This window comes from Streptomyces sp. NPDC002324 (assembly GCF_053593335.1).
On record NZ_JBSFCF010000045.1, the window covers coordinates 1 to 55851 of the forward strand.

The window sequence follows — 55851 nt, forward strand, 5'->3', positions numbered from 1 at the left end:
CTAGGCCGCTCGGCAGGACCTCCTCGTATTCGGCTTGTTCCCACCACCCGACCTGAGAGGCCGTCTTGTGGAGGGTGAGGATCGCCTCGCGCTCGGTCTCCTCGGTGACGTCGTACAGGTCGAGGAGGCTTCTGATCTCCATCACCTTGGCGAGGCCCTGACCGGTCTCCAGGCGGGAGATCTTGGAAGTTGAGCACTCCAGGTGCCGAGCTGCGGCAGCCTGGTCAAGGCGTGCGCGCTCGCGCAGGCGTCGCAGCTCGCTGCCGAGCCGTCGCCGCCGCACTGTCGGGCCGCTCGGATCGCTCACCCGGCGTCCTCCCCGTCTGCGCTGTCGTCGTGGGTTTGCTTGCTGCAAGTCTGCCTCATTGCGCGACGGGCCGTTAGGCATGCCCCATCACCCCTTCTACGGAGGTCCCTCGTCAGGGGCCAAAATCCCGACTGGGCTTGTCTCATGGGATTGCATGGAGCACTCTAAACGGGATTGCACTACGGGATGTAGTGAGCTGATGCCGCTGAGCTGACGCAGAGGGGTGGCGGAGATGTCGACGACCTGGCCGGCGACCACCGACGTGCGCGCCGGGGTGCTGGAGTTACCAATGACGCCCCAGGAGCGCAGGCGAATCAACGGCGCAACGTGCGCCCGCTGCCCCCGCGCCGACGACCTCAGACCCGGCGGCTACGCCTACACCCGCCGCGGGCCCGAGGACGGCGGCCGACTGGCCTGGCCGGTGAAGGTGTGCCCGGATCACCGGAACACGGGAGGCACCCAGTGAGCCCCGCCGAGGAGTGGACGCCGGGCCAGGAGCCTGGCCCGATGCTGCGACAGGCCTGGACAAGGGGCCGCACGGAGACGGTCACCGTCATAGGCGCGGACGTCCTCCGGGTGACGACGAGCGTCGGAGTCAAAGCGCTCGCTCTCCTGATGCAGCAGGGCATACCGCTGGGCCCGGTGCTGCACACCAACCCCCGGAGGACCGTCGAGATCATCGTGCCGGCCGGGACCGCTCGGACCTGGCCGGGCCTGCCCCTGACCACGTGCGTTGCCGGGGCCGTGGTCCGTGCGCCCGCGCCCGAGGTCACGGCCCTGAAGGGCCGCCGTACGGACGGCCGTTGCTGGTTCGTGCCGCCGGGCGATAAGGCCAGCACCGATCCCGCCGCGCTCGCCGAGGCGATCAGTGACGTGCAGAGCGCGTTCGGCTGGGCCGGACAGGGCCAGGAGGACGATCCCGGGACCCTGGCCAGCCGGTTGGAAGAGGGACCAATGGACGACCGCGAGGACACCCCTACAGAGCTGACCCCGGGCTGGGGTAGCGCCCCGCCGGTCTCCTCGACCGAGACAGGCGCGGGAGTACCGCGGGTGCCGTATCTCGGGGTGACGTGGACGCTCGACGGCCGGGACCCACGTACGCCTGCTGAGGCCCGTCACCGGGTCGCCGAGGGCTGCCGTCTGTGGCGTGTCCCGATGGTGGTGGCCGACGACCTCACGCTGATCGTGTCCGAGCTCGCGACCAACGCGGTGATGCACACAGACAGTTCCGAGATCGAGGTGAGCCTCTACCTCACCGGCGAGCAGGTTTCCGTGGCCGTTACCGACCAGAGCGCCCACGGGCCGCTGACAGCCTGCCAGGCCGCCGAGTTCGCCGAGGGCGGCCGGGGGCTCGTGCTGGTCGAGGCCCTGGCGACCCGGTGGGAGACCCTGCCCACGGCCTACGGCACCGCCGTCCGGGCCCACCTCGACCTCCCCCCAGAGCACCGCCAGCCCCCCCACCACGAGGACACCGCCGATGCACGTCACTGACACGCTCTCGCTCTCCCCCGTGCGCCCAGCGGAACCACCCAGCACACAGGGCGAATGCCTGCGCTGGGCCTGGCCCGTGGGCCCGGGATTGGAGGAGTCGGTTCGTGGCACCGTCACGGAGGCGTTCGTTCACTGGGGGCTCGGGCCTGCCGTCGCCGACCTCCTCGGAGACCTCGCATGGGAGTTCGCCGGAGCCTTCCGACGCAGCCCCTACGTGAAGGTTTCCGTCGGCTGGGCCGACCACCAAGCGGTGGTCAGTGTGAAGACCGCCGAGGACGCCAAGAGCGCCGAAGCCCCGATGAGTCTCAAGCTCCGCCCCTCGACCTGGGGTGTGCGCGGATGCGTCGGCGATGCCGACGCGTTCGCCGTCGTCCGTTTCGCCCGGCGGATCCCCCGGATCGACGACCGCGGGGAACACCCCGCCGCCCCCTAGACCCGCTGGTCCGCGCTCCCCGTCGCGGAGACCAGTGGCGTGCCCCGCCCGGCGGAGACGGCGCCGCTGGGCGGGGCGCTGCACCACCTCAACAACCCATCGGTGAAGGAGAGTCCGTGACGTACGACAGCGACACCTACGGTGAACGCACCGCTTCGGCATACGACCATCTGTACGAGGACTTCGTGCCCACCAAGGAGCAGGTGGAGTTACTGGCCGCCCTGGCGGCCGGTCTGCCCGCCGTGGAGATCGGTTCCGGCACCGGACGCATCACCCTGCCCCTGGCCGCACACGTGCCGGTGCTCGCGGTCGACGCGTCCGAGGAGATGACCCGCCGGCTCGCGAAGAAGACCGGCACCCTGCCCATCACGCCGATCACGGAGGACGCCGCCCGCTACGTGGCCGGCCGACGCGTGAATCTCGTGTTCGCCGCCTTCAACACGTTCTTCCTGCTGGCCGACGAGACCACACAGCGGGCGTTCCTGAGCAACGCCGCGCGCATGCTCAACCCCAGGGGCGGCACGCTCCTGATCGAGACGTTCGTCCCGCGTCCCGGCCAGAGGCTGCCGGACGGGCCGAACCCCGGGACGTTTCCCCAACAGCGTGACGTCGTCGCACTCAAGCGGCGGACCAACGACGGCGTGGTCCTCTTCACCGCCGAGAACCACGACGACAGCCAGGAGTTCCACTACAACGAGATCGTCCTGACCCATGGGGAGCCGGTGAGTGTCTTCCCCGGACAGATGCGCTACTGGTGGCCCGAGCAGATCGACGGCCTCGCCGGTGAGGCGGGCCTGATGCTGCGGGAGCGATGGGCCGACTGGGACCGCACCCCCTACGACGCGGCCCACAGCCCCAAGCACATCTCGCTGTACCGGCTCGCCGGGCAGAGCCACTAGCCAGAACACCACGGCGGCCGCCGTACCCCCTGCGAGGAGGGGGTACGGCGGCCGCCGCCGTCGTGTGCTCAGCCCTTGGGCCGCTGTGCGGCCTGCGCCGCCAGGTCGCGGCAGAAGACGCCGAAGTCGATGCCCGCCGCCTCCAGGGCGATCGGGTAGGTGCTGGTCTCCGTCATCCCCGGAGTCACCCCCGTCTCCAGGACGACGACGTTTCCCTCCGCGGTGATGATCGCGTCGGTGCGGGAGAAGTCCCGCAGCCCGAGCGCCCGGTGAGCGACGACCGCGACCCGGGCGGCCGCTTCGGCGACCGCGGCCGGGATCCGGGCCGGACAGTGGAACTCCACCGCGCCGGGGGTGTAGCGGGCGGCGTAGTCGTACAGGCCGTCGGCGGCGATCTCGACCACTGGCAGGGCCTGCGGCCCGTCGCCGAGGTCGGCCACTCCCACGGCGATCTCCGTACCCGCGATCCGCTGCTCGATCAGCGCCTGGTCGTGATAGGCGAAGCAGGCCATCAGGGCCTGCGGCAGCTGTTCGGGGGCCTCGACCCGGCTGACCCCGAACGCGCTGCCCCCCGCCCGCGGTTTGACGAACAGGTCCGGGCCCAGCCGTTCGACGACCCGGGCCGTCAGCGCGGCCGCCCCGAGGTCGTGGAACGCCTCCTTCGGCAGCGTCACCGACGCCGGCACCTGCACCCCGGCTCCGGCCAGGACGCGTTTCGCCGCAGTCTTGTCGAACGCCGTCCGGCTGGCCTGCGGCCGGGCCCCGACGTAGGCGGCCCCCGCGAGTTCGAGGACCTCTTTGATCGTCCCGTCCTCCCCGGCGATGCCGTGCAGCACGGGGAACACCACGGAGTGCGGGTCCTGGGCCAGCGCGGGCAGCAGGTCGGTGCCGATGTCGCGGAGGTCGACGTCGACACCGGTCCGGCGCAGGGCATCGGCCACCCGTGCGCCGGACCGCAAGGACACCTCACGCTCCGCCGACAGACCGCCGGCGATCACAACGACCCGGTTGATATCGCTCATTTCCGTCCCCTTGAGGCAGTGAAGGTGTCGTCAGGACTGGTCGGGCGCCGGGGCCTGCGGCCCGGCACCACCCGGATGCGCCGTGGTGCCGAAGGTGTCCCGCAGCTCGACCTCACCGGAGATCACACCGGCCAGCGTGCGAACCCCGTCGCGGATCCGGTCGGGAGGCGGGAAGCAGTACGACAGACGCATGTTCTGGCCGCCGCCGCCGTCCGCGTAGAAGCCGGTCCCGGGCACGTAGGCGACCCGGGAGCTCACCGCCCGGGGCAGCATGGCCTTGGCGTCCAGCCCCTCCGGCAGGGTCACCCAGACGAAGAACCCGCCGCCCGGACGCGTCCAGGACACTCCCGGCGGCATGTGCTCCGCCAGAGCGCCGAGCATCGCGTCCCGCCGCTCCCGGTACATCTCCCGGAAGGCCTTGAGCTGTTCCGGCCACGGCTGGGTGCGCAGGTAGCGGTCGACGGCGAGCTGGGCGAAGGCCGAGTGCGACAGCATCGCGCTCTCGGCGGCGAGGACGAGCTTGTCCCGCACCCCCGCCGGAGCCAGCGCCCAGCCCACCCGCAGACCCGGCGCCAGTGTCTTGGAGAACGACCCGAGATACACCACGTCGCCGGGGGCGTCCGCGCGCAGCGCCCGCATGGGCTCGCCCTCCAGGTGCAGCAGCCCGTAGGGGTTGTCCTCCAGGACCAGCACCCCGGCCCGGCGGCACACCTCCAGCACCCGGAGGCGCCGTTCCGCGGACAGGGTCACCCCGGCCGGGTTTTGGAAGGTGGGCACGGTGTAGAAGAGTTTCGCCGGCCGCCCGGCGCGCGCCAGCCCGGCAAGCGTCTCCTCCAGGGCTTCCGGGATCACCCCGGACTCGTCCATGGCCACATGGACCACACGGGCCTGATAGGCGGCGAACACGCCCAGCGCGGTGACGTACGTCGGGGCTTCGGTCACCACAGTGTCTCCGGGGTCGACGAAGACGCGGGTGACCAGGTCCAGGGCCTGTTGCGAGCCGACCGTCACCACCACGTCGTCCGGGTGCGCGTCGATGCCCTCCGCCGCCATCACGCCGCAGATCGTCTCTCTCAGGCTCGCGTCCCCCTGTGCCGATCCGTACTGAAGCGCGGTGTGCCCCCGCTCCGCGATCAGGTCGGACATCAGCGCGGCGATGTTCTCCATGGGCAGCGCGGACACGTTGGGCATTCCGCCGGCCAGCGACACGATCTCAGGACGCGACGCCACCGCGAACAGTGCCCGCACCTCCGAGGCGACCATCCCCGCCGCACGCGCCGCGTAGTGGCCGCGCCAAGGGTCGGCCCCCCGCCGGGATGGTTCATCAGACTGCATCCACTCGCTCCCTGTCTGTCACCACTGAAGAGACCGACAGTAGTGGTGCGGGCAGGCCCGCGAGGCCCCGACGAGGCAGCCGGCGGGCCACGCGCTCATAGGGTGCGGACATGACCAGTCCCGACCGGCTTTCCTCCGAACAGTCCGACCGGCTGATCACCGCGCTGCGGCACGGCCAGGCCCTGGACGAGGCCGCCGGTGAGCTTGGGCTCGACCTGGCCGCCGTGTGGGCGACCGCCCGCACGGACACCCGTCTCGTCGTCGCCCTGACGGGCCGCGACCCGGACACGGCCGACGAACGCGGCCGTATCGCGCGCGCCGAGTACCTGCGGCTCCTCGCCCTGGGGATGCCGCCGAGCCGGGCCGCCCTGATCATGGGCGGCAGCGACCCCGGCGCCTGGCGGGGCGGCGATCCGGCCTACGCGAAGGCCTGCGCGGCGGTCATCGAGGCCGCCGCCCGCTACAACCGCACCGGCCCGGTCCGTCTCACCCCCGATCGGGTCGCGAGGTTCCTCGACGAGCTGAGCCGGCCCGGCGTCACGGTGACGTCCGCAGCGGCGGCCGCCGGGGTCACCTCGGTAGCGATCTATCAACGCCGCCGCCGTGACTCCGAGTTCGCCGCGGCGATGGACCGGGCCCGCGCTCTGGCTCGAGGCGAGGCGCCCACCGGCTGAACCCGGCCGGGAGCCGACACGCGCCCTCGGGTAACGAGGCCGTCAGCGATCACCCCGCGCGAGGGTCATCGGCCCATACGGAGTCGACTTCCCCACGCTGCTGCACGAGTACGAACGCCGGAGAAGGACGAGGTGGTGCCGTGACGGTCGTCACATTTTTGGGGTCTGGCGTTGCGACTTGAAGGCATTTTCAGACCCCCATCGAAGCGACCATCCAGTCACCCGTTGTCGCAGCACAGCAACCCCCCGGAGCGCTGCCCAAACGACGACCAGCGCTCGTCATTGCGCCTTCCCTGCATGCGACTTGGGAGGTCAGACGTGCGCACTGGGGCGTGTGACCTGCGGTTGGATGTGCACAGACGCGGAAGAGGCCGCCCCCTGGTCCGGGACGACCTCTCGTACTCCGCGTCTCGTCCGAGCAATCAGCCGACAACTACGGAGATTCCATCGTGTCAGATCGCCCCACCCCCGAGGAGCCGGACCTGTTCCGGATCCGTAAGCCGTCCCCCGGCTTGGCCGGTGTCTCCGGCCTGGCTCTGGTACAGGCCGCAGACCTCGCGGGGCTCATCCCCGACGGTCCTGCGGCAGGGTTGATGCTTGCCGGGGCAGCGGCCCTGGCCCTGCTCAAGGGATGCGTCCACCGCGGATGATGACCTGAACACTCTGCGGGGGTCCGCACCGGGCCCCCGCACCTCACCCGAGTTGAGGATGGCGCGGTTCGCGCGCAGTACGGGCCGGGGTCAGCTCACGCGGTGGCCGAGGAGGGCGAGGCCGGCCGCTGCCGCGCGGTGCTGGTAGGCCCGCAGCCCGGGGGCGCCGGGGGGCGCGGGCTTGCGGGCGTTGCGGTGCCAGTGGCCGGTGAGCGCCGCGAGGAACGCGGTCGTGGTGTCGGGGCTGTCGGCCGTGGCGGGGTGTTCTTGGAGCAGAGCGGCGACGTCCTCGGGCGCGTATCCGGCGAGGATGAGCTGCGGCGCGAGGGAGGCGGCGTCGAGGCAGGCCGGGCCGGTGGTGGCGTGGGCCCAGTCCACGAAGGTCACGCCGAGGCGCCGGTCGCGGACCATGTTGTCGGCCCGCAGGTCGCCGTGGACGATGCGGTCGCCGTGGGCGAGGGCGGGCCAGCTGGCTTCCAGCTCGGCGAGCTGCGGCAGCCGGTCACGGGCGGCCGGGGCGAGGTCGTCCGGCGGATCGGCGAGGAGTTCGTCCCAGCCGTGCAGGGTGGCCGCCGTCGACGGGGCGCCGTTCACCGCCGCGGCGTACGGGGCGGGGGCGGGGCTGGAGGTCAGTTTGTCGAGCAGGGCCCAGGTCTGTTCGGCGTCGGAGGAGGCCGGGGAGAGGTCGGGGTGGGGTCCGTCGAGGTGGGCGATGACCACGGCGGTCCAGTCGGCCGCCTGGTGGATGCCGAGTAGCTCCGGGGCCGGGGAGCCGGACGGCAGCGCGTCGAGGACGGCGGCCTCATGGGTGTTGGCGGCGGTCAGCGGGTCGTCGGTGGCGGCGGCCTTGACGAAGACCCGCCGGCCGTCGCCCAGACGGAGCGCGGCGGCCAGCTGATGGCCGAAGCCGCCGGCCGGGGTGACCGTGTCGGTGACCTGGGCGCCGAGGGCGGTTTCGAGGCGGGCGCGCAGGGGTGGGGGGACGTCGGTCCATTGCAGACGTCCGCTGACGGGCGGTACAGGCATGGGGGCAGCTCTCAGAGGTTCCGGGAACGGTGGCGGTGAGGGGGGTGCGCGCCGAGCCGGACCGCGAGACGGGCTGAGGAACGGGTGTCCTCAGTGCTCCAGCTCGGCGCCGGGTGCTCGTCGCGGCATCACGCGCATTCGCCTGTGTCCTCTGGGTGCAGAAGTGCGGGAGGGGCGCCCGCGGGGGCGCCCCTCCACTGTAGTGGTGCGGCTGGGTCACACGCTGTCGGTTAGGGGCAGGTGACGCAGGAGGGACGGTCCGATGCCGGTGGGGTCGGGGAGGAGGTGGTGGGCCCCGGCCGCGCGGAGTGCGTCGGGCGGGTGCCACCCCCAGGCCGCCCCGAGCGCGAGGACACCGGCGGAGCGGGCCGCGGCCATGTCGGTGGGACTGTCCCCGACGAACAGCGCCCGCTCGGCGGGGACGCCGAGCCGGCCGAGGGCGAGGTGCAGGCCGTCGGGAGCCGGCTTGGGCGGCGCGTCCTGCCGGGTGATGACGACCTCCAGCAGCTCGGCCAGCGCATCGGGCAGCAGCCACCGCACGCGGTGGGGGTCCTGAAGCGTGACCACGCCGACGGCCGTGCCCTGCGCACGCAGGGCCAGCAGCCCGGAGAGGACCCCCGGGAACGCCTCGACCGGAGTCACCGACGACGCTCCGTCCCACCACCGCTCGCACGCGCCGTCGGGGTCGGCGACGTCCAGGAGCGCCAGGACCTCACAGCGGGGACGGCGAAGAGCGTCGGGAGGAAGGTCACCCGGCTTCACGCGGCGGCCGGTGGCGCAGGTGGCGACCGCCGCGAGGGTCGAGCGTACGGCGGCCGCGCTGTCCACGAGTACCCCGTCCAGGTCGAACAGGGCCGCGTGCCGGAACGCCGTCACCGGGTGCCGCCCGGGTCTCGGACCAGCGCGCGCAGGGTCAGGTGGTGGCCGGCGAGGAGGGCGGCGGCGCCCGCGTCCCGGTCCAGGACGCACACGGCGGCCTCGATCAGGGCGCCGCCCATCCGCAGCAGCCGGGCACTGCGCAGGAGACTGGCGCCGCTGCGGGCGGTGTCGTCCAGCAGCACGGTGCGCAGGCCGCCGAGTTCGGCGCCCTCGATCTGCTGCCACGTCCCGTGGGCCTTGGGCTCCGGTCGCAGGAACGCGGCGGGTAAACCGGTGCGCAGGGACACCGCCGTGACCAGCGGCACCCCCGCCAGCGCCGGACCGGCCAGGGCCTGGGTGCCGTCGGGCAGCAGCTCCGCCAGCGCGGCCGCCGTCTGCGCCAGGAGCCCCGGGTCACCGGCCAGCCGGTACGGGTCGAAGTACTCGTCGAGCGTGCCGCCGTCGGGGAGCCGGTAGGGGCCTTGCCGGTAGGCGACGGCGGCGATCCTCTCCGCGACGAGCGCGGCGGTGGGGGTCACGGCGCGCACCGCCCGCCGCCGAGCGCCCTGAGGTCGGCGTGCAGGGCCTTGATGTCGGGCAGTTCCCGCAGGAAGCCCAGGGGACGGGTGGGCGTCTCGGTCAGCCACCGCTCGGAGCGCAGGAACGCCGACAGTCGGCACGCGGTGGGCCCGAGCAGCCGTACGGGCAGCGGGCGGATCGTGGTCGCGTAGTACAGGGCGGCGGTGAGTTCGTGCAGCGTGCCGACCCCGCCGCCCATCGCCACGACCAGGTCCGCTCCGTCGAGGTAGGCGTGCAGCCGGTCCCCCATGGTCGGGGCGTACACGGTGGCGGTGACGTGCTCGTTGAACGCTCCCCAGTCGGGGCGGCCAGCCAGCGTGATCGCGGTGACCGGTACGCCGTGGCGGGCGGCGCCGCGCGCGGCGGCCTCCATCAGCCCGTTGTAGCCACCGTGGTGGAGGGCGTATCCGGCGAGCGCCAGCGCGGAGCCGGCCGCCTCCGCCATCTCCTCCTCCCCGGCCGGGGGGACGACGCCGGCGAACAGGGCCGCGCTCCGGTGGTCGCCGCTCACGACAGTCCCCCCTCGTGCTGCTGGTAGGCGCGGTACGCGGTGATCTCGTCGGCGAGAGCGCCGACGGCGTGCGGGGCGATCCGCCGGGCGAGGCGCACGATGCGCTCCAGAGCCTCATCCGCCTGCGCCACGGTGGGTACCGGCGGGCCGGTCAGCGCGTCCGTCAGCTCGGCCAGGCACTCCCGGCCGGTGGCGGTCCGGCCGACCTCGTCGGGCAGGTGATACCAGCCGTGATGCCGGGAGTGCGGCACCAGCGCGGTGCGGATCACCTCCCGCAGGGTGACGTTCAGGTCGTGCAGCAGTCCGTAGGCGATGTACTGCTGACCCCGGGCCAGGCGCTTGCGGAGCATCGCGTGCAGCACCAGAGCCTGAACGATCAGCTGGCCGCAGTCCGCGGGTGTCTGGGCCGCCCGGCTCAGTTCCTGCGCCGTCCGTACCCGGGTGTCCACGTCGGTCGCGTCCTCGGCGCCGGGCCCCTGCCACAGCAGCCGGGGGCCGATCCGCCGCCGCAGGGCCCCCACCGCGCTGGTCGGGCACAGGTAGAGGTCGAGTTGGAGCAGGTGGCCGCCGTGCGGCAGCAGGTAGACGTACCCGGCCCCGCCTAGGTCACCCACGATGGTGTCGCGCCAGCCCGGCAGCAGCGTGCCGAACGCGGTGGACATCAGCGCGTCCAGACTGGTCATCAGGGCGGGCAACGTCTCGTCGCGGACGGCGACGACCAGGTCGACATCGGAGAGCCGGTCAGCGGTGCCGGTGGCCAGCGACCCGCGCACCAGCAGATGCGTCACCGCCGGTGCCGCTTGCAGCACTTCGGCAAGGTCACCCAGGACCGCCAGCTGAGCCGGCCGGTGGGCGTGCGCCAGTTCCTCGATCGCGGACAGCCCGCTCGGCGCGGAAACCACGGTGGACATGGGGTGTCTTCCTCTCTGGTCGGGTGAAGGACGGGCGGGGGTCACGCACGGGCGAGCAGGTGCGCCTTCGCCTCCCGCCACCGGCGCACCTCAGCGTCCGCACCGAGGCCCGCGTGGAGGTCGGCGATCAGGTCGTACGCGCCGCCCTCCGGCAGCGCGTAGGTGTAAAAGGCGCGCAACAGGGTCTGTTCCGCCGAGCCGGTGAACCCCAGTTCCACGAGGTCACCGGCCCGCTCCAGAAGCCCAGCCCGGTCCGCCGCCGTCATCCGCGGAAGGTCCGCCGTGTCCCCGTCGCGCAGGTGCGGGCGGGCGGCCAGCGCCTCGTAGGCGTCGTCCGCGTAGACGTCGGCGATCAGGTGGAGCCGGTCCGGGCCGGTGGTGTTGCACACTCCGTGCGCCTGCGACGGCGTCAGCCGCCACAGCGCCCCGGCCGCCATGTGGACCCGGACCCCCGCGGTGACCAGGACCGCCGAGGGGTTCGTGACGAGCGGGATGTGCAGCCGGTGCCGGCCCCTCTCGCGCAGCTCGGCGTAGTCGCGGTGCTCCCACAGATACGAGTGCGGCTCCAGCCGGGCCAGGCGTACGTACATGAAGTCGAGGCCCAGAGAGTCGAGGAACCGCCCGGTGGCGGGCATCTCCCGCAGCAGGGACGTGGGCCGGGGACGGCCGTCGCCGATCACGACGTCGTGCGGATCACCGGAGGCGGAGTGGTTCATCAGCGCCGTGGTCCACCAGCCTCCCGACTGGTACTCCCCGTACGCGACGACGCCGGGCGTCGACACTCCGAGCGCCTCCGCCCGCATCAGCTCCACCACGGACTCCTCCAGGTCGACCAGCCGGGCGACCTGACCGAGCACCTCCGCCCGCCCGGGGCCGGCCTGCGCCGTTGCGGCTGCGGGCAGTGTGGTCACCATGTCGTTCCTCCTGACACGTCGTCGGAACGCGGCCCTGGCGGGCAGCGGTGCAAGAACACCGCAGACACGAACGCCCGCCCAGATTGCGCGCGTTGCCGCCGGTTGCGGGTCGTTGCCGCCTGTTGCCGTTCGCCCCCGGCGGGCTTCCCCCGCCCGCCGGGAGCCGGAAAACTGGAGAGTGTCCCGCGCCCGCGAAAGGTTGGTCCGTGACCACTGACGCCGCCGAACACCACCCGCTGGCCCACCTGTTGGCCGTCCGCGGACTGAAGGCGCAGGCGTATCTACTGCGGGTCGCCGAGCAGCACCAGCGCATGGGGTACGGGCAGATGGCGTACCGGCGGGAGAAGGTCTCCCGGTGGATCGCGGGCGTCTACGCGCCCAGCTACCACACGCAGCTCGCCATGGCCGCCCTGGAAGGGATCCCGCCCGAGGCGGTCCACGCCCACGGCTGGCCGGGCTGGCTCTTGCTGGCCCTGCCCGAGGACCACACCCTTTTCACCCTCCCGTGGACCACCACGGGAACGGTCCATGCACTGGAGATCACAGGAGGTCCGGTGGACCGCAGGAAGTTTCTGGTCACCACGTCCGTCACCCTGGGCACCACCGTGGCGCAATGGTCCGCCGCCGCCCCAGCCGGAGCCGCCCCCACCGCTGGCCGCCGTATCGGCGCCGACGTCCCCGAGCACTTCGAGCGCCGCCTCGACGCCCTGCGACGGCTCGACGACACCGTGGGATCCGGCGACGTCTACGACGCGGCCCGCGTCGAGATCCGCCTGATCAAAGCCACCCTCGACAACGCTTCCTTCGGTGAGGGCGTCGAGCGGCAGCTGTTCAGCGTGGCGGCCGAGGCCTCCCGCGCGGCCGGCTGGACGGCGTACGACAGCGGGAAGGCCGCCGCCGCCGAACGTCACTACTCCACCGCGCTGCGGGCCGCCGCCAGCGCCGATGACCCTGTCGTCGGAGCGAACACGCTCGCTTTCTGGGCCATTCAGCACTATTCGACCGGCAACCCCCGGGGCGCGGTCGATCTCGTCGAGGCCGCCCTGTCCCAAGCACCCCGGACCGGCTCAGCCCGTCTCACCTCGATGATCTACGCCCGTGCCTGCCGGGCGCACGCGCACGCCGGCGACACCCGGGCCGCCGACCGGGCCGCCAACGCCGCACTCGACGCGTATGAGAACGCCAGCCCCATCGGCGACGATCTCCGGTGCGTCTACTGGTACAACCTGGGCGAGGCTCATCAGCTTCTCGGCAGCTCCGCGCTCAACCTGGGCAACCCCAAGCGGGCCGTCCAGCACTTCCTGGAGGCCTCCGACGCCCACAGCCAGGAGGCGTACAACGCGGCCGCGTTCCCCCGAGGCCACTCGATCTATCTGGCACGTCTTGCCGAAGCGCACCTCAGTCTCGGCGATGTCGACGCGGCCGTTGCCGCCGCGCACGACGCCGTCGACCGCATGGGCGGCGTCACCAGCGCACGCGGCACCAACACACTGGACGACCTGCGCAAGAAGTTCGCCCGCCGCCGCGGCATCCCCGCCGTCGCCGAGTTCCTGGAGTACACCGCGACCGGGTGACCCGGGTGACGGCATCCCCGGGACGACGGCGGGTTCACGGTCGGCGTTCGTGTCCAGCCGGGCCAAGGCCGTCAACGGCCTTCCGGCTGCAGCCGGACCCGCGTCGGGTGAGGATGTCGTGGCGTACGGCGGTGCTCTTCTCGGCGTGATGGCGAAGCCGGGAGAGTGAGGAACACCAACAGGGGTGACACCTTCTGTGTCAGTCTGCGATTCGGTGTCGTACGATGCAAAGGACGCACTCGGACCAACCAGGGCTGACCAAGGCTCACTGCGAGCCCACCCATCCTGAAGACCACGAGGGGTCCGAATCGGCGCCTACCGATATCGAACCCCCCGCCGAGTACCGCAGTCACCGAGCCCGGCCGCGCATCCATCGGCCGGGCTCACTGCTGAGCGCAACCTTTTGCGGCGGGTATTCGGTTTCCTGGTCAGAACCAGAAGGACCGCAGTACATCGATGACCATGACGATCACCGGCGCCCAGTCCGCAAGCGCCTGACGCGAGGTCAAGACGCGCTCATAACAGGCGCAGTGCTCGTGTTGGTTCATCGATGCCTCCCCTCACTCACCCCAAGTGGCCCTTGGGAGGACCCCCGCACCAGTGGTGCGGAGCACGTGAGGGGTTCGTGTGGTGAAGCAAGGCCCAGCATAGGACAGGGGCCGCTACCCCAAGGCCCCGGGTGACCACAACGTCGACGATGCGACTGTCGACAGGGAAACAAGGTTGTTAGGCCTAGGCACTTTGAATCAAACCCTTGCCTACTGCGGCTCTCCGTAGAAAGCGCAGGTGAACGGCCCGATGTGAGACTCGAACACGAGATTGACCCTGTGTGATCCAAATCACAGGTCGAGTTTCGCGGATCGCGGCGGCTCCGTTCTCCTCCGGGCTCTGGAGTAGGTGGTCGAGCCTGCCACCCCGGCCCGGTCGTCGGCTCGGCCGAGCTGCGCAGGGCCACCACGAGCCCCGGGTGCGGCCACCAGGACGTTCGGGCCGTGACAGAGGTCGACCCGTCGAGGTCGATGAGCACCTGATACGCCGTACGGCCGTCCGGCCAGTCCTGGCGGGCCCGCACCGGCGACCATCGCCAGGTGCCCCGGGACCACACTCAGAACGCCGGCCGGTGCCCCGGGACCATATCCACACCACCGGATGTGGGCCGTTCTGTCGGAGCCGGTGGAGGCGCGGCCGTGGCGGCCGAAGGTGCGAGCATGGCCACCAGGAGGTCCAGGTCGGTCACAAGGCCGCCGTTGTGCCGCACTGGCGGTGATCCCCGCAACTTGGTAGACGCATGCGGACGTGTCCGCCGAGAATTGGGCCCGGATTCTCCAGCCTGACCAGACCGGAGGTCAGCCACCAGACCGGAGGGCAGAAAAAACCTCACCCAGGGCAGCTCATCTCAACGTGCACCAAGAGAGGTTGGAGACCAGATGGAAGCAATCCTTTTCGACGTCGACGGAGTTCTCATCGATTCGGGGGCAGCGCACGAACGCGTATGGAAGGCGTGGGCTGAACGGCGCGAGCTCGACCCTGATCATGTGTTCGCCGTGACCCAGGGGAAGCGACGAGTTGACACTCTCCGGGCTCTGGCTCCCCACCGTTCAGAGGACGAGGAGAACGAACTCCTCAACGCTCTCATGGCGAAGGAGGAGGCATCAATCCGCGCGTACTCGGGGGTGAGCGCGTTGCTGCGGGACCTGGCACCGGACCGATGGGCCGTGGTGACGTCCAGCAGGGGTGACGCGATCGTTCGCCGTTTCGAGGCAGAGGGGTTGCCCGTACCTGCGGTGCGGATCTGCGCGGAGAACGTGCCAGAGGGCAAACCCAGCCCCCTGGGTTACTTGGCTGCCGCCAAAGCGCTCGCGGTCGACCCGGCGGCCTGTGTGGTGGTGGAGGATTCCCCGGCCGGCGTCGAAGCCGGGTTGGCAGCGGGCTGCACGGTCTACGCCGTGGCCAGTACGCGCCCGGCCGAACAGCTTCGGAAAGCACACGTCACCTACGAAAGCTTCGACCAGATCGCTGACCGACTCAGGGAAGGTACGAACTCATGGCTGACGTCGCCTCGTACATAAGGCAGGACGCAGAGCTTTCAGCTGCTGAGGAGATCGCGGACACACTGCTCGGATGGGCTGCCACTCAACTGGACCGAGCGTCAGACAAGGGAACCAATACAGCGACCGCAGCCTACTGGCGGGCTCAGTGCGATGCGTACGAGCAGTTGACGCGCACAGTACCCCGCATGACAGCCGATGAGGTGAGTGACCTCATCGCCGCTCTCTCCCCCGTAGTGAAAGGCATAGTGAAGAACGGATGAGTCTTGCAGGGTTGGATCCCAAGCGCTACAGCCTGCCCGGCAAGGAGCACGACCGGATCTATCGCGATGTGGTGCGACCTCTGGTGTTGAACATTCCAGCAGCTGAGCAACCCACAGCCGTCATCCTCTGCGGAACTCCGGGCATGGGGAAATCCAGCGTTGCGCGTCAAATTCTGGCCAACGAGCCAGCCGCAAAAATCAGCAGTGACAAGCTCTCGAAGTTTCACCCGCAGTGGTCCCACCTCCTGGCCGCCGACGACTCGACCGCTGGGTTCTACGCCCGACACGATGCGGTGAAGTGGGTCGACGCGGCCCTACACGATGCGACCACTGCCAGGCTGCCCATCCTGGTCGACACCGCGCTAGCCAGCCCGGACCGGGCTCGTGACTTGTCCCGTCTCTTCCGGGACGCGAACTATCCGGTCCACGTCGTAGCTGTGACGGGACCCGGCGCCTTCAGCCAGCTGGGTGTTCTCCACCGTCACTACACAGACCGCCAGGCCCAAGGAGGAGCCCGTTTCGTCGACTCCCCGGACTCTCTCTTTCCCGGAGTTGCGGCAAGTGTTAGAGCCGTAGAAACCGAGAGCCTTGCTGACAGCATCACGGTCTACCGACGAACCGGCGAGGTCCTCTTCCGAAACACGCTGGATGCCCGCGGACGCATGGAGCTGCCAGCGGGAGCCGAGGCCGCCGTTCGTGCCGAACGAACGAGGAAGTGGACGGAACCGGAGGCGCGCTGGTTCGCAGACACGGCAGAGCGTTTGGCCGGCGTACCTCGAGGCGAGCTAGGACCGGGCACTCGTGATCGATGGAGTTCCCTCGTCGCTGAAGCGGTCAGCTCTGCGCAACCTTTTATGCACCCCGCGCACAGCCACCGAACCGCACAACTGTTGAGGCGACTACCTGATCCGGAGGTTGCAACCTCAGCACGAGTGGCGGCCCTCGGCTTCCCTGGCGCCGCCGCTGACGTCACGCGCTACCAGCAAGACGTCAACGACCGCGACGAGTCCGGACATCAAGGCCCTGCACGAGGCCCAGCACCGGATCCAAAAAGAACCGGACCGGAATTGTGAAGTAGGCCAGGTGACAACCACCCGGCGACGCAGGCGCTGTTCTGTCCGTGCCACTGCCGGGAGCGACAAGCCGACGAACAGAAGACGGCTCGTTCTATTTCAGTGTGTTTCTGCAGGCCGCAGCCGGGTGACCGTCACGACCTGATGCCGGGTGCTGCCCGCCATCACCTCCGCCTGCGCGTGACCCGCCGCGACGTACGGGGTGCCGTCGCGGGTCGCTTCGAGATGCCGGGGCTCGTCGTCGACCAGGAGCGCGGCCGCATCCGCCGCCAGCGGCCCGGTGAGCCGCTGAGACAGGGCCCGGCGGCCGCCCGGCAGCTCGACCACGAGTGCGCGCGGACGTGACCGGGGGCCGGTGTAGCCGACCACCGGCGCATCAAGCGGTTCCGAATGCCTCACCTTGATCCAAATTCGGGACGGTCGGTAGAGGCTCGATCCGGGTTTGGCCACGAGGCCCTCGATTCCGAGGGGTCGCAGGCTCTCGTACCAGTCTCGGGCCGTCTCGACGTCGTCCGTGGCGGGTACCGCCTGAATCGGCGGACCCATGTCGCCGAGCGCGTCCAGGAGGAAACCCCTACGGGTGACGTACGGCCGTCCTCGCAGGTCACCGTGGACAAGGTGGCTGAGGCAGTCCCATACCGGGTAGCTCGCGGGCAGCTCTGCGGCGAGGGCGCGGGCCCGCGCCGGCGTCGAAGCCGCCCGCGACTGCACCGCACCCCAGTCCAGCGCCCCGCCCCGCCAGATCACCAACTCGCCGTCCAACGTCGTGCCCGGCCGCAGGGCCATCCCGGCCAGCGCGACATCGAGCCACACCGCCGTGATGTCACGGCCCGACCGGGAGAAGAGCCGGACCCCATCGGTGTCCCGGACCAGTACGGCCCGGTGTCCGTCGAAATTTCGGCTCGTACCACCAGCCAGGGCCGACAGGCAGCGCGGGAGCCGATGCGGCGAGGGCGACCCGCAGCGGCAGTTCCATGACCCCACGCTAGGCCGCTGTAGACCCGGCCGCGCGCCGAGCCTGCCCGGGCGGCAAGGACGGAGCGGCGATCTTCGGACAGGTGGGCGACTCCCGGAACTGTACATTTTGTACGGGCGCAAAGCATGCACCTGTCGAGCAAGGGGGATGCCGTCCCTCCCCGTCACAGCGGGGCCGTCAGTCCAGTGCGGACAAACGCCGACGTCGAGCCGTCGAAGTCGGCGATGAGCCTGCGTAGGCGAGTAGTCTTCGACGGGCGCTTTGGCAGGTCGGGATGCGTGATCCACGTCACCTGACACCCGTTTGGTTTGACTCGCGCATCCAGCCCAACCAGTCTTCATCTCGGCGGTTTTGAGCACTGCTCCTAATGGAGAAGTGTGCTCATCGCTCCCTTCCCAGCAGGTGCACGCGCGGCCGACAGACGGGCCACGTGGCGAGCGGCACGAAAGTGCCCGATCCCTGGGAGGGCGAAGCTCAATGAACGGCGGCCTTGACCTGCGCACGGCGGTCCTGTTGCTGGTGGGGGTAGGTGCCACGTACGTGGCCTTTCGGTACCCCGCTTTCGGTATCGCTCTCTTGGTAGGTGTCGGAGTCGTGACGCTCCTGCACCTCTTGCTCAAGCCGTGACCCGTGTGGCGTGCGGACTGGCGGGCGCTCCGCGTTGATTGCGCACGGTCGTTGGTTCGGGCTTCGCGTGCACACGCGAAGCCGTCCCAAAAACGGTCGGTTTCGGGACGGTCGAGCTGGGCCGGCGACACGCCGCGCCAACCTGTCCCGAAACCCGTCCCGAAACTCTGCGGGTACCAGTGCAATCGGGACGGGTTTTTGGGACGCTTGGGGAGCGTCACCGCACCCGCGGTGCTATAACCCGACGGAGAAGGGCCCACCGGTGGGGCAGAAGATCGAGAATGCGACGGTCCGGGCATGAACCGCGAACAGCTCGGCGAGGCCGAGCGCGCCGCGCTGGTCGAGCGCCAGGAGTGCCCGCGCTGCACCGTCCCGCCCGGCTCGCCGTGCCGCACCCGGACGGGCACCGTCGCCACGGTCTACCACTCGGTGCGCTACGACACCGTCCCCGTACTCCGGTCGGGCCCGCCGATCCGGGTGCCGAAAGACAGGGAGCCGGGCAAGGCCTGGCGGATGATCCCGCAACCCGACGCCCAGCCGGCCACCGCCGAACGCCCCGGCGACCGCATCGGCTACGGCCGAGTCTCCGGACACGGCCAGGACCTCGAAACACAAGAGCGACTGTTGAAAGCGGCCGGGTGCATCGAGCCGCTCTACGTCGAGACGATCAGCACCCGCCAGCCGACGCGACCCCAGTTCCAAGCAGCCCTTGCCGCTCTTCGGCCGAACGACATCCTGACGGTCACCATGTTGGACAGACTTGGCCGGGACACCCTCGAACTCATCACCAGCGCCCAGGACATCGAACACCGCGGCAATAGGCTGGAGATCCTGCAAGGACCGCTCGCCGGTGTGTACGACCCGCGAGGCCCCGGCAAGCTCGTCTTCACCGTGTTCGCCGCGTTCGCCGAGGTCGAGCGTGAGTTCATCCGGGGCCGCAGCCTCGACGGCCTGGCCACGGCCGAGGCCAACGGCCGGTACGGCGGTCGCCCCCGCGCCATCGACCCCGACACCCTCGCCGTCGCCCTGGCCCGCCGCAAGCGGACCCCGCCCCAGTCCGTCACCGCCATCGCCCGGGATCTCGGCGTAGGCCGGTCGACCCTGTACCGCGTGCTCGCCGAGCACGAGGAGCAGCCGTCCTGACAACGACTTCAGTCGACCTGCCAGTCCAGGGAGAAGGGCGGTCAGGCAGGGCTCGTCGGTTGCCATGTACTCGGTACACGGAGCCCAAACGGCAGCGGGGAGCCTGCTGCTGGGATCAGGTCAACGGGTGCGGCGCTCCCGAAGGCTCTACTGAAGTCGACTGTGCCGCCAGCGAACGTTGACTCCCGGAACATAACCGTGCCGCCGACGAACGTCGACGCGTGGAAGTTGACGGTGCCGCCGGAGAACTGTGACCGGGCGAAGTTGACTGTGCCGTCGGCGAACGTCGACGCGTGGAAGTTGACGGTGCCGCCGGAGAACTGCGACTCGCGGAAGTAGACCGTGCCGCCGGAGAACGATGATCCGTCGATACTGACCATGCCGCTGGAGAACACCGACTTGATGAAACTGACCGTGCCACCGGAGAACGTCGGCATGAGGAACCTGACCGCGCTGCCGGAGAACATCGCCCCCTGGAAGTCGACCATGCCACTGGAGACGGTCATCCCGGCGAAGTCGACTGTACCGCCGGCGAACCTCGACCCGCGGGCCCTGACTGTGCCCCCGGTGAACTTCGTGTGGTTGAAGTTGACTGTGCCGCTGGAGAGGGTCATCCCGGCGAAGTCGACAGTGCCGCCGGCGAACTCTGACCGGGCGAAGCTGACCGTGCCGCCAAGGAACGTCGACCGGGCGAAGCTGACCTTGCCGCCAGAGAACGTCGACCCGTAAAAGAAGACGGTGCTGCCGGAGAACATAGAGCTGTCGAAGCTGACCGTTCCGTCGGCGAACTCTGACCAGGGGAAGCTGACCGTGCCGTCGGTGAGCACCGACCGGGCAAAGTCGACTGTGGCGCCGGAGAACACCGACCGGGCAAAGTCGACTGTGGCGCCGGAGAACACCGACCCGTAGAAGCTGACCGTGCCACCGGCGAACACCGACCGGGCAAAGTCGACTGTGCCGCCGGAGAACACCGACCCGGAGAAGTCGCCGCCGTCGAAGACGACTCCCGTGAAGTCGAAGTCATGACCTTGCCATGAGTGCTGATGGCCGGACGGCAGGCGAAGGTGGTCACGAACGAGCCTGACGATGGTGTGCCTGACTTCCCGTAAGGACAAGTACGAGTGACGGGCCACCGCATCGTCCGCAGGTAGGTCGGGTTCAGCGGTGTAGGGGAGACGGAGGTAGGCGCACAGGACGTCAATGCAGGTCTGTCGCAGTGCGCGGTTGGGGGCGTCGTCGGCGAGGCCAGCGAGTGCGTGCACGCCGCCCAGGCGTACGGCGGCGGATTCGTCGCCGAGCTGGGAGACGGCGGTGGTGAAGCGTTCGGTGTGCAGCCGGGTGGCGTCGCGAAGCGCGCCGTCCTCGTCGACCCGCTGCCGGCGGTAGGCCACAACCAGGGCCACCAGGGCGCCCGCGCCGGCCACCACACCGAAAGCGAGCTTGACCAGATCGAACAGCGTCTTGGAGTCAATTCGGTGTTCCGGCTTCAACCCGCGTACACCGAGCAGCTCCCAGCCGGCGTAGAACACGGACCCAGCCGCGAGAAACGCGGTGCCGAAGGCCAGGACCAGGACGGTACCGACGGGCCACAGACGCAGACCGCGCCGTTCAGCCGGACGCCGGGGAAGACGTGCACTCATGACCCACAGGACAGACCAAGGTGCACGACCGGTTGCAGACGGCCACCGTCGATGCTGCTACGGTCAGGACCGCTGAACTGTGACGGAACAGCGAGCTGAGCCCCGGACTCCGGCCCGGGGCTTTCTTGCAATGTTGAAAGCCGGGTAATCTGGCCTGTTTGAACGTAGTTCCACTGGTGAAAGCCTTGCCCCGTGGCGAAGATCAGCGGATGGCACGGGCCAACGCGTCCCGGGCCAGTGTTCCGGTCGTGACGATCTGCGCGCGGAGCCGGCCCCGCTCCTCCAGCGCGGCCGCTTCCGGACGCGGCGCGAGCATGGCCACCATGACGTCCAGATCGGTCACACGACCGCCGTTGCGCCGCATTGCCTCCCGCAGGATCACCGTCGGCCCGTCGCCCCAGCGCTTATCCCACGCCTGGAGCTGGGCAACGTACGGGGCACTCGTCCAGTACGCAGCTCGCACCAGCGTCTCGCCCAGAGCAGCGGGCAGCTTGAAGGACAGCCGCGGTTTCTGCTGCTTCTCCTCCCCGTCCTCTTCGCTTTCTTCGGCGGCGATGAGGGCCCACGGGTCGGGGGAGATCCCCCAGCGCCGTCCGGGAGCGCTGGTCTCGCCTGGCGGGGGGTCTGGCCACTCGGTGAGCATCTTGCGCGAGCGCAGCTCAGCCCGCACCGCCCGGGTCATGACCAGGTCTTTGGTCCCGTACAGCGTCCCTGCCTCCCGCAACGTTTGGAGTTCCACGCGGATCTGACGCCGGGCCTCTGAGAGCGCCGTCCCCCTCAGCCACTCGATGCCCACCTCCTTTCGAGCCGCCGCTAGCCACTCCCGTTCAGCCCTCCGGGCCTCAGCCACGACGTCGTCCAGAGCCTGCAAATCCTCCTTGTCGTCGACCACGACGACAAACGGCTTCACTCCGCTGACCTGCGACATGCCGGATATTCTAGCCAGATAAGGCGTTGATCAAGGGAGGTTTGGGACACCCGATGAACCCGACGTCGTTGGACCAGGGCATGTGGAGTCTGCTTCCCTCGACCGCCGCGCCAGGCGTCGAACAGCTCGCCGCCAAACTCGCCGACAGCGCCTGTGAACTGCACGACGCCGTGGGCCCCGGGAAGTGGGATCGAGCCGCCGCCGAGGACGCGGCAGAGACGATCGAGACCATCACCCAGGCCCTGGCCAGCGTCCACCCCGAGGCCGGCGACATCCTCGCACCCGTTCTGCAGGCCACCGCGAAGCTCCGCCGCCGACTGCACCTGCCCCCCGCCGACGACGACCCGGCGGAGAACACCGCCACACCCTCCCCCACCAGCACGACGACCAGCAGCCTCCCCATGGCGACTCAGAACCGCCGACAGCTCCGCCGGACACTTGGACTCGGGCCCATGTGGCAGGGCATCCAGCACCCCGACAGCTAGCCGAAACAAGGCGCCAGACTCACTACGAGACCCCTGAACAGGTAAAAGCCGTTCAATCTGCCCAGATAATCCGTGATCCGGAGGCGCGGGAGTTCGCGTGTGCACGCCAGCCCGGGCGAAGCCTGAACCCTGCGAGGTTGATCACCGGCACGGGTGACGGGTACGGGCGTGCCCGCGCTCCCCGCGGGTCGTTGGCCATGCCGGTACTGATCACTTAGGAGGCGCGCGATGAGGTCAACGACGATGCGGACGCTCGGGGTTGCCGCGATGGTGGCGGGGGCGCTCGCTGCGGCCGCGGTCCCGGCGGGGGCGTTCCCCGACGGGCAACGGGTGCTGATCCGCTCTGCCCTCGACGACCGGTGTGTGAGGGTGCAGACGGCCCCCCGGAGTGCCGACGAGGCACCGTTGCGGCTGGTCCTGGCCGAGTGCGACGAGCGCGACACCGCGCAGCGGTTCGCGTTCGACTGGACCACCCTGAGCGTCGAGTCGACACCCGGCATGTGCGTGGCGCCGGCCGGCCGCCAGGTCCTGGCGCTCACCCCCTGCGAGGAGAACGACCGCACCCAGCGGTGGGTGTCCCAGCCGCTCACGGACGACGCGCCCACCGATCACATCCAGACGGCCGAGGGGGGCAAGAGCCTGTCGTGGGAAGCTGCGAAGGACGGCACCGTGCGCCTGGCACCGACCAGCGACCGGGCCGCTCAGGAATGGCTTTACACACCGCTTCCCTGACCAGGAGCCAGGCACCGTCAGTGATCTAGCGACGGCCTGCCGCGAGGCGTCCTGGCCTGGTGCAGCAGTCCCCCGGGCCAGGACTGCGGCGGTCCGTACACAGGCCCCCGCCCATCGATCAGATACGTGACAGTCGAGTCTGGCAGCCTACGAGGGGCGACCGGCCCCTATGACCCATCCGGGCAGGGGGTCGGAGAGGCTGGCGGGTTGTCGGCTGCAGCGAGTTTCCCCGCCAGCGTCGGGCCGAGGAAGTCGGCGGGCGGAGGCACGTCGTCGCGGACGAACGCCCGGATGTGGCCGATGAATTCCTCCGGAGTGTTCTCGACATACGCCCCGAGGGCGTCGAGGTCCACACCGTCCTGCCACTCGCGAAAGAAGCCGAGAAGGACGTCAGGGTCGGCCACGGCCGCCTCAGTGTCAACGGACTCGGCGAGCGCCGTGGTGACGGCTGCGACCATCCACCTCGCCTCCCCCTCGCTCACCGACACCGGCGTCAGTAGGGCACCGGTGTTGGTGTAGTCGACGTACAGCCCCCGGAACTTGACGGCGTTACTCCGGCGGGCGGACGCGATCGCGTCCGTCATCAGCTGATCGAGACTGGCCGGCATCTCTTCGGCGACCAGCCCCAAGATGAGGTGCGCGCACTCCGCCTTCGCCTGATGGTCGATGAACGCTTTCTCGAACTGGGGACGGAACTCTTCCCGCACGGCCGGAGGCATGGAGAGCATCATCATGCACATGGCCGCCTTGCCGACCTCTTCAAGAGCCAGGGCGGCGACGGAGAACGCCGTGGGCCACCGATGTGTGTCGAGGAGATCCTGAGCACTGTCGAGCAGGTCGCGCGCGTTCGTAAAGGACGCGGCCGCAATGTCGACGACAGTACGCGCCATCACGTCCGGATCAGTGGGGAGTTTCGCCATCCGGCAACTGTCGCAGGCCGGAGCAGGTCCCAGCACCCCCTTTGTCCAGTGATGATTAGCGGCGGGAGGTTCCGGCAGTGCCGAAGCGACGGCGGCGAGCAGCCGTGTCCGCGCTGACGCCCAGGGCCTGGCCGACGTCCGGCCAGCCGATCCCGGCGGCACGATCGAGGTCGACGGCGGCCGACAGGAGCTGTTGCGCGGCGTCGAGGACATTGAGGGCGGCGCGGGTGTACTCGGCGGAGGGCAAGCCGGGCCGCTCGGCCGGGAGTTCCCAGCCGGGTTGCTGCCAGCCGGGCCGCGAGTCCTGCGCGTCCAGTTCGGCCGCCACGATCCGGGCCTCCCGGGCGACCCGGTACGCCGCCGTCCGCATCTCGTGCCGCGCGGACACCATGCCGTCCATCCGCTCCTCACGGACAACGTCCCACCGGCGCAGCCGTTCCGTCAGTCGACGCGATCGCGCACGGCATGCCTCTGAGCAGAACTTCCGCGGCCGCCCTCCCCCGGATCCGGGCACCGGCACGGTCCTGCGGCACCGAGGACCCAGACACGGACGCTCACGACGGGCCACGACGACCACCCCTATCCGGCCGGGGCAGCCGCAGGCGTGCGATTCTGGCCGCCCCTGAAACGGCACGTACCCGGCCGGATGATCGGTACGCAGCTGCGGGACCGCCAGCCGGAAACCCCCAGCGCGGAACCGCCGAGGAGAACGCCGGGCGTCCCCTCGACCCCTCCACGGTGGTGCCGTCGAGCGCGTACCGTAGGACGCGCATCACCACCAGGAGGCCGAGCATGAGCGCACTACCGCACGAGCCGGGACCCCGGCCGTACGCCGACCCGTACCGGCTGGAGGCCCACGAAGGGCCGCAGACACCCGCCGAGCTGCGCGCCGCGCTCGCCGTGATCAGCCCGACCGCACTGGTGGCGTTCAACGCCGAGTTCGACGCCGCCCGCTTCGGCGCGCCTCAGGCCGAGGTCGTCGCGAAGTACCGCAGGACCGTCGCGTTCGCGACCCGCCCCGAGGTCACGGCCGCCATCACCGCCTCCCTCGACGGCACCGCAGACGCCCGGCCCGTCGCCGAGCTGTGGGACCACCTCAACCGGCTGGACGACATCGCGTGACCCTCTGGAACGTCGTCGTCCCCCCGCGGCTGTACGAGGAGTTCGCGCACCTCTCCCCCGCCGGACGCAAGGCCGTCCACGACATCCTCGTCACGCTAGCCGCCGACCCACGCGACCCGGCATCGAGCCGCGAGCCCATCGAGGGCGCCGAGCTGCGGCAGATCAGCACCCGCCCCACCACCGACACCGGCGACCAGATCGCGGTTCTCTACCGAGTACACGACCCCGCCGACGCAGGCGAACCCGGCACCGTCGAGCTGATCTACGTCATCTCAGGACCGTGACCACCTATCGCGCCGTCCTCCGATTCCGTGCAGGCGGACCCGCCGTCATCGGCGAGTGGAGCGTCGACACCACCCCTCTCCAGGTCTACCGCCAATGGGTCGGCATCTACGGCAGCGACCTGGCGGTGACCATCCAGGTAACCGAAGAGCCCGACAGCGGGCTGCAACAAGTCCTCCGCGCATGGCAACGAGGTGCGGAGACGATCACGGCGAGGCGCTGACCGGACGGCCGATCAGTACGACGGCCGGTTGCCGATGTACTTGGTCCGGTCGCAGGCCATCCGGTCGATCCCCTTGAAACGCACGCACAGCTTGGTGCCGGTGCCGGTGTCCATCGACGACCAGGTGAACGACACCGTCCTGCCAACGCGCACCGCCTTTTGCGGGGCGTAGAACCGCCGGCCATGCATGTACAACTGCACCGTCCGACTCTTCACGCGCTTGGGCGGGTTCACCCAGATCGCGGTGACGGAGTTCCACGAGTTGCGGCCCTCCAGCCGGATGCAGACCTGCGGCCCACGCCAATGGTGCGTGCACGAGCTGGAGTCGGCCGACGCCTGCGACCCCGTCGACACCACCCCCGCGAACGCCAGCACCAGAGCCATCACCAACCGCCGTCGCTGTCCCATGCCCTCGCAACCCCCACAGGCGCCCCGAACGTCACGGCCAGGCCCCGAAGATCACCCGGCCGTGAGGCCGCCACCGGGCAGAACACCGCAGACGACACCGCGCCGCACCATCCGGTGACCGAACCTCAGCCCCCGAAAGCACGCCAGGACGATGCCGTTCGCCGCCCGACCAGGCGCGCGTATGCCTCCAGCAACCCCCTCCGCCCCCGGCCACGCGGCCCATGCCCTGAGCCCGGCACCCGACCGCGCGGCGGCCGCCCGCCCAGGTCCAGGCACACCGGCGCGAGCGCCGGTACCCGGGGGCGCTGCCCCCCAGTCCCCCCGGCCACCAGTCCCAGAGGGGCGGGGGCACCGCCGGTGACTGCGGGCCCGTGGGTGGTGCGGCGGACCGTGGGGGTTCCCTCCGGTCTGGACGGCACCGAAGGCCAGCACAGAACCTGGGGGGCCGTCCAGGACGCCTACGGCGCCGCAAGCGGTAAATCCTGGACGGCCCCCCAGAACCTGCGCTCAGGGGCAAGCCCTGCCGCCCAGACCGGAGGGAACCCCCACCAGGCCCCGCCTTACGCGAAAGACGCGCACCAGCCCGGCACCCACACCCACCACCGGCGCCCACCCGCTACGGCGGACCGAGCAGCGACCAGAGCAATTCGCATGCACACGCGAACCCCGCCCAAACCCCCCGTCGAAGGCCCTGACCTGCATAAATCACCCGTCCAGAGTATGAGATAACACCCCACCGAGCCCAGAAATGTGGTTCAATAAAGGGGTTGGTGAGGGGGAGGGCAACCCCCCTCCCGGCACCGGGGCCGACCGGCCACCGGAACCCTTCACGAAGAGGAGGCCATCATGATCGAGACCGCGACCGCGACCGGCGGCGAGATCACGTTCATCGACCGCCAGTACTCCATCCCCGCGACGCTCCCCGTGCCCGGCAGTGTCACCGGCGCACAGGAACTGTCCCGCATGCACCTCAACGCGGTCGCCGCCTGGGGGCACGCCATCACCGGCGAGCGCTACATCGAGGAGACCCCCCAGAGCGCCGAGGGGCTGTTGCTGTGGGGGTCTGGCATCGGCGGCATCCGCACCGAGTTCGAGGCCGACGGCCGCGCCGTGGTGATCCGCTACGACGACAAGATCATCTCGCCCGACTGCTACACCGTGACCGTCGACGGCGAGCCCCAGGAAGTCCCCTCGCTCGCCCGGCGCCTGCTGCACGAGAAGGTCCGGCTGATCGCGCTCGCCGTCCACCGAGGACTCGTCGGCTGACCACCCCCCAACTCCCCGGCCCTCACGGGCCGGGGCCCCGCCCGGCACGGGGCGGAGGGCAACCCGCCCCCCGCCGGGCCCCCTTCACGAACACCAAGGAGACCACCGCAATGACCAGCACCAAGGCCGCCCGCACCGCCAAGGCGCCCCACGTGACCGCATGGCCCACCCTCCCTGTCGCCGACCTCACCGCGCACGTCCCCACCGTCGCCGCCGACCCCCAGCTGATCGAGTCGATCAGGGACGGCGGATTCGACGACCCGCTGTACGTCGCCACCCTGGGCGACGGCACCTACCGGGTCGTTGACGGACTGCGCCGCCTGGCCGCCGCCGTCGCGCTGGAGATCACGGACGTGCCGGTCACGTTCCGGCCCGTCATCCGCGTGGAGGCACTCAGCGCCCACCCCGGCAACGTCCGCCAGGGACTGAAGCTGACGAAGGAGTTCCGCGCCTCTCTGCGCGAGAACGGCGTCCGTATCCCCCTCAAGATCAAGCGGACCGACGCCGGAGCCCTTGAAGTCGGTGACGGCCACCGCCGACTCGCCGGAGCCCTTGAAGTCGGCCTCACCCACGTCCCGTACGAGTACGACGAGGTCGACGAGGCCACCCGCTACACCGACATGGTCACCACCGCCGTCCACCGCGAGGCACTGACGGACGGCGAGGAGCTCTCCGCACTGTTCAACGCCTCCCAGCTCGGCGCCAGCACCAAGAGCCTGGCCGCCGCCGCCGGACGCACCCAGAAGGACGTCAAGGCCATGGTCGCCGTCGGAGGCTCAGCCACCGTCGCCCGAGTCACCGCCCACGCCACCCGGTCGCTCACCCTCGACCAGCTCGGCCAACTCGCCGACCTGGAGAAGCACGACCCCCAGGCCGCTGCCCGAATCGAGCGGATGATCAAGGAGCACCCCGCCAAGGACCCCGCTTGGGAGATCACCAGCGCACTCCTGACCGTCAGCCGCGACCAGGAGGCCGCCGCCCACCGCGCCCAGCTCGAAGAGGCCGGGGCCCGGATCCGGACCGTCACCGAACTCTCCGAGAAGGCCGTCCCCGTCCGCGAGATCTCCGGTGTGGCCGACCACAAGGAGTGCCAGGGCGAAGTGTGGGTCAGGGAGCCTCACAGCTCCCGGTACACCCGCTACTGCGCCAACCCCCCGTTCTACGGCCACACCGTCACCACCAGCGGTAACCCCAAGCCGAGCAGTGCCGAGCGCAAGGCCGTGATCGCGGGCAATCAGCATTGGGACGCCGCCGAGATCGTGCGCCGGGAATGGCTGACCAAGATGATCGGCGCCCAGCACACCAAGGCCCGCCAGGACGAACTGTTGGCCATCGTCACCACCGTCATGTTCGAGTGGGACGGAGTGGTGCACAACAAAATGCCCCACCCCCAGCACCCCCGTGTGTACGGCGAGTTGACCGGCATCCCCATGAACAGCCGCAGCGCGCACGAGGCCGCCAAGCGTGCCGCGACGGCCGCCGCCCGCCGTCGCCCCGCACTGCTCTTCGCCAACGTCGCGGCATGCTTCGAGCTGTACATCCCCCGCACCACGTGGCGCACCGGCCAGACCGGCGAGCAGGGGGCGAGCATCAGCGGCATGCGCAAGACCGCCGCCGCCTACCTGACATGGCTCCAGGGACTCGGCTACGAGCCGACCCCCATCGAGACCGCCGTCATCGAGGGCAAGGCGTACAACCCCGCCGCCGCCGAGCACGACGCCACCGACACCATCGACTAACCCGCCGCACCACAGGGGGCGGGAGCACCAACACCCGCCCCCACCAGCAGAAATCACCCGTCCGAACTACGAGAAACACCACACGCAGCACCAGAAATGTGGTTCAATAAAGGGGTTGGCGAGGGGGAGGGCAACCCCCTCCCAGCCCCGGGGCCGACCGGCCACCGGAACCCTTCACGAAGAGGAGGACCCGCAGATGACCACGCGGTTCACCCCCGGTCAGTGCATCTCGCGCGACTACAGCGACGGCAGCGTGAGCACCGTGCGCGTCGGCAACGTCGACCGGTGGCGCCTCAGCTACACGTGCAGCGACGGAGTGAGCGAGGCCGTCGAAGCCAATGTGTTCAAGACCCTCGACGAGCAGCTCTCCGGCTACCGGGACGCGACCGCCGAGGAGACCGCCAAGTTCGAGGCCTGCTACCGGCCCGCGCCGGAGAACTGGAACTGACCCCCACCGGGCCCCGGCCCGCACACCCCGGCGAGGGGAGGAGGGCAACCCTCCCCCGCCGGACCCAACACCCCCTTCACGACAAGGAATCGAGCACCCGTGAACATCACCAGCCGCGACACCCAGCCCGAGGCCACCGCCGCCATCGAGCTGTTCGACCTTGTGGTCACCGGCAGCCTGCGCAAGGTCGAGGCCAACGCCGACGGCTCATGGACGATCACCCCCACCATCGGCCAGCCCCTCGTACTGACCGGCACCGCCGAGGTCACCGCCTACGTCGACCGCGCCCACGGCACCGGCGCCGCCGCGCTCGCCCCCGCGCTCGCCCTTCCCGCGCCCTACGCCGACGACCAGGAGCCCGAGGGATGCGGGTGCATCCCTGCCGTACGCCGAGTGCCCGCCACGTACACCGCCGACCTCATGCAGGCCCGCGCGATCTCCGCAGGACTCGGGGACTTCGGGGTGAGCCCGTCGCGCCGGACCGTCGCCTACGACGAGACCGCCGAGGCCGTCGCCGTCCGAGTCGCCACCACCCACGGCATCTACGCCCTCCACATCCCCCCGGTGGCACGGCCGTTCGTCGTCCACCGCAACGGCGACCGGGACGGCTCGCTCGGAGTCCGCCGAGTCCCCGCCACCACTGACTCCACCATCAGCACCCTGTACGCCGCCTACCTGCGAGAGCGCGGAGTCCTGTAACCCGCACCACCGCGACCAGCACGCCCGGCGAGGGGCGGAGGGCAACCCGCCCCCGCCGGGCCAGCACCCCCTTCACGACCAAGGAGAACCCCGGACATGACCACGGCATCCGCCATCAGGCTCCGCCCCCTCGACGTCATCCGCGCCGCCACCACCGCCATCACCGCGCGCGGCTACTACCAGCCGATGTCACGCCAGTGGGAGAAGGAAGTTCCCACCGCCCTCGACGTCGAAGTCCTGTTGTTCGGCCGTGAGCCGTTGGAGCGGGGCGACCGGGTGAGGTTCACCCGCGCCGCGACCGAGATCACGCCCCAGACGCTCAACGCGATCCTCGCGTGGGCCCAGGCCGGTGCCGAGGGCGACGACTACCGCAGGCGACTCGCCCGCGTGGCCCGCCGCCAGTACGTGACCACGGCCGATGTCTCGCTGCTGTCGTCCGCCGTAGCCGCCTGGCAGTCGAGCCAGAAGCGGGCCGCCCGCGCCGCCCAGGCCACCACCGACGCGGCCCTGTCCCGCCACCAGGGCGCCGTGGGCGAGCGCATCACCCGCACCGTCACCGTCGCCGCCGTCCTCAAGCAGCCGTCGCGGACGTTCGGCTACAGCACCCAACAGCGCTACCTGATCAAGCTCCGCGACGCCCAGGGCAACGTCTACGTCTGGCCCGCCCGCCCCCGCGACCCGGGCACCCTCCCCCGCCAGGGCGCCGAGGTCGAGGTCACGGCCACCGTGAAGACCCACAGCACCTACAAGTCCCCCGGCCACGGCGACACCGCCCAGACCTACGTCACCCGGTGCCGCTGGAAGCCCGCAGCCCCCACGACCTGACCCAGGCCCGGCGGGACGAGGTCACCGACCCGTCCCGCCGGACCCGCCCGAGGCCGGCCGCACGACCAGCCGACCGCCGGCGCGCGCCAAAGGACGCCCCTGCGGGGCGGCGCGCCCAGCCCGGCGCGTTCACCACCGGCGCCCGGCCCGGCCGCAGGCGGCCGAACCGACCACCGGCGGGCGCCGGGCGTTTGGGCGCGCCAAGTGCGTCAAGAGCAGGCCGGGCACGCCCGGCCGGGACCCGCCGCACCCCGCTCCCGCCGCCCCCGGCCGACGCCGCCGGGACCCCAGCCCCCAACGACTCCACCGAAAGGGCCACCATGGCCAGCACCACCCCCCGTGCGGACCTCGACAAGCGCCCCGCCACCTACTACCTCCTCACCGACGACGAGGGCGCCGGCCGGACCCCCGGCCGCGAGGTCGTCCACATCGAGCGCGCCTCAGACGACCCCGCCGAGGCCCAAGCCCAGTGGGACGCGGTCGTCGAGATCACCCGCCACGCCCCGGCGCCGCTCAACCCGCTGACGGTCACCGCCGCGAGCCACGGCCACGCCGTGTGGCTCGCCCGCACGGACCACGCCATCGCCACGGCCGCCGCGCTCATGGCCGAGACGATCGAGGACCACCGCAGCACCGGCACACGCGGATGCGCCGCGATCCGCATCGCGAGCGGGGGCAGCGACGGCCAGCTGTATGCCGACGCCGACGCCGCCCGCGCCGCCCAGGACGACCCCGACGGCTGCACCTACATCGCGATCTCCCCGCTCCTCCCCTGGTCGGTGCGGATGTGCGAGGACCACCTGAGGCACGCCGCCGACCTCAAGGCCGGGCGCGTCAGGATCTGCGAACCCAGCTGACCAGCAGCAACCGGCCGGGTTCGCGTGCACACGCGAACCCGGACCGAGGGCGGGACCGGCAACCCGCCCCCCTCACGGCCCAGCGGAGGGCAACCCGCAAGGCCACCCCCACCCACCCCTTCACGACCCGGGAGAACAGCGCATGCAGGAGCACACCCCCGACGAGCAAACCCCCGACGAGGGCGCCGAGTTGCTGAACAGCGGCGACTACCTCGCCGGCGACGACGTCCACGCCCCGGCCATCCCTCGCATCACCGGCATCCCCCGCCCGCGCCGCGCCGAGCCCGGCGACGACTGGACGCCCGAGGCCGCCCGCCGCTTCCCGCACCAGCCCGGCCCCGGCGATACCGGCCGCTGAGCACCACAGAGCCAATGAATGTGGTTCAATAAATGGTCTGGCCGGAAGAGGGCAACCTTCTGACCGGACAGACACCCGACGTCCACGCGGCGCTCGGCTGAGAACACACCCGTCTGACGAGACCAGGCCCGAAACGTGTGACGCCCGGCGGAACAGGGCAACTGCCGCCGGGCGTCGGGTGCCCCTTCACGAAAAGAGACGTTCACCATGCTAGACGACCAGAACGCCCCCGCAGGCGACCGCGCTCCCCAGCCTTACGACCTCGTACGCCTGTCCCCCGGCAACCGGTTCGGACTGCCCGCCGACACACTCCTGACCGTCGCCGACCTCGTCGACGACGAGCCCGGTGTCCTCGAAGTCCACCACCAGTACAACCACCCCGACCACCTCGACTGGGCGGCCGCCGTCACCGCCGAGGACATCGCCACCGTCATCCGCGTCACCGCGGGCACCGTCGAGACGTGGAGCCTGCACCCGTGACCTGCCACCAGGAGATACCCCCCATGACCAGCACGCCCCCCGCCGGGTGGGTCAACCGCCGCCAGCTCGTCGACGACCACGGCATCAGCCGGGCCGTCCTCGAACAGCTCTGGAGGGACCGTGACGCCAACGGCCACCCCGACGCCGTCACGTACGGCGGAGTCATGCACTGGAACAGCGCCGAGTGGGGCCGGTGGCACGCCGAGCACCGGCGGACGACCGCCGAGGAGGCCGCGCGGGCCCGTCCCCGCCGGCCCGTCCCCGTCACCGGCGACCCGGACGAGCTGATCGGCTCCAGCGAGTTCGGCCGGATCCTCCAGCACAAGGACCACACGTGGGTTGCCAAGGCCGCCGTCGCCCCGCCCCGCGGATTCCCCGAGCCGGACACCTGGGGCGACCCGGTCAACCGCAAGCGCCCCAAGTGGAAGCGCGGCCGCGCCGAGCAGTACGCCCGCGACCGCCAGGACCACCCGCCCGTCCGCCCCGGACGCCCCAAGGGCAGCAGCAACGGCCAGCCGCACGCCTACGCCGGCGACCCCCGGCTTGCTCTCGCCCGCCGGATCCTGTCCGAGCACCCCGACGCCACCCAGGCCGAGCAGATCGTCCGCCTGCAGCAGCTCTCTGACCGCGCGTCATCCGCCAGCACCTGGACGAAGATTCTCACCACCGCCCGCAACCACCCGGAGCAGTGACGTGTCCGCCGCCACCCGATGCCCGCGCTGCGGTCAGCCGTACGACGGCACCGCCGCCCGGTCCCGCGCCACCGTCGCCCGCGATCTCCCCATCTGTTCCACCTGCGCCACCGACGAGGCCGTCCGCGACGCCACAGGCCGGCCACCCGTCCCCCTCGACGAGTGGCCCCTGAACAGCGCCTGACCGCGCACCTGACACCGGCGGACGGCACCGGTTCCCGGGCCCGCCCGTATTCGGCGTACCGAGCAGGCGCACGCATCCGCGCATGGGAGCGTGCGCCTGCGCGACCGGCCGGCACATCCACGGTTCGTCCAGTCGGCTCAGCGGCCAAGATCTCTGTCTGACCGTCGCTCCGGCTGGTCAGCAAGTCCGGCATCAGGGCCATGCTCGGGCAGCACTCCCCGCGCTGACGGCACTCCGGGAAAGCCCAGCTGAGCGAGCCGGGCCGATTCGACCCCATCAGTCATCCCGCCAGTTCCAGAGGTCCGCCGTTCCTCCGCAGCCATGTCGAGGGGCAGCCACGGCTGACCCGATCGGATCAGCTTGTGGGCGGCCGCGTCCAAGTGGGCACGTGCGGTGTCCATCCCCGTGCGCGGTGCCGCGCGCAGGATGCTGGTGGCGACTGCCCGTTCGGCCTGTGTGACCTGCTCGTAGCGTTCAGTGAGCCGCTTCGTCTGGTGGTCAGGCAGCGGGTAGAAGCGGTGCCCGGCGTCCGGGGGCCGGTGGTCGATGCTGTCGGTCACCAGAGTGGATTCGATTCGCCGGACGGCCGAGGGCATGGCGACGGCCAGCTGCCAGCCCGTCGCCGACACCCGATACGCGGTCTGCGTCAGCCCAGCCACGCCGCCGACGTCGGCGAGAACCTCACGGGCGTCCCGCTGGGCTGGTCGGGCGGGTGCCTCAGGAGTCCAGGTCGCGCCGTACAGCAGCTGTCCCACCCGAGTCGCGTTCGCCTGCGCGGTGACAACCGCGGGATGCGGAGGCGTCTTGGGCATCGGCGTGAACTGGCCGCTGTGGACGAGGTCATAGCTGGGAAGCGGCAGCTTGGGGTGGACGCGGGGATCGGCAAGGTCGACGATCCTGTGCCACCGGGCCGCGACCTGCTGCCAGGCCTGTGCCGCCGTGCGGAAGCGGCCAGCGGTCTCCTGGAGTACCCCGGCGCTGCCTGATCCTGCGTGCGCAGCGGCGTGGAGGAGAGTACGGCCGGCCAGGAGGTTGGTCATCGCGCGCCACCGGGCCATCTGCTGCAGATCGGATCCGCTCAGGCCGCGTTCGCCGCGGCTGTGCAAAGCCTCGAACGCGGTTCGGGACAGGCGTTCGCAGTCGTCTGCGAGATAGGACGGGATGCTCCTGGTCTCGTCGGCCGGCAGAGCCAGACGAGGAGAGAGCGGCAGCGCGAGCGGGAACGCAGCGAAAGCCCGGTCGCCATCTCCGCTGGCGGCGCGGGCGAAAACCGACGCCAGGTCGAGGCTGCCACGCGCGACGTACAGCTGCACGCCAACAGCCTCGATGGTGGTGGTCTCGCCCAGCGCCTGAGCCACCCGGGCCGCACCCCAGGCCAGATCCGCCGAGCAGCGCACCAGGTAAGCCCGGGCCGATTGTTCGGTGAAGGCGAAGGCGTACGGTGTCACCGGAACACCGTCCTGCCCGCGGTGGCTGGCGATGAGGTCCCGGACACCGGCCACGGCCTGAACCGCCTGGGCCAGCGGCCCGCTGGACAGGACAGCCTCATCATCGAGAGCGGGCATCCGCGCGGACGCGCGGCGCAGGGCGCTCTGAGCAGTGGCCAGATGGGTGGCGGGCCCCGGGTTCACCCGCCGAGATCGCTCCCCAGAGCTCTCCAGAGTGCTCTGCAGGTGCCCGACGAGCTCGCCCAGCAGCCGTGTCGCGACAGCGTGCCCACGGGAGTCGACGAACACACGGGCGGTGGCCGCCGCGCGCAGATTCCGGTCGGCGGTCTCGTGCAGCTCGCCCAGCGTGGTCGGCATCCCTACTGCTCCCGGACTGCGAGCAGCGCCCCGGCGGCAGTTGCGGCCTTGCCGGCCGCCGCCTGCATCACCTCCTGGCCGCTCGCCGTCTCCCCGGGCACGACGGCCAGGCGCTCCAGCGCAGTCTGGGCGCGGCGGAGCAGGCTCACGTACGGGGTGAAACCATCCACGCCCGGCGACAGAGGCGGCACGTCGATGGGCTGACCCCGCTCAGGCAACGGCAGCAGATTCCGGCCCTCCGCGCCGACTTGGGCGGCGAGGAGCGCTTGGAGCTCGTCACTGCCCTCCTCGAAGGCGGCAGCGTCCGCGACCCGTACGGCCACGTCGAAGGCCTCCCACGCGGCCGCCATGACCCGTGCAGGATCCGTCGCACCCAAAGCAGCGTCCACGGGCTTCAACACGTCTGGAAGTTGCATTCCACTCCCCCGTCTCTCGGTTGAGCAGCGATCGTCTCACTCAGCGAAGGCAACACGGACGCTCTGTGGACAACCATCACCCTGTGGACAACTAGGGCGCACGAGCCGCACGAAGCACCTTGGACGGGGAGGCCGTTACGCCTTCACCTCCTCCTCCGGACCGGCGCCCGCTGCGCAACCCGCGTCAGCCCGGTTCCGATTCGGCAACCCTGGAAGCGGATGCCAGGGATCGACGTCGTGGCAGGTCGGCCACAGGTACTCGTGCACCGCAATGGTCGTGTGAAGGATTCTGTCCGCCTCAGCCTGAACCTCCGCGACTTCCGCAGCGGAGAGCGGGTCCCGCCAAAGCCGAGAGACGACTTCACTGTGTCGGCATGTCCAGTACAAGCCGGCGACGTCTTGCGCTTCCGGGCCAGCCAGATGGCGATCGAGAGCGGCTAGGGCGTCATGCAGCGCGGCCGGGCGGCTGGGGTGCAGCTCGGGAACGTCGAGTGCGGCCCGCAGAGCCTGGGCGACACCCTGTCGCCCGTGCTCAAGGAAGCGGCGGTACTCCTGCCCGCCAAGGCGCAGCCGTCGGATCGCCTGTTCGACAGTCAAAACCCCGTCGCTGCGATCTGCGAGGGCAGCGACGAGACGGTCAGCTCCCGCTGTGGCAGCGGCGGTGTACTTGATGCCGTCGCGCTCCTGCCGGCCACGCGCACGGGCTTTGGGGCCGCTGGCTCCGCGCTTGGTCATGTCAGCCTCTCCACGGGACCCCACGCATCCCGCCAGGCTCATCGACATTCAGGCGGAAACGGTTGTATGTGCTGCAACTCCGCGGGCCCGCTCCGGGATGTTCTCCCGGGGGTCCTTGGCCGTCTGCCGGACAGCGTGGGTGCCGGTGACCATGGCGTGCGGCGTGCGCGTCCTGCCGCTCCCACAGCGTAGCGGCAACTACCCGACAGCAGCCCGGAAGTGGACACCGACAGGCGGTACGGGCACGCGCACCGCCTCTGTCTGCCTCAGGCAGTTCGCATGCACACGCGAACCCCAGCAGTGCCGAGTGCCGGTACGCACCGGGCAAGGCTGGACGTTGGATCGAGCGTTGCGGGGCGGCACCCGCCCCACAACGGTGGGCGGCCCTCGACCTGGCCCGTCGACGAGCGCGCCCCCGCACCGTTGCCGTCTCCTGGCCCTTCGCCCGAGCCCGCCGGACCGGGACCCGGCAAGCCCCGGGGTGGCCGTCAACTTCGTGACCTGCGCATTCAGCCATCCGGTCGAAGGTCCGACTTGCCTCGCGTAATGATGCGCTGTAAAGTTGTTCTTGTTCGGAGGGGCGGCACCCACCGGACACCCCATCAGCACGACGACCAAGGGAACTTGAGATGACCGAGAACACCACCGCGACCGCCCGTCAGGCCGAGATCGCGCACCTGGCCGAACGGCTCTGGACGGCCGGGGTCACCCACCTGTCGTTCGCACTCCCCCTACGCGGCTACCTGGGCATCTACGGCGTGCGGACCGCCGGGACCGGATGGGTCCCGGTCACCGCGAACCGCCATGCGCCGGTCGACGGCAGCCGCCTGCGGCTCGCCGAGGTGCTCACCGAGCTGATCGCAGAGGACCCCGGTTGCGAGGCCCTGGCGGTCGAGGAGGACGGACGCGCCCGCCTGGCCCTGTACCCGGTGCCGGGTGTCCGCGAGGACGCCTCCCGTCCCGCCTACGGCGCCGGTGCGGTGCTGGTGGACCCCGAGGTGGCGAGCGCCGAGCGCGGCCGCAAGATCGTGGCGGAGTTCCTCGCCTGCCAGGTGCTGGGCGCGGAGCAGGGCCCGGCCGAGCAGACCGCGCAGGGGCAGGCGCTCATGGAGATGCACCGCCAGCTCAGCCGGTCCGCCGAGGGCGAGGAGCCCATGGCGGTGATCGCGGACGCGATCGCCGATGTGCTGCACCACGCCGACGGATGGCTTCGTTTCTCGGTCGTCTTCGACCGCGCGTACGGGCTGCACTGGGGCACGGTCACCATGGCCGAGGTGACGGCCGCCGAGTACGGCGCCGACCTCCGCGGCCTCGACGCCGTGGCCGGGACCGTGGCGGCGCTGTTCGCGGCGGCCGCCGCCCTCGAAATCAGCGCCGAGGACGTCACCGACCGCGCTGAGGAACACTTCCTGGACGACATCGAGGAAGCCCGGTGGGCTGCCGTCCGGGCCGCCCGCAGCTGACGACGACCACCAGGGCCCCGGCCAGCCAGGCCGGGGCCCGCCCCGCTCCACGAGCACCAGCCGGACAGGGCACGCGGACTGAGTGCTGCGCCGGACGCACGCTGTACGCCGCGCACCGCCCCTGCTGCGGCGCGCGCTCGCACACCTCAACTGGTAGTGACCCAAGGAGAAACGGAGCACATCATGGCCAAGAAGGTCACCATCTACGAGTCTGACGGCGACGTCATCGAGACCACCGTCAGCGACGACGACACCGCCCGCGAGTACGAAGAACTGCCGTTCCAGGTGGGGCACATCGTCACCGTCACCGTCAGCGACGTCGACTAGCACGAAAATGGGCCGACGGTTCACCTCCCGAGGGAGGCGACGGCATCCGTCGGCCCGACCCCATCAACACCAGACCGGAGGGACTGGACGTCGATGATGTACGGGAGTCTATCGCGGCCGCCCATACCGGCGGGCCGCCGCAGCGCAGAGCAGGAGTGACCAGACGTGATCCCCCAGGGCCGCGAAGTGTGGACGGAGGCCGACGTGGCTGCCGCGCTCGGCATCGAGCTGCACGTGTTCCGGCGCACGGTCCGCGACGACTTCGAGACGAGGGTGCAGCGGGTCAACCCCGCCGAGGGCCGGGTGCGACTGTACGACGCCGCCCAGGCCGACGAGTACGCCCAGGGCAGATCCGTCCCGCCCGCCCTGGACCTGACGGCCGAGCACCCCGACGATCTGCTGACCGACAAGGAGGCCGCCGCCGTTCTCGGCGTCACGGCGTCCACCGTCCGCGCCTACGCCACCAGCGGGTACCTTTCAGGCGGAGTAGACGAGCACGGCCGCCGGTGGCCGCGCCGCGAGATCCAGGCCCGGCTTGACGCCGGCGACCGGCGCGAGGACCCCGCACATCCCACCGGACGGGCGGCCAGCGCACCGGGACGCAACTACGGCCGCAGGGGCGCCGCTGGGGCAGGCCCCGACCCCCGGGCCGTCGAGATCGCCGCCGAACTCACGGCCGCCGCCGAGGACCGGCCCCCGCTCACCGGCGCCCAGGTCGCAGCGCGGTACGGCGTCAGCCGCACCACCGGCGCCGCCATCCTGAAGGCCGCCCGAGGCCTGAACACCCCCGACTGAGCGTCAGGCAGCCCCGGCTACCACCCGCTACCGCTCTCCATGCGCCCCGGCGGCGCGGTACGAGCCGCAGCTGCGGCCACGTCTGCCCAGATCTCGGGAAGTCGGCCGCGCCCCGGACCGTCGTGCACGATCTCCAAGGCCCGCACGAGGGTGATCACGCAGGGCCAGGTGTACCGCATCACCCACGGCATCCACAGCGCCGCCGGCCGACAACCCGAGGCCCGTCGAGGTCACCCGGCCAGGTGGTGTGGCCGCGAGTCGCCCGCCACGGCCGGATCCCGTAGGAGACGGTGGACGGATGGGCCACCACCAGTACCGGCAGAGCCGTCGACACCTGCCCGCCGTCCTGGCCGCCCTGATCTCGCTCACAGCCCTGTCGGGGTGCGTCAGCGTCGACTCCGGCCCCCAACTCCCGAGCGCGCGGCCGAGCCTGGCCCCCGCCGCAGCGCGGACGCCCACCGCCCTGCCCACCGTGCCCGCCGAGCCCAGCGCCCGCACGGCCATCTTCCGCACCGGCGAGAAGCCCCGCAGCAGCGCCAAGCCGGAGAAGCCGAAGCGCCCCGCCGCCCCGCCGCCGGAACAGCCCCGCGAACACGAGCGCCAGGCCGCCGACGATCCGCCCGCTCAGCGCCGTCGGCCCCCGGCCGCAGCCGCCCCCTCGAAGGCGCCCCAGAAGCCCGCTGAGCGCCGCCGTACGCGTACGACGGTCCAGAGGCCGCCCACGAAGGCGGCGCCACGGCCCCGGCAGCAGCCCCAACGCCCGGCCGCCACCTACGACATGCGAGCCGTGTGCGGCACCGCCGCTGACCACCAGCTCAACCCCTCGATCGTGGCGCTCTGCCGCGGAAACTTCGGAGGCTGACACACCCTCGCGACATGAGGGCGTGTCGCTTTGACCCCTGTCACGATGTGCTGTAAAGTTGTTTTTGTTCGGAGGGGCGGCACCCACCGGACACCCCATCAACCACCAGCAGAAGGACCGCGACATGCACGACGAGCACGAGGGCAACGAGCTTCTCCGGCCCGAGGACTACCTGACCGGCACGGACGCGCACGCGCCCGCCATCCCGCGCATCGAGGGAATCCCCGCCCAGCGCCCGGCCAGCATGCCGGCCGCCGGGCCCTACGTCCCCGGCCAGCACGACCGCCGCGCGGAGTAACCCGCCCCTGGCCGGGGGCGAATCCCACCCGCCCCCGGCCCCTCCGCCAATCCCCCTAAAGTTCGCGTGCACACGAGAAACGAGACGACGATGACCGAGACCACCACCGCCAACATCCCTGGCCAGCGCGACGACGAGCAGGCCCCCGCCGTCGAGCACGGCCACGGCGGCCGGATCATCGCGGCCCTGGAAGCGGCATGGGCCGCCATCAGGGCCAACCACTCCGCTGTCCCGCAAGTGGTCATGATCACCGGCACCGCGCGGCAGCTCGGCGGTGACCGGTGGGGCCACTACGGACCCGACTTCTGGGCCGTCCCGGACGAGCAGCGCGCCGGGCGCGCGTCGGAACTGTTCATCGCGGGCGAACTGATCGCGCTCGGCGGCCGCCGGGTGCTCCAGACCCTCATCCATGAGGCCGCCCACGGTGTTGCCCACCGCCGGGGCATCAAGGACACCAGCGGCGACGGCAACCGCTACCACAACAAGCGGTTCGTCTCGATCGCCGAGGAGCTGGGACTGAAGGGCCCCGCCAAGTCCGAGCCCACCCACGGATGGACCCGGTGCACCATCCCCGATGAGACCGCCGCGCGGTACGCCGAGGTGATCGCCGGTCTGGACGCCGCCCGCCTCCCCTACCTGGGCGCCCCCGCCCTCGTCACCGGCGGGGACGACGAGGACCAGGGCGACGACGAGACCACCACCACCGGCGGCGAGGAGGAGCCGAAGAAGAAGCGCCGCGCGGGCAAGCGCCTGGCGATCGTCTGCGAGTGCAAGAACGACAAGGACGAGCCGGCCCGCCGACTCCAGGTCACGCCCAAGTCGGTGCTGGACGGCCCGATCATCTGCGGCAACTGCGGCGCGCGGTTCGAGCCCGAAGACCGCGAGGCCTGGGCCGAGTTCGAGAAAGAGCAGGAGGAGAACGGCCAGGGCGACGACGACTAGCCACCCCCGACGAGCGGGCCGATCCCGGAACGGCCCGCTCCCCCTGTCGCCCCGTCATGTCAACGCCGCAGTACGCAAGATCACCCAAATCGGGGCAGCGGCGCGGGGATACCCAAAGAAAGTCCCTGTGACACGCCGAATATCGTGAGCCACGATGTCCGGAGGGTCTAGGATCGCGATCATGGCAGGACGACGAGGAGCAGCGCAGCGGGGACGGTCCGACGCGATCGAGCCCGGCAAGGTAGTGCGCCCAGGCCTCCCGCTCAGGCCTGAAGACCCTGAGCGCCGCATGTACGAGGCCCTGTTGGCCCAGTTGCAGGTGTCCGGGGCTGAGGTTCTGCGTGCGGGTATTCGAGCCCTCTACGCGCAGCAGTTCGCGGAGGCGACCCCGCTTCAGGAGGCCAGTTGATCAAACGGACTGCGTGAACTTTCCCTGACGGGGTCCGGCCTTCCTAGCCGGACTGTTCAGCGCCAGTCACCCGGGGTCTCAGCTCCCTCTGGTTCCTACGCCTAGTAGCCGAGACTCCCGATCCACAGAACATGCACTGACCCGCCACGTGCCGGTTTCCTAGGCCGACTGTCGGTTTCCTAGGCCGACGTGCGGGGGGCTTCGTGCGTCCTCTTAGCACCGAGGAGCTTTCGCCATCGTAGCGCAGAGCCCCGGTGGCGGCACCGGCATGCCTCCAACCGGTGTGTCTATTAGTCCACTTACCGACACCGCCACCACACCAACTGAAGACGTTTTGCCCCTGTTTCTCCGGCGTTTGTCGCCAGGGAAGATCGTGCGTGCCGCCGTACCGGACGGCGACGGCGGATGGAGCAACGCTTACCCCGGCACGCTGAGACTGGACGAGGTCGACGACGTGCGGCCGGTCGTCATGTATCTGACGTGCCGCCGCCGCCGGTGGGGAGGCGCGTACAGGTATGTGTACGTGCCGTTCGACCTCGACGCCTCACATGGCGGCCGCGCTCAGGTCGAGGCCGACGCCCGCGCCCTGGCGGAGTTGCTGGCCGCCCACAACATCGCGTCCGTCCCGGTCCGCTCGGGCCCGTCCGGCGGCATCCACCTGTGGACGGCGTGCCCCGCCGGTCTCGCGCCCGAAGTCGCGTACGCCATCGGGCAGTTCGCCGACCGGCTGTACCCGAGCGTCGACGCCACGCCGCTGACGAACGCCACGTCCGGCGCTCTGCGCCCCCCCGGATCCGCGCACCGCAGCGGCCGCGGACACGCCGAACTGGACGGCATCGAGCCGGCCGCCGCCGTGGCGATCCTCCGCAAGGGCAGCCGCCCGGCGGACTTCGGGCGCCTGGCCCGCACTCTGGAGAGGCTCGCAGGCGCCCCGGCCCTCCTCGGGCAGCGCGCCACCGCGGCGGTCGGCCGCCGGGCCAGCCGCCCCGGCCAGCACGTCCCGCCCTCGATCTCGAAGCGCGGCCCGGTGGTCCGCGACCTCGACACCGACGAGGACGGGCACGTTCGCCTGCGCCAGCCGTGGCGCCCGCTCGGCAGCCGGGACCTCCAGGCCCTGACCCGCCGACCGGACGACGCCCCCGGCGCCCACCAGGCCGCCGTACACACCGTGTTGGTCCGCTGCGCCCTGGCCGGCTGGACGTACGCCCAGGCCCGGACACTGGTCGAGGACGCCGCCACCGCCCCCGCGCTGGAGTGGCTGCGGACCAGCGGTGCGGAGGGTGGAGGCCGCCAGCGGCTCCACGACGCCGAGGCGGAACGCCGTCTGACGCGCCGCTGGTGGCTCGCGGTACAGGACGCCGCCCGGCTGCCCCTGCGCCACCGGGGCAGGCACCGCGACGGCGAGGCGCTCAGCGAGGGAGCCATGGCCGCCGCCGATCTGCTCACCCGAATCGCAGCCGCCGGCAGCGCCCCGTGGAGCCGCCCCAGCGGCCCCGCCGACCTGGCCGTCCTGCGCTCCGTCGCGTACCTCATGGCGGTGACCGGATCAGCGTCGATCAGCGCCAACGTGCGGCGCCTGGCGGTGCTCTCCGGCCGCAGCAAGTCCACGGCCGCCCTCAGCCTCATGCGGCTGGAGGCGGACGGCTGGATCGCCACCACCGAGGAGGCCGCTCCGGGAGCGGCCCGGGCCCGCCGGATCACGTCCGCCACGTCCCACGCCTGCCCCGACGACCCGCACCACATCTGTGCCATCCACCACGAACCCCCAGGTCAGAGAGATCCTGCGGGGTCGGACAGAAGTGATAACGCCGCCCCCCTTGGGGGGCATGGGGATGTCCTCTCCTACCTTCGGGATCTGATCGTTCATCAGCAGTCGGGCGTCTGGCACGGGATGGGGCACCACGCTGGGAGGACTCTGGAGGCGGTCCAGAGCGGTGTTCAGACCCCTGACCTGTCCCGGACCACCGGCTATGTCTCCGCGACGATCACGCGCCATCTGGCGGCCCTCATGGCGGTAGGCCTACTCGCTCCCCGGACCGCCCTGCGCACCAACCGGACCCTGTACGAGGCGGCCGCCCAGCTCGGGCACGCGGGCAGGCCTGCAGAACTTGCGGTCAGTGCCCGCGTGGACGAGGAGCGTCACCGCTGGTGGCTGGCCGAGGAGGAATGGTGCGCCGCGCCGCGCGGAGCCAAACCGCGGCAGGCCGACCGCCCCGACGCTCGCCAGACGGTTGTGCCCGGCATGGACCCGTACGAGCGCCGCTACCCCCGCCACCCGCACCACAGCACCCGCCGCACCGGCACCGGCCGCGCCGACCACCGCACCGCGTGGGAGATCGAGGCCCAGCGCATCGGCGCCGGCCGGCTCCTGGCGGAGGCCTGCGAGATCGAGCGGCACGGCGGAGTCGTCGACCCCGCCCAGCTCGGCCGCCACCAAGGCCAGGACGAGCGAGGACACGGGCACACAGCCGCCGCGTGACGAGCCAGGCCGCGACACGCCGACGTAGGGGAGAGAAAGACACGGTCATGCTGCCGAAGGGGTACCATGTCGCCCAGCGAGAACGCACCGCAGGCCCCGGGCCCCGCAGCCGAATCGCACCGCCGCCGGAGAGGTACCCTCCCGTCGGCACCCCGGCCCGGAAATCAACCACCGGACCGACGGCCCCGAGAACACAGGGGCAAGTTCGCGTGCACACGCGAAGCCTTCACCGCCACGGCGTGAAGGAGGGGCAGGCCGGCTCAGCCGCTGCCCTCGGCGGGCCGCAAGGCCCGCGCCCCCGAGACGGGGGCCGCAGCCGACGAAGGTCGGCACCCCTCAACCCCTGGAATTCGCCGCTCTTCGCCAACAGATAATTTCCGGATTACCGGAAACAGTAATCCGGAAATGGTAGAGTGGTCACATGATGACGAACGGTGAGCACGGGACGCGGCGAGGCTGGGCGGTCGACGAGTACGCGGCCCCGAGGAAGGCGCCGTACACCGGCGCACTTGCGTGGGCCGAGCGGATGTACGCCGACGGCGAGTATGGCGAGGTGATCGTGCGGGTGCACGACGCCGGCCAGCTCGGCACCGTCCGCCGCGAGGCCGCCGAGCGGCTCGCCGACGGCTACGGGGTGCGCGCCCGCCGGTTCGAGGAGGGGGTGCCGTTCTCGCGGCAGGGCGGCCGGTGCACCGGCGAGGACGTGCGGGTGGCCCGGCACGCGCTGCGCATCGAGGGCCCCGTCCTGAAGGTCGCGCGGTTCGTCGCCGACCTCCCCCAGCTCCTCGCCGCGATCGAGCGGGCCGCCACCACGATGATGCGCACCCTGAGCCGGTGGATGCGGGACTCGGCCCACGGCCAGCGGTGGACGGACATCCACGACGCCGCGCACTGGCGCACGGAGCGCCGCTACTGGCGCCGGTCCTACATCCGGCACCTGGCCGGATGGATCGGCCCGGAGGCGACAGACATGAACGACGCGCCGATGCCCGACTGGTCGGAGAACTGGCTGCACCTGCAAGCCCGGATCGCACAGGCCACCGCGAGCACCGTCGACGTCGAGGCCGCCCGCGACCACATGGCCGAGGCACTGCTGTTCGCCAAGGCCGCCCGCCCCGAGCCCCGCCGGTACGCCACGGTGTACGACGCCATCCACGCCCCCGTCGAGCACAATGAGGAGATCGGCAACGTGGAGTTCTGCTACGGCGACCCCGCCGAACTCGCCCGCCAGGCCCGCGACGAGGCCCCCGCACCCGTCGCCGCCCCGGCCGAGGAACCCGCCGCCCCGGCGGCCGCCGCCGAGCCTCGCCGGATCCTCACCTTGCAGTTCCCGGCCCTGGGTGACTTCCCCGCCGACGACCGGGCCCCCGAGTACGGCGTGTTCCACGTCGCCGGGCCCGGTGTCCTCGGCCCGGGCACGCACATCGAGTACCTGCCGCAGCACCGGCCCGGCCCCCGCACCCGGCATGCCCACGGCGGGACGGTCGTCTCGCTCGCCCGCCGCACGGTGCTCTGGCGCCCCTACGGGCAGCAGAAGACCGTACGCACCCCGCTGGAGGCCATGCGGGTCGACGCCTCTTGGTACCCCGACTACACCGTTGCCGACAGCGGCCGCTTGGTCCAGGAGGTTGGCCACCCGTGCCCGTGGGCGACGTGGAGCCTGGCCGAGCACCTGGCCCACGGCCGCCGCCCGGCTGCGCCGGCCCAGAGCCCGGCCGCCGTCGAGAACGAGGCACCGGCGGCGCAACTCGCGCTGTTCGAAGCCGACTCGACCACCGACCCGTCCGTGACGGCGGCCGCCGCCGGTCCGGTCGTCGTCATCCCGTGCTCGGGACGCAAGTTGGACCGCTCGGCCCCGGCGGGCGAGATCTACACCGGGACGCTGCACCGGCGGGCCCGCCGGACCGCCGACGTGCTCACGTCGACCGGCGGCACGGTGCTCGTACTCAGCGCGCTCCACGGGCTGGTGCCCCTCGATCGGGTGATCGAGCCCTATGACCACCAGTGGTCTGACCCCGGCAGCATCACCGTTGACGAACTGCGCGCCCAGGCCGACGCGTTCGGCCTGGCCGACGCCGAACGCGTCATCCTGCTGACCCCCAGCGACTACACCAAGCACGGACTCGCCGTGTGGCCGACCGCCCACACCCCGCTCGCCCATCTCGGGATCGGCCGACAGCTCGGCCGCCTGGCGGCCCTGTGCGCCGATAACCTCACGATCGCGGCCTGACCGCGCCTCACCCCCGGTCCGCCCGGCCCCGGCCGCGGGCCCCATCCCGAAGGAAGGCACCGCACCGATGAGCACACCGCCCACCACCGAGGATCTCGGCGAGAACCCCGGCGGAGAGGAGGAAGAGGCGCCCCACGGCTACTGGCCGGGCCCCTGCAAACTGTGCGGCAAGGCGATTCCCCGGGAGAAGCCCGCCGGAGCCGGGCGGCCGCCGGAGTACTGCAGTCCCGAGCATTCCAACGAGGCGAAGCAGGCCCGCGCCCGCGAGCGCAACACCCCCGGCCTGCCAGGGCAGCTCAACCGTGCCGAGGAACTCCAGACCCGTATGGAACAGGTCGTGGACGACCTGCGCCGGGACCTGGTGAAGATCAGCAACCCGGAGGGGATCGAGGCCCGGCTAGCAGCCGCTCGGGCGGCCGCCGCCAACGACGTGGCCCAGGCCAACCAGACAGCCGCGAACGCCCGCAGCGAGGCCGCCCAGGCCCGCGCGGAAACCGAACAGGCCCGGTTGGAGAAGCAGGCGGCCGACGCCGCCGCAGCGCGGGACCGGAAGGCCAAGGAGGACGCAGAGAAAGCAGCCGAGGACGCCCGCAACGCCGAGCGCCAGGCCGTCACCGACAAGGAGCGTGCCGAGCAGCTGCGCGACGAGGCCGTACGTCACCGGGAGACGTACAAGCAGGAGGCGGCCCGGGCCGTCGAGCGTGCCGATCGGGCGATGACCGAGCAGCAGCAGGCCGAGCAGGCCCGTGTGACAGCGGTCGCCGAACGTGATGCGGCCCAGCGGCACGCGGCCACCGAAACGGGCCTGCGCGAGGCCGCCCAGCGCGAGCGGGCGGGCATGAAGGAGGAGCGGGATGCTGCCCTGGAGACAGCGACCGCCGCGACCCGTGAGCGCGCGGACGCCGTGGCCCGGTTGGAGACCGCCGCACGCGATCTCAGCGAAGCCAACCGCAAACGCCTCCAGGCCGAGGACGACCTCGACCGGATCACCCGTGAACGAAACAACCTCACCGAGCAGCTCAGGGAAGTACGCGAGCAGCTCGGTGAGGAGAAGTCCCAGCGCCGCGATGCCCAGACCCAGGCAGACGCCGCCAGCCGCCTGGCCGACAGCGAGAAAAGTCGTGCGGACAGCGCCGAGACACAGCGCGCCCGTCTGGCCACGGAGGTCGAGGACCTTCGCCAGGCGCTCGACGAGCAGCGCACCCGGCTGACCGGACAGGTCGAGGACCTGCGCACCCAGCTCGCCGGGGAGAGGGCCGGCCGCCTGACCGCCGAAAGTCAGCTCATCGTTGTCGAGGGTCGGGTCCAGGCCGCCGAGCAGCGGGCCGACTCCGAAACGCGCCGCGCGGACACCGCCGACGCGGGCCGTGACCGTGCCGAGGCCCAAGCCGCCCGGTTTGAGGAGCAGGCGCAACTGGCCACCAGTCGGCTCGAAAAGCTGCGCGAGCAGATGGCTGAGGACGGGGCCCGCAGGAAGCGCCGGAGCGCCGCGGAATCGGCCGCCCCGGAGACCCGCGAGGACGAGCCGCAGTCCCCGCTCTCCCCGGTCGAGGCGGAGCTGATGGGGGCCGCCGCTCCGTTCCTCGACGGGACGAGGCCCGACGGCATTCCCGATGACGTCCGGACGGCACTCAACCAGCTGACGGCCGCGGCCACCGCTGGCACCGAGGCATCCCTACCCGGCATCCGCCGCTACGTCGCTGACCTGGCCGCCCGGCGCCTACGCCTGCCGGACAACGCCGAGGGCCGACGGCTGCGCGCCGCCCTGGACGCGTTCATCGCATCCCAGACCGACGAGGAGCACGACGCATGACGAGCAACCGCACCCCCCGCACCGTCCTCGGCCAGGACGCCTACAGTCACGCGCTGTACGGCGTGCGCAACGTCGTCGGCAACGCGCGCGTCCCGGTTTCGGACGAGGTGATCGGCGAGATTGTCGCCGAGGTGCTCACCGCGGCGGGTCTGCTGGTCCCGGCGCCGAAGCCTGCCCCGGGAAAGTGCGCCTCTTTGTGGCCCGACGACTATGGCGACTGGTGGCAGTGCGATCAGGACCCGCACGACGAAGGGCGTCATCTGGCGGGTGACTTCGGATGGCTGGACAGCGACCCGGAGGCGATTCCGTCGACTGCGGGCGCCGTCCGGTGACGGGCCGTGCCAACCGGCATCCCGGTACGTGCGGCAGCTGTGCCACGCATGTGCCCGCCGGGGCCGGTACGTTGGTCCGCGAGCAGGGCCGTTGGGTCGTGCTCTGCGCCCACCACCCGACCCTGCCGGACGCTCCGGTGACCGCCCTCTTTCGGCAGCGCGCCGAGGAGGAGAGGCCGTCCGCCGAGGTGCGGGTGGTCGGGACACCGGACGAGTGCGAGGCGCTGGTGGAGGCGTTGAGGAACGCCCCAGGCGTGAGGGTGACGGGTGTCAGCGACTCGTGCGAGCGGCGCGACCCGAGCGACTCCCGAACGAGCGTCTATGTCAGGGCAGAAGTCGCCCCGGGCCTGTTAGCCGTCATCCAGCGCGAGAGGGAGGCCACGGAGTCGTGACCACCGCACAGAGCACCGCTGAGAGGGTCCCTCCTCAGGCTGTCGACCACTACCAGGGTCTGCCCGTCTACGAAGTCCCGGTTCCGGTGAATCTGTTCACGCAGACCCAGCTCAAGGAGCGCCGCCGCAAGCGCGCACCGGGGCAGAAACCTGCCGCCTATCTCCGGTTTCAGCCGCCCTACCGGCCCGCCCGCGAGGTACCGCTGTACCGGCTCGACGAGGCCCAGGAAATGCGGCCCCTGTCCGCCCTCCAGCAGCGGCAGCGGGCCGCTCGGCGGACGTGTGTGCTGTGCGCCGCCCGGTCCGAGCGTCCGTTGCCTCACCGCGCTCACCCGTGGCTGCCGGTCGAGGGACGTGTCTGCGACGCCTGCGACCGCGATCGCGAGGAGCTGTGGCGCCGCACCTGTTGGCGCTGTCAGGCGACTTTTCCAGAGCCGGAGTTGGTGGGTGCCACCCGCACCTGCGGCGGGTGCCGGTACACCGTTCGCCGGAGTGAGAACGTCGTCCGCCGCCTACTGCATCGGCACTGCCCCGACTGCACCGTGCAGACCGCGACCCGCGCCGAGGTCGAGGCCGCCCAGGCCGCCGACCCGTACGGCTGGCCCGACGAGTTCCCCCGCCTGTGCGCTCCCTGCGGGACCGAGCGCCGGCAGAGGGCCGAGGAGATCCGGAAGGAGGGCGAACGTCGGCGGTGGTGCGAGCTGGGACCGGTCCGCGAGTGGGCCCGCGCGGTCATGGCCGATCCCCAGGCGTATGCCGTCCTCGACCTCGAAACCACCGGCCTCCACGGCGATGTCCGGATGGTCGAGATCGGGATCACGGACGCAGCCGGCGCGATGCTCCTCGCCACGTTCGTACGGCCCGGCATTCCCATTCCGCCGGAGGCTTCTGCGGTTCATCGCATCACCGACGATGATGTGCGAGAGGCGCGTGATTTCGGCGAGATTCTCCCCGAGCTGACGGCCGCCCTGGACGGTCGCCAGGTGATCGTATGGAACCAGGCGTTCGACGCTGGAGTCCTGCGCAACGAACTGGACCGGTACCACCGCGAACACACCCCGACGCTCCCCGGAACCCTCCAAGACGACACGATCCACCCGAGGGCAGAGGAGTGGATGGCCGGCCAGCAGTGGAGCCGATGCGCCATGCTCGCGTATGCCATCCACGCGGGAGAGTGGTCCCAGCACTGGAATGACTGGTCATTCCAGCGGCTCAACGGGCCTCACCGCGGCCTGGGGGACTGTCTCGCAGTGGTTCAGCGCATCAGGGAGATGGCCGAGCGGCCGGACCCCTTTTAGCCCCGGGAGACCGCGGCCCGCTCACCACCATCCCCGGGTAGGCGGGCCGCAGTCTCTTCGTCGCGATGCCGTCCTCACGATGATGCGCGCGCCGACGCGGAGCGACCTCGCCGAGCCCGGCCACATCGCGGCAGCAGGTGCTCCCTGCCAGCCAGCTCCGGTGAGATGGTCTGCTCACGCAGGCGCATCTGTGGCGGTGGCAGTACGGCGCCAAGCCCTCGACGGTCCCGGCGGACGGCGCTCCGAGCCCCTGCCCGCCGCCCCTCCCCTCCCCGCCGGCCTTTGAGGACGAGCACAACGACGAGGCTCGCACCCGGCATGTCCCCCGCCATGTAAACCCCGGCGAGTAGCCGCGGCTCGTTGAGCAGGTTCCGGACGGGCGAAAGGGCCCCGCCATGGAGCGCGGGACCCTTCAGACCGGGGACTAGATCACAGGGACGACTGACTCACTCCCGCGATGAAAAGGAGATGGGCCCGCCTTGCGGCGGGGCCCATCGTGCTGTGGAGATATCCGGCTCAACCGATTCCAGGGCGAGCGGGCTCGTCCGCCACCGGCGACGGAGTCGTCTGCTCAGGCACTGCGGGAGCTGAGCGGCTTGCCGAGGAGGATGAGGCAGGTTTGCTGCCTCGCGCAGCGGCTCGTGGTCGGCCCGGCGCCTTCACCCTGGGTTCCTTGAACGACATCCGGCGGATTTCGTCCGGGGTCCATGCTGCGGTCAGATCTACCCAACTACGCGCAGTCGCCCGCTCCAGCTCTGCGAGGTGCTCGCGCGCCGTCGCCTCAGCGGCGACGTTCGCGGCATGTGCGTCGACCAGATCGAGCCGTTGGCGCATGAGGGATTCAGCGACGCTACGAGGTGACTGTGATGACGAGTTGTCATTGGCCATAGGGCCCAGTGTATCGAGTTCGCTGGACCGCCCACTAGGCCCGACCCGACCCCAGGACACGGCGCGACCCGTCCTACAGGTGGGCCCATTCACGCCGGTAGTGGGCGCTACATCTGCGCGCATGTCCGACAAGGGTTTCTCCGAAAGAACCACAGCAACTCAGGCCCAGCAAGCTAGACAATCAGATATCTGATTGAGCTTGGCAGTCGCCTGGCGGCGGCGACTGCTGGCACACTGGCGTGTGGTCCCCACAAGTGGGGTCGCTTCGCTGAGAGGGAGGACTGAGGGCGTGAACGAGAGGACGTCGGAACGTCGGCCCGTGCCCCCCGGCGGTCGGAGCAGACGGGAGAAGGGCGGCCGGCCCCACTCCGCCTACGTGCGGATGAGTGACGAAGAGTTCGCGCTGATCCAGGGGCGGGCCATTGCCCTTGGGGTGAGCGTCCCCCGTGCTCTGGTCGAGGCGGCCACCGGAGTTCCTCCGCTCACCAAATCCCAACGGCATGCGCTTCACCAGGAGCTGACCGGCGTCAAGCTGTTGCTGGCGAACTTGACGAACAACGTCAACCAGATTGCTCGGAAGCTCAACAGCGATGTGGACGTGCCCACGCGGGAGATCCGCGCCGTACTGGAGAGAGCTGCGGTCGCGGCCGGTCGGGTCGACGACATCGCCGAGAGCTACCGCACGTCATGAGTATGCCGAACGTCACCCGTGGGAATGAATCCAAGGGCTTGGTGAAGTACCTGTTCGGGCCCGGGGACCACAACGAGCACGTGAACCAGCGACTCATCGCCGCATCGGCCGACATCGTCGCGCCCGGCGCCCCGTACTTCGAGGGAGAGGGCGAGCTGAAGCGCCTTGCCGATGAGCTTGACGCGCCACGGACCCTGTTCCAGACGGAGATCCCCGACGGGTATGTCTGGCACTGCTCGATCTCGCTGCCGCCGGAAGACGGGCAGCTGACTGACGAGCAGTGGGCCGATGTCGCCCGGCGATTCGTCGACGGCATGGGGTTCTCCGAGGCCTCGGGGAAGGCGCCGTGCAGGTGGATCGCAGTGCACCACGGACCGAGCGTCAACGGCAATGACCACATCCATCTCGTCGTCAATCTCGTGCGGACGGACGGGACCAAGGCGGATGTGTGGCGGGACTATTCACGAGCGCAGACAGTGTGCGATCAGATCGACCGTGCCTTTGGCCTGCGGATCGTGGAGGGCCGTGTCAACGGGCGTGCGATGCCCGGAGTCAAGCGAGGTGAGAGAGAGTCGGCTGACCGTCGAGGCATGCCGGAGCCGGCCCGGCTCACCCTCGCTCGCCGAGTCCGGGCGGCGGTCGCGACTGCCGAAGGCGAAGCCGACTTCGTCCGCAATCTCCGAGCCTCCGGAGTGATCGCCCGGCCGCGCTACGCCGCCGGCGGACGCGATGAGGTAGTGGGGTACTCCGTAGCTCTGCGAACCAGCGATTCCGGTCCGCAGATCTGGTACGGAGGCGGCAATCTGGGCAAGGACCTGACTCTGTCGAAGCTGCGGGAGCAGTGGCCGGACAGTGACCCGGCTGAAGCCGTGTCCGTGTGGTCGTCGAGGGCCGGTCGACGAGGACGTATGACGAACACACTCTTGCGGGACGAGGCGGCCTGGGAGATGGCGGCGCAGCAGATTCAGCAGGTGCGTGAGCAGTTGAAGGCCGTACCGGTCGAAGACGTGGTGCGGTGGTCCCAGGCTGCGCACGAGGCATCCGGTGTGCTGGCTGTACTCAGTGCGCGGATGGAAGGCGAACGGCCAGGCCCTCTGGCGCGGGCAGCCGACGTTCTGGCACGGTCGGCTCAGCGCACCAGGGAGTTCCGATCCGCCCCGCTGACCGGACAGCCGGGCCAGTTGAGAGGAGCCGCTATGGCGGCGCACTACTCGCGTACATCCGTCGCCGGGCAGGTGGCGTTCGTGATGGCACTACGCAACACGCTACGAGCCATTCACACCATGCATGTGGCACGGGACGAGCGCGACCAGGCCCGCCAGATCGAGGATGCAGCCCGCGGGGATCTGTACCGGTGGCAGCAGAGCAGGGCGGCGATGCAGGACAGCCCCGGAGCGCTGCCGCTGCCGGGAGTTGAACAACACCGTGGTCCAGGGCAGTTCGGGCCGGAACGCGGTTCTGGTGAAGGCCGTTAAACGGGAGGGATTCAATGGCCGAGGTGTATGACCGTAACGCGAGCGAGGTGTATGCGGCCGGATCCCAGCTCGGCGGTGATGTGGCCAGGCTGACCATCCTGGTCGCGACGCTCATCGCCGAGCGCATCGTGGAGGAGCGGCGCCAGCGGTACGAGGCCGCACAGCGGGACGCCGAGGCGCGGGCCGCGCAGATGGCCGAGCGGCTTCGAGCGGAGCGTGCCGCCGTTCAGCCTGTCCTGAGCGGAGTTCACCAAGAGCGGTTCTGGCGGGACGCTGACCCCCGTCGCATCGGGCAGGCCTGGCAGGCTGCGAGTGAGTGGGCGGCGAGCGATCCGTATGCCGCGTACACCCTCGAAGTCTTGCGCGAGAATCTGCGTGAGCGGTTCGGTATCGAGACGCCGCACTGGCCGGTGGGCGGTGGGGAGCTGTCGCGGATTCTGACTGTGGCTGATCCCGAGTTCCGGCAGGTTCTGCAGGAGGCCCGCAAGGCCGCCGAAGCCGAGCGCGAGGTGTCCTACGTCGTCCTCGTCCGCGACCTGAATGACCCTTCGCGTGTGGTGTCGCGCAGTGAGATCCGGGTGCCGGCAGGGATGCCGGTGGACGCGGTGGCCGGACGGGCCTATGCGGAGTGGGCCCGATCCGCGGCCGGCGCTGAGGCGAACGACCGTGGAGAGCGGTATGCCGTCGAACTCGTTGAGAACACCGGGGACCCCAGGGCGGCGCACGTGCCCGCCGCAGTGCTGCGGGGAGATCGGGTAGAGGAGGTACTTGCCGAAGCCGAGTCGTGGCGGCGGGCTGCTGTGGAGGGTACTGAGCAGGCCACAGACAACGAGATGATCTACGCGCTGGCTGTCGAACTGGACCGGCTCACGGAGGAGGAGGACCGGCGCCTTTCCCGCCGATCGGAGTATGCCGCCCGTTTGGAGACCGAGGGTCTTGACGACAGGACCCGTTCCCGGCTGGCGGGGAACGTAGCCTCGATCGACGAGGGCCTGCCGGGACTGCGGCAGCAGCAGGCGGACACCGCGCTTCGGCTGGCCGTCGTCACTGCCACGCTGCGAGGCGAGAACCCGGGGCACGTCGTTGACGCGGCCCGGCTCCGCGAGAGTCTTGACGTGGAGTGGTGGGAGACAGCCAGCGCCGCGGAGATCGCAGGGGCGTGGCGGTACGTGGAAGGGTGGCAGGAGGGCCAGGCCCGGGACGACGCGCACAGTTTCCTGCGCGGGAGTCTGGCCCAACATCACGGCCTGGAGGTCCCGGAGACGATTGACGCCGACGGGGTCGCGGCACTCTTCGGCGGCAGCCAAGCGCCCGGTCCGGCGACGCGGATCGTTGCCCAGGGCGAGGCCCTGCGCGCGCAGGCTCAGGAGCTGTTCGCCGAGTCGTACAGCGCGTTCGAGCAAGCCGCGCGACTCAATGACAACGCCGGGCGCCTGCCCGAGGGGCACCCTCAGCGCACCCGGTACGAGCAACAGGCCAGCACCTTGGTGACGGAGGCGATGGCCGTCGGCGGCCAAGGCCTGGCGATGCACGATCAAGGAGTGTGGCTCAGCGATCAGGACCTCGGAGTGAAGGCACAGGCATTCCAGGGCAGGGGTGCTCAGGTGACGCAGAATCTCGCGGACGAGTACCAGGCCCGTTGGGGTAAGCCACTACACCCCGAAGCCCGCCAGCGTCTCGCTGCCGTCGTGCAGGAAGTCGCAGCCGACGCCCAGGCCTGGCAAGTGCTCGCCTCGCCCGGCAGCGCGAACCCCGCCGAGGTCGTCACCTCGACCCGGGTTGTCTCCTCGGTGTCGGTGGTGCGTCAGGAGCCGGCCGTGACCGCGCGGCGAGTGCCGTTTCACGCGTTCACGGCAGAGTGCCGCAAGTTCCGCACCGGGGAACGGACGCTGCCGCCCGGCGCCGACGTCTATTCGACGGTCTGGGAGGAACTCGGACAGCCGAAGAGCACGCGGGAGCCCGGCAGCGGCGAGACCGGACGGGGCACCGATGCCGGTGCCGACGAGGCAGCCGGGCAGAGGGCGGAGGAAGAGCCGAGGGAGTTCGAGGCGGACCCGAACGCCGAGCGCCGCCAGGCCGCTGACGCCGCACTCGCCGAACTGGGTGACACGGAGGTTGCTGAGGCTGTCCGGGTTGCCGCACAGGCCTTCCCGGAGGGTGCTGAGGCCGCGACCGCGGTACCGGCGGCCCGTGGGGCCCGGAGCGCGGGGAACGGCCGCGAGTCGGGCCGTGAGCGAGGGGCAGGCATCGAGCGGTAGCCGGTTGCCGGAGGCAGTGAAAAGGGAGTGGGGGCAGACCGAGAACGGTCTGCCCCCACTGCTCTGCCCTCCTTCACGCCGCGACGTGAAGGGTTCGCGTGTGCACGAAGGGTTCGCGTGTGCACGCGAGATCGGGGGCTCTGGCTGTTCACTCCGGCCCCACCGGCCGGACGACGGGCGGTGTCGTCAGCTGTCGGTGTCGGTGTTGGAGCTGAACGCCGGGGACAGCCACAGAACCGGGTCAGCCGGCTTCACCGGCAGTGGCGGTGACGGCCGGGAGCTGTGTCCGTCCTTGGGGCTGCACCCGTTGAAGGGGCCGTTGTCGGGGTCGAGCAGCACCC

Annotated in this window: 59 protein-coding genes (1 of these 59 only partly in view); 40 read left to right on the forward strand and 19 right to left on the reverse strand. The window is 70.8% G+C overall.

What is annotated here, in order from left to right:
* A partial coding sequence (locus ACWCRJ_RS37770; RefSeq protein WP_450943525.1) for a helix-turn-helix domain-containing protein occupies positions 1–307 on the reverse strand: 307 nt, incomplete at its 3' end.
* A gap of 507 nt (positions 308–814) precedes the next feature.
* On the opposite strand from ACWCRJ_RS37770, the gene ACWCRJ_RS37775 reads away from it, so the two are divergent.
* From ACWCRJ_RS37775 to ACWCRJ_RS37785, 3 genes are all read left to right on the forward strand, one after another.
* Entirely contained in the window at positions 815–1798 is a 984-nt protein-coding gene (locus ACWCRJ_RS37775) for an ATP-binding protein (protein ID WP_450943526.1), read from the forward strand.
* On the forward strand, positions 1785–2231 hold the full coding sequence (locus ACWCRJ_RS37780) for a hypothetical protein (RefSeq protein ID WP_450943527.1): 447 nt from the start codon (positions 1785–1787) through the stop codon (positions 2229–2231). Before ACWCRJ_RS37775 ends, ACWCRJ_RS37780 begins: the two co-directional genes overlap by 14 nt.
* A 116-nt stretch (positions 2232–2347) precedes the next feature.
* Positions 2348–3130 carry a class I SAM-dependent methyltransferase gene (locus ACWCRJ_RS37785; RefSeq protein WP_450943528.1) on the forward strand — a complete coding sequence of 261 codons (783 nt, stop codon included), beginning with the start codon at positions 2348–2350 and terminating at the stop codon, positions 3128–3130.
* Between the two features lie 68 nt (positions 3131–3198).
* Here ACWCRJ_RS37785 and ACWCRJ_RS37790 read toward each other — a convergent pair whose 3' ends face one another.
* On the reverse strand, positions 3199–4152 hold the full coding sequence (locus ACWCRJ_RS37790; RefSeq protein ID WP_450943529.1) for a D-alanine--D-alanine ligase family protein: 954 nt from the start codon (positions 4150–4152) through the stop codon (positions 3199–3201).
* Between the two features lie 30 nt (positions 4153–4182).
* Positions 4183–5487 carry an aminotransferase-like domain-containing protein gene (locus ACWCRJ_RS37795; protein ID WP_450943530.1) on the reverse strand — a complete coding sequence of 435 codons (1305 nt, stop codon included), beginning with the start codon at positions 5485–5487 and terminating at the stop codon, positions 4183–4185.
* A 110-nt stretch (positions 5488–5597) separates the two neighbouring features.
* Between ACWCRJ_RS37795 and ACWCRJ_RS37800 the strand changes: the two genes are divergently transcribed.
* Together ACWCRJ_RS37800 and ACWCRJ_RS37805 are read left to right on the forward strand one after the other, a co-directional pair.
* Entirely contained in the window at positions 5598–6161 is a 564-nt protein-coding gene (locus ACWCRJ_RS37800) for a hypothetical protein (RefSeq protein WP_450943531.1), read from the forward strand.
* Positions 6162–6610: 449 nt separating this feature from the next.
* Positions 6611–6811 carry a hypothetical protein gene (locus tag ACWCRJ_RS37805; protein WP_450943532.1) on the forward strand — a complete coding sequence of 67 codons (201 nt, stop codon included), beginning with the start codon at positions 6611–6613 and terminating at the stop codon, positions 6809–6811.
* Between the two features lie 90 nt (positions 6812–6901).
* On the opposite strand, the gene ACWCRJ_RS37810 is transcribed toward ACWCRJ_RS37805, so the two are convergent.
* The 6 genes from ACWCRJ_RS37810 to ACWCRJ_RS37835 form a co-directional block, all read right to left on the reverse strand.
* Complete coding sequence (locus tag ACWCRJ_RS37810) at positions 6902–7837, reverse strand: phosphotransferase family protein (RefSeq protein ID WP_450943533.1); 936 nt, start codon at positions 7835–7837, stop codon at positions 6902–6904.
* A gap of 216 nt (positions 7838–8053) precedes the next feature.
* Entirely contained in the window at positions 8054–8713 is a 660-nt protein-coding gene (locus ACWCRJ_RS37815) for an HAD family hydrolase (RefSeq protein WP_450943534.1), read from the reverse strand.
* Positions 8710–9234 carry an orotate phosphoribosyltransferase gene (locus ACWCRJ_RS37820; RefSeq protein ID WP_450943535.1) on the reverse strand — a complete coding sequence of 175 codons (525 nt, stop codon included), beginning with the start codon at positions 9232–9234 and terminating at the stop codon, positions 8710–8712. The genes ACWCRJ_RS37815 and ACWCRJ_RS37820 overlap by 4 nt, the downstream gene beginning before the upstream one ends.
* On the reverse strand, positions 9231–9785 hold the full coding sequence (locus ACWCRJ_RS37825; RefSeq protein ID WP_450943536.1) for an SLOG cluster 4 domain-containing protein: 555 nt from the start codon (positions 9783–9785) through the stop codon (positions 9231–9233). Before ACWCRJ_RS37825 ends, ACWCRJ_RS37820 begins: the two co-directional genes overlap by 4 nt.
* Positions 9782–10696 carry a nucleotidyltransferase domain-containing protein gene (locus ACWCRJ_RS37830; RefSeq protein WP_450943537.1) on the reverse strand — a complete coding sequence of 305 codons (915 nt, stop codon included), beginning with the start codon at positions 10694–10696 and terminating at the stop codon, positions 9782–9784. The genes ACWCRJ_RS37825 and ACWCRJ_RS37830 overlap by 4 nt, the downstream gene beginning before the upstream one ends.
* 41 nt (positions 10697–10737) lie before the next feature.
* A complete protein-coding gene (locus ACWCRJ_RS37835; RefSeq protein ID WP_450943538.1) occupies positions 10738–11610 on the reverse strand; it encodes an aspartyl/asparaginyl beta-hydroxylase domain-containing protein in 873 nt (290 codons plus the stop codon).
* Positions 11611–11816: 206 nt separating this feature from the next.
* Between ACWCRJ_RS37835 and ACWCRJ_RS37840 the strand changes: the two genes are divergently transcribed.
* The 4 genes from ACWCRJ_RS37840 (at position 11817) to ACWCRJ_RS37855 (ending at position 16568) form a co-directional block, all read left to right on the forward strand.
* Positions 11817–13184, forward strand: a complete 1368-nt coding sequence (locus ACWCRJ_RS37840) for a transcriptional regulator (RefSeq protein ID WP_450943539.1) — start codon at positions 11817–11819, stop codon at positions 13182–13184.
* A gap of 1427 nt (positions 13185–14611) precedes the next feature.
* Positions 14612–15253, forward strand: coding sequence for an HAD-IA family hydrolase (locus tag ACWCRJ_RS37845; RefSeq protein WP_450943540.1), 642 nt, complete (start codon positions 14612–14614; stop codon positions 15251–15253).
* Positions 15229–15495 carry a hypothetical protein gene (locus tag ACWCRJ_RS37850; RefSeq protein ID WP_450943541.1) on the forward strand — a complete coding sequence of 89 codons (267 nt, stop codon included), beginning with the start codon at positions 15229–15231 and terminating at the stop codon, positions 15493–15495. The genes ACWCRJ_RS37845 and ACWCRJ_RS37850 overlap by 25 nt, the downstream gene beginning before the upstream one ends.
* 11 nt (positions 15496–15506) lie before the next feature.
* The gene (locus tag ACWCRJ_RS37855; RefSeq protein ID WP_450943542.1) at positions 15507–16568 is read left to right on the forward strand and encodes a zeta toxin family protein; all 1062 of its coding nucleotides are present in this window, start codon (positions 15507–15509) and stop codon (positions 16566–16568) included.
* 99 nt (positions 16569–16667) lie between these two features.
* On the opposite strand, the gene ACWCRJ_RS37860 is transcribed toward ACWCRJ_RS37855, so the two are convergent.
* Entirely contained in the window at positions 16668–17552 is an 885-nt protein-coding gene (locus ACWCRJ_RS37860; protein ID WP_450943543.1) for an ATP-dependent DNA ligase, read from the reverse strand.
* A 916-nt stretch (positions 17553–18468) separates the two neighbouring features.
* Between ACWCRJ_RS37860 and ACWCRJ_RS37865 the strand changes: the two genes are divergently transcribed.
* Positions 18469–19314: a recombinase family protein gene (locus ACWCRJ_RS37865; protein ID WP_450943544.1), complete on the forward strand. Its 846-nt coding sequence runs from the start codon at positions 18469–18471 to the stop codon at positions 19312–19314.
* 41 nt (positions 19315–19355) lie between these two features.
* On the opposite strand, the gene ACWCRJ_RS37870 is transcribed toward ACWCRJ_RS37865, so the two are convergent.
* Both ACWCRJ_RS37870 and ACWCRJ_RS37875 read right to left on the reverse strand, forming a co-directional pair.
* Positions 19356–20954 carry a pentapeptide repeat-containing protein gene (locus ACWCRJ_RS37870; RefSeq protein ID WP_450943545.1) on the reverse strand — a complete coding sequence of 533 codons (1599 nt, stop codon included), beginning with the start codon at positions 20952–20954 and terminating at the stop codon, positions 19356–19358.
* A 202-nt stretch (positions 20955–21156) separates the two neighbouring features.
* Complete coding sequence (locus ACWCRJ_RS37875; protein ID WP_450943546.1) at positions 21157–21882, reverse strand: hypothetical protein; 726 nt, start codon at positions 21880–21882, stop codon at positions 21157–21159.
* 53 nt (positions 21883–21935) lie between these two features.
* Between ACWCRJ_RS37875 and ACWCRJ_RS37880 the strand changes: the two genes are divergently transcribed.
* Positions 21936–22367: a hypothetical protein gene (locus tag ACWCRJ_RS37880; RefSeq protein WP_450943547.1), complete on the forward strand. Its 432-nt coding sequence runs from the start codon at positions 21936–21938 to the stop codon at positions 22365–22367.
* A 228-nt stretch (positions 22368–22595) separates the two neighbouring features.
* Complete coding sequence (locus tag ACWCRJ_RS37885) at positions 22596–23099, forward strand: ricin-type beta-trefoil lectin domain protein (protein ID WP_450943548.1); 504 nt, start codon at positions 22596–22598, stop codon at positions 23097–23099.
* Between the two features lie 167 nt (positions 23100–23266).
* Here the strand turns inward: ACWCRJ_RS37885 and ACWCRJ_RS37890 are convergent, their stop codons facing one another.
* Together ACWCRJ_RS37890 and ACWCRJ_RS37895 are read right to left on the reverse strand one after the other, a co-directional pair.
* Entirely contained in the window at positions 23267–24019 is a 753-nt protein-coding gene (locus ACWCRJ_RS37890; protein ID WP_450943549.1) for an AbiV family abortive infection protein, read from the reverse strand.
* Between the two features lie 55 nt (positions 24020–24074).
* Complete coding sequence (locus ACWCRJ_RS37895) at positions 24075–24419, reverse strand: hypothetical protein (protein ID WP_450943550.1); 345 nt, start codon at positions 24417–24419, stop codon at positions 24075–24077.
* 392 nt (positions 24420–24811) lie between these two features.
* Between ACWCRJ_RS37895 and ACWCRJ_RS37900 the strand changes: the two genes are divergently transcribed.
* Genes ACWCRJ_RS37900 through ACWCRJ_RS37910 form a run of 3 tightly spaced genes read left to right on the forward strand, consistent with a single transcriptional unit; the run spans position 24812 to position 25646 of the window.
* Complete coding sequence (locus tag ACWCRJ_RS37900; RefSeq protein WP_450943551.1) at positions 24812–25141, forward strand: hypothetical protein; 330 nt, start codon at positions 24812–24814, stop codon at positions 25139–25141.
* Positions 25138–25425: a hypothetical protein gene (locus ACWCRJ_RS37905; RefSeq protein WP_450943552.1), complete on the forward strand. Its 288-nt coding sequence runs from the start codon at positions 25138–25140 to the stop codon at positions 25423–25425. The genes ACWCRJ_RS37900 and ACWCRJ_RS37905 overlap by 4 nt, the downstream gene beginning before the upstream one ends.
* Positions 25422–25646 (forward strand): hypothetical protein, encoded by a 225-nt coding sequence (locus ACWCRJ_RS37910; RefSeq protein WP_450943553.1) that lies wholly within the window; start codon positions 25422–25424, stop codon positions 25644–25646. The genes ACWCRJ_RS37905 and ACWCRJ_RS37910 overlap by 4 nt, the downstream gene beginning before the upstream one ends.
* A 12-nt stretch (positions 25647–25658) precedes the next feature.
* On the opposite strand, the gene ACWCRJ_RS37915 is transcribed toward ACWCRJ_RS37910, so the two are convergent.
* Positions 25659–26030: a hypothetical protein gene (locus ACWCRJ_RS37915; RefSeq protein WP_450943554.1), complete on the reverse strand. Its 372-nt coding sequence runs from the start codon at positions 26028–26030 to the stop codon at positions 25659–25661.
* A gap of 870 nt (positions 26031–26900) precedes the next feature.
* Between ACWCRJ_RS37915 and ACWCRJ_RS37920 the strand changes: the two genes are divergently transcribed.
* The 10 genes from ACWCRJ_RS37920 to ACWCRJ_RS37965 all read left to right on the forward strand — a co-directional run bounded on the left by ACWCRJ_RS37920 (position 26901) and on the right by ACWCRJ_RS37965 (position 33602).
* The gene (locus ACWCRJ_RS37920; protein ID WP_450943555.1) at positions 26901–27320 is read left to right on the forward strand and encodes a hypothetical protein; all 420 of its coding nucleotides are present in this window, start codon (positions 26901–26903) and stop codon (positions 27318–27320) included.
* Between the two features lie 110 nt (positions 27321–27430).
* Positions 27431–29059: a ParB/RepB/Spo0J family partition protein gene (locus ACWCRJ_RS37925; protein WP_450943556.1), complete on the forward strand. Its 1629-nt coding sequence runs from the start codon at positions 27431–27433 to the stop codon at positions 29057–29059.
* A gap of 196 nt (positions 29060–29255) precedes the next feature.
* A complete protein-coding gene (locus tag ACWCRJ_RS37930) occupies positions 29256–29507 on the forward strand; it encodes a hypothetical protein (protein ID WP_450943557.1) in 252 nt (83 codons plus the stop codon).
* Positions 29508–29606: 99 nt separating this feature from the next.
* Positions 29607–30206, forward strand: coding sequence for a hypothetical protein (locus ACWCRJ_RS37935; RefSeq protein WP_450943558.1), 600 nt, complete (start codon positions 29607–29609; stop codon positions 30204–30206).
* A gap of 96 nt (positions 30207–30302) precedes the next feature.
* On the forward strand, positions 30303–31031 hold the full coding sequence (locus ACWCRJ_RS37940) for a hypothetical protein (protein WP_450943559.1): 729 nt from the start codon (positions 30303–30305) through the stop codon (positions 31029–31031).
* A 320-nt stretch (positions 31032–31351) separates the two neighbouring features.
* Positions 31352–31888: a hypothetical protein gene (locus tag ACWCRJ_RS37945; RefSeq protein WP_450943560.1), complete on the forward strand. Its 537-nt coding sequence runs from the start codon at positions 31352–31354 to the stop codon at positions 31886–31888.
* A gap of 142 nt (positions 31889–32030) precedes the next feature.
* Positions 32031–32246 carry a hypothetical protein gene (locus ACWCRJ_RS37950; RefSeq protein ID WP_450943561.1) on the forward strand — a complete coding sequence of 72 codons (216 nt, stop codon included), beginning with the start codon at positions 32031–32033 and terminating at the stop codon, positions 32244–32246.
* Positions 32247–32453: 207 nt separating this feature from the next.
* Positions 32454–32726: a DUF6211 family protein gene (locus ACWCRJ_RS37955; protein ID WP_450943562.1), complete on the forward strand. Its 273-nt coding sequence runs from the start codon at positions 32454–32456 to the stop codon at positions 32724–32726.
* Positions 32727–32749: 23 nt separating this feature from the next.
* Positions 32750–33418, forward strand: coding sequence for a hypothetical protein (locus ACWCRJ_RS37960; protein WP_450943563.1), 669 nt, complete (start codon positions 32750–32752; stop codon positions 33416–33418).
* Between the two features lies 1 nt (position 33419).
* Entirely contained in the window at positions 33420–33602 is a 183-nt protein-coding gene (locus ACWCRJ_RS37965) for a hypothetical protein (protein ID WP_450943564.1), read from the forward strand.
* Positions 33603–33739: 137 nt separating this feature from the next.
* Here the strand turns inward: ACWCRJ_RS37965 and ACWCRJ_RS37970 are convergent, their stop codons facing one another.
* From ACWCRJ_RS37970 to ACWCRJ_RS37980, 3 genes are all read right to left on the reverse strand, one after another.
* Positions 33740–35407, reverse strand: a complete 1668-nt coding sequence (locus ACWCRJ_RS37970; RefSeq protein WP_450943565.1) for a hypothetical protein — start codon at positions 35405–35407, stop codon at positions 33740–33742.
* A gap of 2 nt (positions 35408–35409) precedes the next feature.
* Positions 35410–35757, reverse strand: a complete 348-nt coding sequence (locus tag ACWCRJ_RS37975) for a hypothetical protein (RefSeq protein WP_450943566.1) — start codon at positions 35755–35757, stop codon at positions 35410–35412.
* A 201-nt stretch (positions 35758–35958) separates the two neighbouring features.
* Positions 35959–36558, reverse strand: coding sequence for a hypothetical protein (locus tag ACWCRJ_RS37980; protein ID WP_450943567.1), 600 nt, complete (start codon positions 36556–36558; stop codon positions 35959–35961).
* A 629-nt stretch (positions 36559–37187) separates the two neighbouring features.
* Between ACWCRJ_RS37980 and ACWCRJ_RS37985 the strand changes: the two genes are divergently transcribed.
* The 15 genes from ACWCRJ_RS37985 (at position 37188) to ACWCRJ_RS38055 (ending at position 55510) form a co-directional block, all read left to right on the forward strand.
* Positions 37188–38021 carry a hypothetical protein gene (locus ACWCRJ_RS37985; protein WP_450943568.1) on the forward strand — a complete coding sequence of 278 codons (834 nt, stop codon included), beginning with the start codon at positions 37188–37190 and terminating at the stop codon, positions 38019–38021.
* A 183-nt stretch (positions 38022–38204) separates the two neighbouring features.
* Positions 38205–38348 (forward strand): hypothetical protein, encoded by a 144-nt coding sequence (locus ACWCRJ_RS37990; RefSeq protein ID WP_450943569.1) that lies wholly within the window; start codon positions 38205–38207, stop codon positions 38346–38348.
* Between the two features lie 165 nt (positions 38349–38513).
* A complete protein-coding gene (locus ACWCRJ_RS37995) occupies positions 38514–39143 on the forward strand; it encodes a helix-turn-helix domain-containing protein (RefSeq protein WP_450943570.1) in 630 nt (209 codons plus the stop codon).
* A gap of 298 nt (positions 39144–39441) precedes the next feature.
* Complete coding sequence (locus ACWCRJ_RS38000) at positions 39442–40005, forward strand: hypothetical protein (RefSeq protein WP_450943571.1); 564 nt, start codon at positions 39442–39444, stop codon at positions 40003–40005.
* A 58-nt stretch (positions 40006–40063) separates the two neighbouring features.
* Entirely contained in the window at positions 40064–40303 is a 240-nt protein-coding gene (locus tag ACWCRJ_RS38005; RefSeq protein ID WP_450943572.1) for a hypothetical protein, read from the forward strand.
* A 90-nt stretch (positions 40304–40393) separates the two neighbouring features.
* The gene (locus ACWCRJ_RS38010; RefSeq protein WP_450943573.1) at positions 40394–41245 is read left to right on the forward strand and encodes a hypothetical protein; all 852 of its coding nucleotides are present in this window, start codon (positions 40394–40396) and stop codon (positions 41243–41245) included.
* Positions 41246–42027: 782 nt separating this feature from the next.
* Positions 42028–44133 carry a hypothetical protein gene (locus tag ACWCRJ_RS38015; protein ID WP_450943574.1) on the forward strand — a complete coding sequence of 702 codons (2106 nt, stop codon included), beginning with the start codon at positions 42028–42030 and terminating at the stop codon, positions 44131–44133.
* A 421-nt stretch (positions 44134–44554) separates the two neighbouring features.
* Entirely contained in the window at positions 44555–46363 is a 1809-nt protein-coding gene (locus tag ACWCRJ_RS38020; RefSeq protein WP_450943575.1) for a DUF6884 domain-containing protein, read from the forward strand.
* A 67-nt stretch (positions 46364–46430) separates the two neighbouring features.
* Complete coding sequence (locus tag ACWCRJ_RS38025) at positions 46431–48176, forward strand: hypothetical protein (protein WP_450943576.1); 1746 nt, start codon at positions 46431–46433, stop codon at positions 48174–48176.
* Positions 48173–48508, forward strand: a complete 336-nt coding sequence (locus tag ACWCRJ_RS38030; RefSeq protein WP_450943577.1) for a hypothetical protein — start codon at positions 48173–48175, stop codon at positions 48506–48508. Before ACWCRJ_RS38025 ends, ACWCRJ_RS38030 begins: the two co-directional genes overlap by 4 nt.
* Entirely contained in the window at positions 48505–48900 is a 396-nt protein-coding gene (locus ACWCRJ_RS38035; RefSeq protein ID WP_450943578.1) for a hypothetical protein, read from the forward strand. Before ACWCRJ_RS38030 ends, ACWCRJ_RS38035 begins: the two co-directional genes overlap by 4 nt.
* A complete protein-coding gene (locus ACWCRJ_RS38040) occupies positions 48897–50198 on the forward strand; it encodes an exonuclease domain-containing protein (protein ID WP_450943579.1) in 1302 nt (433 codons plus the stop codon). The genes ACWCRJ_RS38035 and ACWCRJ_RS38040 overlap by 4 nt, the downstream gene beginning before the upstream one ends.
* A gap of 1270 nt (positions 50199–51468) precedes the next feature.
* The gene (locus tag ACWCRJ_RS38045) at positions 51469–51777 is read left to right on the forward strand and encodes a hypothetical protein (protein ID WP_450943580.1); all 309 of its coding nucleotides are present in this window, start codon (positions 51469–51471) and stop codon (positions 51775–51777) included.
* Between the two features lie 41 nt (positions 51778–51818).
* Positions 51819–53252 carry a relaxase/mobilization nuclease domain-containing protein gene (locus ACWCRJ_RS38050; protein WP_450943600.1) on the forward strand — a complete coding sequence of 478 codons (1434 nt, stop codon included), beginning with the start codon at positions 51819–51821 and terminating at the stop codon, positions 53250–53252.
* 14 nt (positions 53253–53266) lie between these two features.
* Complete coding sequence (locus ACWCRJ_RS38055) at positions 53267–55510, forward strand: hypothetical protein (RefSeq protein WP_450943581.1); 2244 nt, start codon at positions 53267–53269, stop codon at positions 55508–55510.
* Positions 55511–55696: 186 nt separating this feature from the next.
* On the opposite strand, the gene ACWCRJ_RS38060 is transcribed toward ACWCRJ_RS38055, so the two are convergent.
* A protein-coding gene (locus ACWCRJ_RS38060; RefSeq protein WP_450943582.1) for a DUF4913 domain-containing protein crosses the window boundary here: on the reverse strand, positions 55697–55851 show its 3' portion. Its footprint extends 397 nt past the window's final position; 155 of the gene's 552 nt are visible here — the last part of the coding sequence; its start codon lies off the right edge, out of view; the stop codon is at positions 55697–55699.

Excerpts from the sequence above, each read along its gene's own strand:
- ACWCRJ_RS38025 (WP_450943576.1), top strand. The coding sequence starts at position 46,431 with ATGAGCACACCGCCCACCACCGAGGATCTCGGCGAGAACCCCGGCGGA.
- ACWCRJ_RS37780 (WP_450943527.1), top strand. The coding sequence starts at position 1,785 with ATGCACGTCACTGACACGCTCTCGCTCTCCCCCGTGCGCCCAGCGGAA.
- ACWCRJ_RS37925 (WP_450943556.1), top strand. The coding sequence starts at position 27,431 with ATGACCAGCACCAAGGCCGCCCGCACCGCCAAGGCGCCCCACGTGACC.
- ACWCRJ_RS37845 (WP_450943540.1), top strand. The coding sequence starts at position 14,612 with ATGGAAGCAATCCTTTTCGACGTCGACGGAGTTCTCATCGATTCGGGG.
- ACWCRJ_RS38020 (WP_450943575.1), top strand. The coding sequence starts at position 44,555 with ATGATGACGAACGGTGAGCACGGGACGCGGCGAGGCTGGGCGGTCGAC.
- ACWCRJ_RS37775 (WP_450943526.1), top strand. The coding sequence starts at position 815 with ATGCTGCGACAGGCCTGGACAAGGGGCCGCACGGAGACGGTCACCGTC.
- ACWCRJ_RS37955 (WP_450943562.1), top strand. The coding sequence starts at position 32,454 with ATGCTAGACGACCAGAACGCCCCCGCAGGCGACCGCGCTCCCCAGCCT.
- ACWCRJ_RS37870 (WP_450943545.1), bottom strand. The coding sequence starts at position 20,954 with ATGAGTGCACGTCTTCCCCGGCGTCCGGCTGAACGGCGCGGTCTGCGT.
- ACWCRJ_RS37865 (WP_450943544.1), top strand. The coding sequence starts at position 18,469 with ATGAACCGCGAACAGCTCGGCGAGGCCGAGCGCGCCGCGCTGGTCGAG.
- ACWCRJ_RS37930 (WP_450943557.1), top strand. The coding sequence starts at position 29,256 with ATGACCACGCGGTTCACCCCCGGTCAGTGCATCTCGCGCGACTACAGC.
- ACWCRJ_RS37795 (WP_450943530.1), bottom strand. The coding sequence starts at position 5,487 with ATGCAGTCTGATGAACCATCCCGGCGGGGGGCCGACCCTTGGCGCGGC.
- ACWCRJ_RS38055 (WP_450943581.1), top strand. The coding sequence starts at position 53,267 with ATGGCCGAGGTGTATGACCGTAACGCGAGCGAGGTGTATGCGGCCGGA.
- ACWCRJ_RS37915 (WP_450943554.1), bottom strand. The coding sequence starts at position 26,030 with ATGGCTCTGGTGCTGGCGTTCGCGGGGGTGGTGTCGACGGGGTCGCAG.
- ACWCRJ_RS37990 (WP_450943569.1), top strand. The coding sequence starts at position 38,205 with ATGGCCAAGAAGGTCACCATCTACGAGTCTGACGGCGACGTCATCGAG.
- ACWCRJ_RS37880 (WP_450943547.1), top strand. The coding sequence starts at position 21,936 with ATGAACCCGACGTCGTTGGACCAGGGCATGTGGAGTCTGCTTCCCTCG.
- ACWCRJ_RS38030 (WP_450943577.1), top strand. The coding sequence starts at position 48,173 with ATGACGAGCAACCGCACCCCCCGCACCGTCCTCGGCCAGGACGCCTAC.
- ACWCRJ_RS37885 (WP_450943548.1), top strand. The coding sequence starts at position 22,596 with ATGAGGTCAACGACGATGCGGACGCTCGGGGTTGCCGCGATGGTGGCG.
- ACWCRJ_RS37790 (WP_450943529.1), bottom strand. The coding sequence starts at position 4,152 with ATGAGCGATATCAACCGGGTCGTTGTGATCGCCGGCGGTCTGTCGGCG.
- ACWCRJ_RS37985 (WP_450943568.1), top strand. The coding sequence starts at position 37,188 with ATGACCGAGAACACCACCGCGACCGCCCGTCAGGCCGAGATCGCGCAC.
- ACWCRJ_RS38010 (WP_450943573.1), top strand. The coding sequence starts at position 40,394 with ATGACCGAGACCACCACCGCCAACATCCCTGGCCAGCGCGACGACGAG.
- ACWCRJ_RS37830 (WP_450943537.1), bottom strand. The coding sequence starts at position 10,696 with ATGTCCACCGTGGTTTCCGCGCCGAGCGGGCTGTCCGCGATCGAGGAA.
- ACWCRJ_RS37850 (WP_450943541.1), top strand. The coding sequence starts at position 15,229 with ATGGCTGACGTCGCCTCGTACATAAGGCAGGACGCAGAGCTTTCAGCT.
- ACWCRJ_RS38000 (WP_450943571.1), top strand. The coding sequence starts at position 39,442 with ATGGGCCACCACCAGTACCGGCAGAGCCGTCGACACCTGCCCGCCGTC.
- ACWCRJ_RS37950 (WP_450943561.1), top strand. The coding sequence starts at position 32,031 with ATGCAGGAGCACACCCCCGACGAGCAAACCCCCGACGAGGGCGCCGAG.
- ACWCRJ_RS37960 (WP_450943563.1), top strand. The coding sequence starts at position 32,750 with ATGACCAGCACGCCCCCCGCCGGGTGGGTCAACCGCCGCCAGCTCGTC.
- ACWCRJ_RS37810 (WP_450943533.1), bottom strand. The coding sequence starts at position 7,837 with ATGCCTGTACCGCCCGTCAGCGGACGTCTGCAATGGACCGACGTCCCC.
- ACWCRJ_RS37920 (WP_450943555.1), top strand. The coding sequence starts at position 26,901 with ATGATCGAGACCGCGACCGCGACCGGCGGCGAGATCACGTTCATCGAC.
- ACWCRJ_RS37875 (WP_450943546.1), bottom strand. The coding sequence starts at position 21,882 with ATGTCGCAGGTCAGCGGAGTGAAGCCGTTTGTCGTCGTGGTCGACGAC.
- ACWCRJ_RS37835 (WP_450943538.1), bottom strand. The coding sequence starts at position 11,610 with ATGGTGACCACACTGCCCGCAGCCGCAACGGCGCAGGCCGGCCCCGGG.
- ACWCRJ_RS38045 (WP_450943580.1), top strand. The coding sequence starts at position 51,469 with ATGAGTGACGAAGAGTTCGCGCTGATCCAGGGGCGGGCCATTGCCCTT.
- ACWCRJ_RS37940 (WP_450943559.1), top strand. The coding sequence starts at position 30,303 with ATGACCACGGCATCCGCCATCAGGCTCCGCCCCCTCGACGTCATCCGC.
- ACWCRJ_RS37900 (WP_450943551.1), top strand. The coding sequence starts at position 24,812 with ATGAGCGCACTACCGCACGAGCCGGGACCCCGGCCGTACGCCGACCCG.
- ACWCRJ_RS37975 (WP_450943566.1), bottom strand. The coding sequence starts at position 35,757 with ATGGCGGCCGCGTGGGAGGCCTTCGACGTGGCCGTACGGGTCGCGGAC.
- ACWCRJ_RS37980 (WP_450943567.1), bottom strand. The coding sequence starts at position 36,558 with ATGACCAAGCGCGGAGCCAGCGGCCCCAAAGCCCGTGCGCGTGGCCGG.
- ACWCRJ_RS37970 (WP_450943565.1), bottom strand. The coding sequence starts at position 35,407 with ATGCCGACCACGCTGGGCGAGCTGCACGAGACCGCCGACCGGAATCTG.
- ACWCRJ_RS37895 (WP_450943550.1), bottom strand. The coding sequence starts at position 24,419 with ATGGACGGCATGGTGTCCGCGCGGCACGAGATGCGGACGGCGGCGTAC.
- ACWCRJ_RS37890 (WP_450943549.1), bottom strand. The coding sequence starts at position 24,019 with ATGGCGAAACTCCCCACTGATCCGGACGTGATGGCGCGTACTGTCGTC.
- ACWCRJ_RS37800 (WP_450943531.1), top strand. The coding sequence starts at position 5,598 with ATGACCAGTCCCGACCGGCTTTCCTCCGAACAGTCCGACCGGCTGATC.
- ACWCRJ_RS37945 (WP_450943560.1), top strand. The coding sequence starts at position 31,352 with ATGGCCAGCACCACCCCCCGTGCGGACCTCGACAAGCGCCCCGCCACC.